48 protein-coding genes (2 of these 48 cut by a window edge) are annotated in these 57,671 nt (G+C 61.8%); 16 read left to right on the plus strand and 32 right to left on the minus strand.

The window, feature by feature from the left end; all coding sequences use genetic code 11:
- On the plus strand, positions 1-351 hold the 3' portion of the coding sequence (locus tag P9250_RS15050; protein ID WP_244829063.1) for a DHA2 family efflux MFS transporter permease subunit. It extends 1,233 nt beyond the left edge of the window; the window shows 351 of its 1,584 coding nt (coding positions 1,234-1,584); the start codon falls outside the window, past its left edge; it ends in the stop codon at positions 349-351.
- Between the two features lie 40 nt (positions 352-391).
- Here P9250_RS15050 and P9250_RS15055 read toward each other — a convergent pair whose 3' ends face one another.
- The 3 genes from P9250_RS15055 to P9250_RS15065 form a co-directional block, all read right to left on the minus strand.
- Entirely contained in the window at positions 392-1,315 is a 924-nt protein-coding gene (locus P9250_RS15055) for a restriction endonuclease (protein ID WP_310393779.1), read from the minus strand.
- Between the two features lie 118 nt (positions 1,316-1,433).
- On the minus strand, positions 1,434-5,138 hold the full coding sequence (locus P9250_RS15060) for a DUF748 domain-containing protein (RefSeq protein WP_310393781.1): 3,705 nt from the start codon (positions 5,136-5,138) through the stop codon (positions 1,434-1,436).
- A 97-nt stretch (positions 5,139-5,235) separates the two neighbouring features.
- Entirely contained in the window at positions 5,236-6,699 is a 1,464-nt protein-coding gene (locus tag P9250_RS15065; RefSeq protein ID WP_310393783.1) for a DUF1214 domain-containing protein, read from the minus strand.
- A gap of 249 nt (positions 6,700-6,948) precedes the next feature.
- On the opposite strand from P9250_RS15065, the gene P9250_RS15070 reads away from it, so the two are divergent.
- Positions 6,949-7,596 carry an FMN-binding negative transcriptional regulator gene (locus tag P9250_RS15070; RefSeq protein WP_310393785.1) on the plus strand — a complete coding sequence of 216 codons (648 nt, stop codon included), beginning with the start codon at positions 6,949-6,951 and terminating at the stop codon, positions 7,594-7,596.
- Positions 7,597-7,759: 163 nt separating this feature from the next.
- Positions 7,760-9,934: a heavy metal translocating P-type ATPase gene (locus P9250_RS15075; protein WP_409014903.1), complete on the plus strand. Its 2,175-nt coding sequence runs from the start codon at positions 7,760-7,762 to the stop codon at positions 9,932-9,934.
- Here P9250_RS15075 and P9250_RS15080 read toward each other — a convergent pair.
- Genes P9250_RS15080 through P9250_RS15095 form a run of 4 tightly spaced genes read right to left on the minus strand, consistent with a single transcriptional unit; the run spans position 9,874 to position 13,266 of the window.
- On the minus strand, positions 9,874-10,362 hold the full coding sequence (locus P9250_RS15080; protein WP_250526510.1) for a thioesterase family protein: 489 nt from the start codon (positions 10,360-10,362) through the stop codon (positions 9,874-9,876). The two genes, P9250_RS15075 and P9250_RS15080, sit on opposite strands and share 61 nt — an antisense overlap.
- Positions 10,363-10,375: 13 nt before the next feature.
- On the minus strand, positions 10,376-11,323 hold the full coding sequence (locus P9250_RS15085; protein WP_250493057.1) for an L-carnitine dehydrogenase: 948 nt from the start codon (positions 11,321-11,323) through the stop codon (positions 10,376-10,378).
- A 30-nt stretch (positions 11,324-11,353) separates the two neighbouring features.
- A complete protein-coding gene (locus P9250_RS15090; RefSeq protein ID WP_310393791.1) occupies positions 11,354-12,283 on the minus strand; it encodes a 3-keto-5-aminohexanoate cleavage protein in 930 nt (309 codons plus the stop codon).
- 23 nt (positions 12,284-12,306) lie between these two features.
- Entirely contained in the window at positions 12,307-13,266 is a 960-nt protein-coding gene (locus P9250_RS15095) for a choline ABC transporter substrate-binding protein (protein WP_309959388.1), read from the minus strand.
- Positions 13,267-13,488: 222 nt separating this feature from the next.
- On the opposite strand from P9250_RS15095, the gene P9250_RS15100 reads away from it, so the two are divergent.
- Positions 13,489-14,454 carry a GlxA family transcriptional regulator gene (locus P9250_RS15100; RefSeq protein WP_310393793.1) on the plus strand — a complete coding sequence of 322 codons (966 nt, stop codon included), beginning with the start codon at positions 13,489-13,491 and terminating at the stop codon, positions 14,452-14,454.
- 12 nt (positions 14,455-14,466) lie between these two features.
- On the opposite strand, the gene P9250_RS15105 is transcribed toward P9250_RS15100, so the two are convergent.
- Positions 14,467-15,651: a porin gene (locus P9250_RS15105; protein WP_250493053.1), complete on the minus strand. Its 1,185-nt coding sequence runs from the start codon at positions 15,649-15,651 to the stop codon at positions 14,467-14,469.
- Positions 15,652-15,973: 322 nt separating this feature from the next.
- Here P9250_RS15105 and P9250_RS15110 point away from each other — a divergent pair, with 322 nt between their 5' ends.
- Positions 15,974-17,290 (plus strand): hypothetical protein, encoded by a 1,317-nt coding sequence (locus P9250_RS15110; protein WP_250493052.1) that lies wholly within the window; start codon positions 15,974-15,976, stop codon positions 17,288-17,290.
- A gap of 10 nt (positions 17,291-17,300) precedes the next feature.
- Here P9250_RS15110 and P9250_RS15115 read toward each other — a convergent pair whose 3' ends face one another.
- Together P9250_RS15115 and betC are read right to left on the minus strand one after the other, a co-directional pair.
- A complete protein-coding gene (locus tag P9250_RS15115; RefSeq protein ID WP_310393796.1) occupies positions 17,301-18,248 on the minus strand; it encodes a choline ABC transporter substrate-binding protein in 948 nt (315 codons plus the stop codon).
- A 42-nt stretch (positions 18,249-18,290) separates the two neighbouring features.
- Positions 18,291-19,826: a choline-sulfatase gene (gene betC, locus P9250_RS15120; protein WP_310393799.1), complete on the minus strand. Its 1,536-nt coding sequence runs from the start codon at positions 19,824-19,826 to the stop codon at positions 18,291-18,293.
- Between the two features lie 129 nt (positions 19,827-19,955).
- On the opposite strand from betC, the gene P9250_RS15125 reads away from it, so the two are divergent.
- A complete protein-coding gene (locus tag P9250_RS15125) occupies positions 19,956-20,864 on the plus strand; it encodes a choline sulfate utilization transcriptional regulator (RefSeq protein WP_244829048.1) in 909 nt (302 codons plus the stop codon).
- A 120-nt stretch (positions 20,865-20,984) separates the two neighbouring features.
- Complete coding sequence (gene purU, locus P9250_RS15130; RefSeq protein WP_250466433.1) at positions 20,985-21,860, plus strand: formyltetrahydrofolate deformylase; 876 nt, start codon at positions 20,985-20,987, stop codon at positions 21,858-21,860.
- 58 nt (positions 21,861-21,918) lie between these two features.
- On the opposite strand, the gene P9250_RS15135 is transcribed toward purU, so the two are convergent.
- From P9250_RS15135 to P9250_RS15180, 10 genes are all read right to left on the minus strand, one after another.
- Positions 21,919-22,773 carry a glycine betaine ABC transporter substrate-binding protein gene (locus P9250_RS15135; protein ID WP_244829046.1) on the minus strand — a complete coding sequence of 285 codons (855 nt, stop codon included), beginning with the start codon at positions 22,771-22,773 and terminating at the stop codon, positions 21,919-21,921.
- Positions 22,774-22,880: 107 nt separating this feature from the next.
- Positions 22,881-24,080 carry a hybrid-cluster NAD(P)-dependent oxidoreductase gene (locus P9250_RS15140; RefSeq protein WP_244829739.1) on the minus strand — a complete coding sequence of 400 codons (1,200 nt, stop codon included), beginning with the start codon at positions 24,078-24,080 and terminating at the stop codon, positions 22,881-22,883.
- A gap of 23 nt (positions 24,081-24,103) precedes the next feature.
- Positions 24,104-25,399 carry an aromatic ring-hydroxylating dioxygenase subunit alpha gene (locus tag P9250_RS15145; RefSeq protein ID WP_310393802.1) on the minus strand — a complete coding sequence of 432 codons (1,296 nt, stop codon included), beginning with the start codon at positions 25,397-25,399 and terminating at the stop codon, positions 24,104-24,106.
- 73 nt (positions 25,400-25,472) lie between these two features.
- The gene (locus P9250_RS15150; RefSeq protein WP_310393804.1) at positions 25,473-26,231 is read right to left on the minus strand and encodes an electron transfer flavoprotein subunit beta/FixA family protein; all 759 of its coding nucleotides are present in this window, start codon (positions 26,229-26,231) and stop codon (positions 25,473-25,475) included.
- A complete protein-coding gene (locus P9250_RS15155) occupies positions 26,228-27,388 on the minus strand; it encodes an electron transfer flavoprotein subunit alpha/FixB family protein (protein WP_310393806.1) in 1,161 nt (386 codons plus the stop codon). The genes P9250_RS15150 and P9250_RS15155 overlap by 4 nt, the downstream gene beginning before the upstream one ends.
- A gap of 4 nt (positions 27,389-27,392) precedes the next feature.
- A complete protein-coding gene (locus P9250_RS15160; RefSeq protein ID WP_310393808.1) occupies positions 27,393-29,306 on the minus strand; it encodes a (Fe-S)-binding protein in 1,914 nt (637 codons plus the stop codon).
- A 15-nt stretch (positions 29,307-29,321) separates the two neighbouring features.
- Positions 29,322-31,385, minus strand: a complete 2,064-nt coding sequence (locus P9250_RS15165; RefSeq protein ID WP_310393810.1) for an NADH:flavin oxidoreductase — start codon at positions 31,383-31,385, stop codon at positions 29,322-29,324.
- A gap of 36 nt (positions 31,386-31,421) precedes the next feature.
- Entirely contained in the window at positions 31,422-31,961 is a 540-nt protein-coding gene (locus P9250_RS15170) for a DUF5943 domain-containing protein (protein WP_310393812.1), read from the minus strand.
- A 25-nt stretch (positions 31,962-31,986) separates the two neighbouring features.
- Entirely contained in the window at positions 31,987-32,958 is a 972-nt protein-coding gene (locus P9250_RS15175; protein WP_244829039.1) for a dipeptidase, read from the minus strand.
- Positions 32,959-32,977: 19 nt separating this feature from the next.
- Positions 32,978-34,252 carry a serine hydroxymethyltransferase gene (locus P9250_RS15180; protein ID WP_309850224.1) on the minus strand — a complete coding sequence of 425 codons (1,275 nt, stop codon included), beginning with the start codon at positions 34,250-34,252 and terminating at the stop codon, positions 32,978-32,980.
- A gap of 447 nt (positions 34,253-34,699) precedes the next feature.
- Here P9250_RS15180 and P9250_RS15185 point away from each other — a divergent pair, with 447 nt between their 5' ends.
- On the plus strand, positions 34,700-35,701 hold the full coding sequence (locus tag P9250_RS15185) for a GlxA family transcriptional regulator (RefSeq protein WP_310393815.1): 1,002 nt from the start codon (positions 34,700-34,702) through the stop codon (positions 35,699-35,701).
- A gap of 65 nt (positions 35,702-35,766) precedes the next feature.
- Here the strand turns inward: P9250_RS15185 and fdhA are convergent, their stop codons facing one another.
- On the minus strand, positions 35,767-36,963 hold the full coding sequence (gene fdhA / locus P9250_RS15190; RefSeq protein WP_310393817.1) for a formaldehyde dehydrogenase, glutathione-independent: 1,197 nt from the start codon (positions 36,961-36,963) through the stop codon (positions 35,767-35,769).
- 216 nt (positions 36,964-37,179) lie between these two features.
- Between fdhA and betI the strand changes: the two genes are divergently transcribed.
- The 5 genes from betI to P9250_RS15215 all read left to right on the plus strand — a co-directional run bounded on the left by betI (position 37,180) and on the right by P9250_RS15215 (position 42,641).
- Positions 37,180-37,767 carry a transcriptional regulator BetI gene (gene betI, locus P9250_RS15195; RefSeq protein ID WP_244829035.1) on the plus strand — a complete coding sequence of 196 codons (588 nt, stop codon included), beginning with the start codon at positions 37,180-37,182 and terminating at the stop codon, positions 37,765-37,767.
- A gap of 27 nt (positions 37,768-37,794) precedes the next feature.
- Positions 37,795-39,255: a betaine-aldehyde dehydrogenase gene (betB, locus tag P9250_RS15200; RefSeq protein WP_310393820.1), complete on the plus strand. Its 1,461-nt coding sequence runs from the start codon at positions 37,795-37,797 to the stop codon at positions 39,253-39,255.
- A gap of 10 nt (positions 39,256-39,265) precedes the next feature.
- Positions 39,266-41,008 (plus strand): choline dehydrogenase, encoded by a 1,743-nt coding sequence (betA, locus tag P9250_RS15205; protein ID WP_310393822.1) that lies wholly within the window; start codon positions 39,266-39,268, stop codon positions 41,006-41,008.
- Positions 41,009-41,282: 274 nt separating this feature from the next.
- A complete protein-coding gene (locus P9250_RS15210; RefSeq protein WP_244829032.1) occupies positions 41,283-41,420 on the plus strand; it encodes a hypothetical protein in 138 nt (45 codons plus the stop codon).
- Positions 41,421-41,453: 33 nt separating this feature from the next.
- Positions 41,454-42,641 (plus strand): porin, encoded by a 1,188-nt coding sequence (locus P9250_RS15215; RefSeq protein WP_310393824.1) that lies wholly within the window; start codon positions 41,454-41,456, stop codon positions 42,639-42,641.
- A 16-nt stretch (positions 42,642-42,657) separates the two neighbouring features.
- Here P9250_RS15215 and P9250_RS15220 read toward each other — a convergent pair whose 3' ends face one another.
- The 9 genes from P9250_RS15220 to P9250_RS15260 form a co-directional block, all read right to left on the minus strand.
- A complete protein-coding gene (locus P9250_RS15220; RefSeq protein WP_310393826.1) occupies positions 42,658-44,247 on the minus strand; it encodes a glycerol-3-phosphate dehydrogenase/oxidase in 1,590 nt (529 codons plus the stop codon).
- A 198-nt stretch (positions 44,248-44,445) separates the two neighbouring features.
- Positions 44,446-45,864: an MFS transporter gene (locus tag P9250_RS15225; RefSeq protein ID WP_310393828.1), complete on the minus strand. Its 1,419-nt coding sequence runs from the start codon at positions 45,862-45,864 to the stop codon at positions 44,446-44,448.
- Positions 45,865-45,990: 126 nt separating this feature from the next.
- The gene (locus P9250_RS15230; RefSeq protein WP_244829028.1) at positions 45,991-46,254 is read right to left on the minus strand and encodes a hypothetical protein; all 264 of its coding nucleotides are present in this window, start codon (positions 46,252-46,254) and stop codon (positions 45,991-45,993) included.
- A gap of 11 nt (positions 46,255-46,265) precedes the next feature.
- Positions 46,266-46,700 carry a dihydroneopterin aldolase gene (locus tag P9250_RS15235; RefSeq protein WP_250509770.1) on the minus strand — a complete coding sequence of 145 codons (435 nt, stop codon included), beginning with the start codon at positions 46,698-46,700 and terminating at the stop codon, positions 46,266-46,268.
- Positions 46,697-47,350, minus strand: coding sequence for a sarcosine oxidase subunit gamma (locus P9250_RS15240; protein ID WP_310393831.1), 654 nt, complete (start codon positions 47,348-47,350; stop codon positions 46,697-46,699). The genes P9250_RS15235 and P9250_RS15240 overlap by 4 nt, the downstream gene beginning before the upstream one ends.
- Positions 47,340-50,342, minus strand: coding sequence for a sarcosine oxidase subunit alpha family protein (locus P9250_RS15245; RefSeq protein ID WP_309959425.1), 3,003 nt, complete (start codon positions 50,340-50,342; stop codon positions 47,340-47,342). Before P9250_RS15245 ends, P9250_RS15240 begins: the two co-directional genes overlap by 11 nt.
- Positions 50,339-50,641: a sarcosine oxidase subunit delta gene (locus P9250_RS15250; protein WP_244829024.1), complete on the minus strand. Its 303-nt coding sequence runs from the start codon at positions 50,639-50,641 to the stop codon at positions 50,339-50,341. Before P9250_RS15250 ends, P9250_RS15245 begins: the two co-directional genes overlap by 4 nt.
- Before the next feature lie 23 nt (positions 50,642-50,664).
- A complete protein-coding gene (locus P9250_RS15255; RefSeq protein WP_244829023.1) occupies positions 50,665-51,909 on the minus strand; it encodes a sarcosine oxidase subunit beta family protein in 1,245 nt (414 codons plus the stop codon).
- A gap of 31 nt (positions 51,910-51,940) precedes the next feature.
- On the minus strand, positions 51,941-53,335 hold the full coding sequence (locus P9250_RS15260; protein WP_310393834.1) for an L-serine ammonia-lyase: 1,395 nt from the start codon (positions 53,333-53,335) through the stop codon (positions 51,941-51,943).
- Between the two features lie 395 nt (positions 53,336-53,730).
- Here P9250_RS15260 and P9250_RS15265 point away from each other — a divergent pair, with 395 nt between their 5' ends.
- The 3 genes from P9250_RS15265 to P9250_RS15275 all read left to right on the plus strand — a co-directional run bounded on the left by P9250_RS15265 (position 53,731) and on the right by P9250_RS15275 (position 56,060).
- Entirely contained in the window at positions 53,731-54,045 is a 315-nt protein-coding gene (locus tag P9250_RS15265; protein ID WP_250466403.1) for a hypothetical protein, read from the plus strand.
- A 113-nt stretch (positions 54,046-54,158) separates the two neighbouring features.
- Positions 54,159-55,247: a GlxA family transcriptional regulator gene (locus P9250_RS15270; RefSeq protein ID WP_310393836.1), complete on the plus strand. Its 1,089-nt coding sequence runs from the start codon at positions 54,159-54,161 to the stop codon at positions 55,245-55,247.
- 48 nt (positions 55,248-55,295) lie between these two features.
- Positions 55,296-56,060, plus strand: a complete 765-nt coding sequence (locus P9250_RS15275) for a class II aldolase/adducin family protein (protein ID WP_250493036.1) — start codon at positions 55,296-55,298, stop codon at positions 56,058-56,060.
- Between the two features lie 3 nt (positions 56,061-56,063).
- Here the strand turns inward: P9250_RS15275 and P9250_RS15280 are convergent, their stop codons facing one another.
- A complete protein-coding gene (locus P9250_RS15280; protein WP_250526492.1) occupies positions 56,064-56,999 on the minus strand; it encodes a choline ABC transporter substrate-binding protein in 936 nt (311 codons plus the stop codon).
- Positions 57,000-57,090: 91 nt separating this feature from the next.
- Positions 57,091-57,671 carry the 3' portion of a GlxA family transcriptional regulator gene (locus P9250_RS15285; RefSeq protein WP_250509764.1) on the minus strand. 412 nt of this gene lie beyond the right edge of the window, so only the last 581 of its 993 coding nucleotides appear in the window; its start codon lies off the right edge, out of view; its stop codon occupies positions 57,091-57,093.

Raw genomic sequence — 57,671 nt, forward strand, 5'->3', positions numbered from 1 at the left:
GCAGGCTTGTCGAATTTCGCGCGGGTGTTTTGCGGCGCGGTGGGGACATCGCTTGCGGGCAACGAGTGGGATCATCGGATCGCGCTGCATCACGAGCGGCTGACGGAGCAGGCGAATATTTATAACCCGGCGTTCTTGCAGTCGCTCGGGATGTCGCAATCGACGCTGAATATCGGTGAAGCCCAGGCGCGTGGGATGTTCAACTTCACCGTCAACACTCAAGCCGCGATGATGGGGCTCAACGATATCTTCCTCATTTCAGCGGTCATCTTCATTCTGATCATTCCGCTGATTTGGATTACGAAGGTGGCGAAGGGTGGCGGCGGTGGGGCGGCGGCGGGGGCGCATTGAGATTTTTCGCGTGCCGTTACTAATGGACGGCACGCGGTACTCAACTTTGCGGCGTCAAAAAGTAAATGGGCGTCAGCGGCATACGGGCGCGCGCCTTATCATCAAGCTTGCTGTAAAACTGAATCCATAATTCGATCAATCGTTCGGAGTCGATCAACGTAATCTTGCGGCGCTCTTGATTTCGTGCAAAAGATTGGGCGTCGCGGGTAAAGCCGCCGGTGGAGATGAATAAGCCGACGTCGTCCTCGTTGATAATCGCAATAAAGGATTTGAGGCCGTCCGTATCTACGCGATGTGCGACGCGCTTCACTTGCACCTTAATGCGTGGTGGCCGAGTGCCAAGAGGGTCATTGTTTGCGATGATGTCAACACCATCATCTTTGCCCGGTGGCGATACCCAGCCGATGTGATAGCTCATTGCTCGCAGCAGGTCTGAAACAAGATCTTGAAAATCGTAAGGCGGCATTTTCAGAAGATGCTGCTCAATCTCGCCCCAAGCCTGCTCCTCTGCTTGCTCGTAAGTCATGCTCGCAGTTTCGGCGTCAACATCAAACGTCAAGTCGGACTGCTCGCTGAGTTTGGCCGATGCATAACTCAACCCGCTTGGATCACGCAGTTGAGCCGCTTTCCATTGGGCGTAGAGTCGATCCGATTCGCGACGAAACGCAGCGGGCTCTTTAATACGGTCATACGCGGACAAGCCCTCGTCAGTGAGAGACCAAATGCCTTTGTGCTTGGTGAGCCACCCAGCTTTTACGCAGGCGATAGTCGCAAAGCGCACCGTCTTCTCGAAGCGTCTTGCGCCGGAGTTCTCATAGAAGCTCGCTTCATGTGGAGTAAGAGTCACGCTAGAAGCGAGCGTCTTGAGTGCTTGGGCTGCGGCTAAGCCCTCCGGTTGCGCCTTCAGAATCTCAAACAGTTTCCTTAACAGTTCGCCCATGCGCTGTCGTGATGTTTCGGCCATTGCAGTTCCTGAGTAGCGCACACACACACCGGTGCAAACCTGCAATTGTCTACCTGTGTCGAAACACGACTGTTGAAATTCATTACGCGAGGCACGCCGATTCTAAAGCACGCTCACTTCAACCCTTCAACCCCAACTCCACCCGCTCCCCCGCGCCCTTATCCTTGATCCCGTCCGCGTTCAGCTTGGGCGCGACGACAAAAATCCGGCTGCTGTCGATCTTTCCGTCGAAGTACTCCTTCACCGCCTGCGCGCGGCGCTGCGCCAGATCGCGCAACGCGCCTTCATCGACCGGTGCGTTTTCAGTCAGCGCGCTCTTCATGTCCGCGTCCGGCACCGACTTCGTCAAGCCGATGAAGTTCTTCGGCTTCTTGAAATCCGCCGACTTATAAACCTTCGTCAAATACTTGTCGTAATCCGCATCCGATACCTTCACCGACTGCCAGTCCACATTCTCTCCGCCATCCGACATGTCGCGGACCTTCGCGCGTTTGATTTGGCCATCCAGCCAAGCGCTGCGTAACGCGGGTTCATCGACTTTCGGATCGACGCGCCCCGTCACATCCAGCCTGATCGACGGTTTATCCGCGAGCGCCTTCGAAATCGTCTCCAGCTTCTTCTGCGCGGCATCGTTGAGCGTTGCCGAGCCTGCGTCGAATTCGACGTAATTCAGCTCCTCGCCACTGCCGCCGAACGCATGCGCGAGCAGCGAGAACGGCGCGGTCACCGCCTTTTGCACCAGATTCAATATGGCTTGCCAGACGAGCCCGCCAATAGAAAACTCTGGATTCGAAAGCGATCCCGAAATGGGAATGTTCACGTCGATCTCGCCGCGCGAATTCTTCAACAACGACACGGCGAGCCGCACCGGCAACTTCGTCGCCGTCGAATTGTCGACGTGATCGCCGAACGTCAACTGGTCGATGAACAGGTGGTTGTTCGCCGTGAGCTTGTCGTCGCCGAGCATGTAATGCAGATCGAAGTTGAGCTTGCCCTTCGTGATCGGATAGCCCGCATACTTCGACGAATACGGCGTGAGGTTGGTGAGTTCGACGTCGTGCGCGCTCGCGGTCAAGTCGAGCGCGGGCTTTTCGATGAGCGGATTCACCTGTCCCTTGATCGAAACCGGTCCGTTCGCGGCAAGCTTGGCGGCAACATCGACGGGCGCGGGCGTCGTCGAATGCGTGCCGAATGCGCCGATGGTCCCGTTGATCGACACGAGATTCGCCGTGAAGTTGGGCTTGATGAAGTTGTCGGTGTAGGTCACACGGCCGTTCTGCAGAACGAGCTGGCCGAAGCGCATGTTCACCGGAGGACCGGAGGCAGCCGCCGTCTTGACCGGCGCACTCGCCGCGACCGGCGCGGATGCCGCCGCCGAGGCCTCGGGCTTCGACTGATCGCGCGTCACCGACTGCCGCGGGCCGTTGTCGCTTGCCACGACGCTCTTCAGGTTCAGCTTGCCTTGCGCGTCGAGCAACACGCGGCCGTAGAAGTTCGCGAAGGTCACGCGCGCCGCGTCAACGTCCGTGCCGCGCTCGCCATAATTCACCTTTACGTTGGTGAGGCCGAGCAGTTTCCAGCCGGCGAAACGGTCGGACGTCGCTTTGTCCTGCATGCGCACGTCTGTCAGCGAAACATCGCCCTTGTAGGAAGCCGCGAGCGTCTTGCCACTGCCCGACAAGCCGACATCGCCATTGGCGTTGAGGAACGCGCTTGCGATATCGACGTTGAGTTTGTCGCCGAAATACGGTTCGAAGGCGGCGGCATCGACCTGATCGCCCTTCACATGCAGCGCGAGCTTGAGCGGTGTGACCGTGACCGCGCCATTTATATCGAGCGCGCCACGCCCGTTGAGCGTGAGCTTGCCGGTAACATCGAGCGGTTTCGAGAGATCGTCGCTGAACTGCTTCACGGCTACCGACATCGGCGCAATGCGCAGCTTCACGGGCGTCGTGGGCGTCAAGTCGGTGACATTAGCCGAGGCGTTATCGAGCGCGATCTGGCCAATTTGATAGCGCCACGCCGGTCCCGCTTCCTGCGCCTTCTGAATCTTGCGCGTGGCGCTCGGCTCCGGCGCAACCTCATGCGCTCCAGCGAGCGCGGCCAGGTCGATACTGCCGTCCTTGCGGCGCGTGGCATCGAGCGAAAGTCCCTTCAACTGCACGCTGTCGAGCGCGACCTGACGCGCGGGCACATCCACCTTGACGATCTTCGCGAGCGCGGCATCGAGCTTGATGGGCGCGGCGGCATCCGCGCCATTCGATGCATTCGGCACGAGCGTGAGCGCGTCGAGTTTCACATCGCCCGCGCCGACCTGCACGTTGGCATCCGGCTTCGACCAATCGACCGACACCGGCAGATTCGCGCCGAGCGTGCCGCTCGTCACGCGCGCCGCCAGCGAATTCGCGATATAAGGCTGCAACGGCGGCAGCGCCAATGCTTCGAGCGCCAACTTGACGTCGGCGGTCTTGGCGGCGAGCGCGACGTTGCCGGAAGCGCCGAGCGAACCGCCGTGACCGAACGCCGTCTTGAGCGTGTAGCGCGCGGGCGTCTTGTCGAGCGTCGAAAAACCATCGAGCGTGACGGCTAGACCTGTCAGCGTTTCCTGCACGCGCTGCTTCGTCAACTGGTCGTCGAACGCGATCTTGCCGTCGTCGATGGCAACGTGCTTGATGGCCAGATCGAGCGGCGGCGCGTCCTTCGCTTCGGGCTTCTTCACCTCGGCCATCGCGGGCGGCGGCGCGAGTTTCTGCACGTTGAGCGTGCCGGACGGATCGCGCGCGAGCCGTACATCCGGGCCCGCAAGCGTCACTTCGTCGAGATGATAGATATCGCGCAACGGCTCGGCGTTGGCAATCTTCACATGCAACGCGCGCGCGGCGACGAGCGGTGCGTTCGCTTTATCGGTGACGGCGAGATCGGCCAGATCCGCAGTGCCGTCGATACGAATGGTCGGTGCATCGCCGGCAATGGCAAAGCGCACGTTGAGGTCGGTCGTGAGCTTGCCGCTCTTCACCGCGACGGGCACGGAAGCCGGGGCGTAAGACGCCATCTGCGGCACGTCGAGCCCGTCGAGCGTGAGCGCGATCTCCGACTCGCGCGACTCCGAAAACGGCTTCGTGCGGCCCTTCACGACGAGCGGCGAGCCGTCGATGTGCGCCTGTAATAACGGCGTCACGAAAATATCGGTGGCCGAGGGCAGCGTCGCGATGAAGGGGATACCGAGCGCGAACTGGTCGATGGTGTGCTTCGCCTTCAGGAGCCGGTCGTCGAACACGATCCGGCCGTTCTCCACGCGAATGTTCGACACGGAGAAGCGCGCCGGCTTGTCCGATGGCGGCGACGAAGGCTTCGAGAATTTCTCGATCAGATCGGAGAAATTGAAATGCTCGCCGTCGAAACGCACGATGCTGATGCGCGGCGAATCGATCTTCAGTTCATTGACGACGGGCGCGAGCCGGAAGATGGACGACCACGACGTGCGCACGACGAGCCGCGACACATCGACGAAACCGGCCGCCGCGCCGGGCGCTTTCGCGAGATTCGCGGGCGCTTCGCCGATATGCACGTCATCGGCTTCGAAATCGAGCGAATAGGGATTGAGCCAAATGCGCCGGATGGTCACCGGCCGGTCGAGTTGCTTGCCAAGCTGTTGCTCGGCGATATGACGAATGACCGGCGGCGCGACGAAGAAGCCGAGAAGGCCGATGACCACCATGAAGACGATCAGGCCAATCGCGAATTTCCGCGTACGCCGTGCATGCACGACGCCGCGCAGGGTTTGCCCGGCCGAGGCCAGTGAAGACTTGGTGACGCTTGCCATTCGATGCGCGCTGCGACGCGCGGCGGCGCATCGCCCTGTCAGGTAGAGGATGCTTCGAGTATACGACGAGGCATCGCGCAAACGTTCATCAAATGCTTCACTGCCGTTCGACGGCCGGCGGCGTCCACGTGCCGTCGCTTGCCTGCGGTTTGGGCGCGTAGAGGCGCATCGTCAGCTGAAAGTCGCCGTCGGGCGCGGGCAGCCAGTTCGATGCGCGCGCACGCGGCGGTGCTTCGGCCGATACGGTGACATCGACCGAACCGTCGCGGTTTTTCTTGAGGCGGTCGCGGTCGCTTAGCGACAGACGCGGCAGCTTGCCGTTGGCGAACGCGCCATCTTTCGTGTAGGCCGCGAGCGTCCAGAAACCGCGCACCGGCGGCAACTGGTTCGGCGCGAAGTGCAGCACGTAGGTGTTCGCGCCGTTGAGCGGATGGCCGTCGCTGTCCACGCGCGCAACCGGCTTCGCTTCGCCCGCCTTCGTCCCCGAAAACGGCTGATGGCGCGCGAGATAAGCCCGCAGAATGTAATCCGTGCCGTAGTTGCCGACGTCGTCGCCGAACCACGTCCAGCCGTTCTTCGTGATCGCGTTCGATGGCGCCGTCGCGAGATGCGCGCGGCCATCCGCGACACCGGACGCCAGAAGCGGCGCGTCGGCCTTCTTGAACTGCACCGGTTCGCCCGGCTTCACGCCGAGATCGGCGAGGCGGGACATCGCGGGCGCATCGTCGGCGGCGGGCGGATTGTCGTCGAGCGAGCGGGCAAGGCGCGCGAAAAACGCGTTGGCATCGAGCGCTTCGGCCTGCGCGCCGGGCGATGCCGTCGGCGCCGCGCTCGGCAAAGGCGGCACGCTAGGCGTCTGGCCCGTGGCATTGCCCGGCCACGCGCCCGTCACGGTCGAAGTAGGATCGGCGAGCGAGCCCTTGGTGGGCGTAAGCGTATCGATGCGCATCGACGTCTGCAGCTTTCTGACTTCGCGCACGTCGCGCATGCCGTTCACCCGCACGCGCACCGAAAGCCAGACGTAGCGCGTGCGCGTTTCGACGCGCGTTGCACCGGCGGGCAACGTGCCCGTAAAGCCGGCGGGCACGAAGGCGATGAGCTGCGCCTTCGGAAACGGCGTCGTGTCGGCGCTCGAATACAGCGCGTTGCTCCATGCATCGAACGCGCGGGTATCGAGATAGCGTGCGCGCGGCGCGGCGGGCACGGTCACGATCACGGGATCGGCGGAGACATCGAGCCATGCGGAGGAATCGAGTGTATCGACGCTCGGCCAGCCGGTCGCGCCCGCGGGCGGCAACGCGATGGCGTGGCGGAACGTGTTGAGCGGCGCCTGACCCGGCCGCGCCGCCCCGCTTGCACGTTCCCGCGCGATGTCCGACGCGACGAGCGGAAAGCCGAACGTGTAGGCATCGACGACCTGGTTTTTCACCCAGCCGCCCGTATTTGCCGCCTCGGACGTCGCGGTTCCCGCGCAGCCGGCGAGCAAGGCCGCGGCAGAAAGGCTCGTGCTGACCCATAAAGCGGCGTTGAGCGGAAACGTCCAGCGTCGGTGCTTATTCATTCGAATGGAAATCCGGTTTTATTTCGATGGGTTCGCAGACGAGCAGCCCGCCGCCGTCCTGATCCCCGAGGTAGCGCGCCGAAAATTCGATCTCGAAATTGGGGTTTTAACGTATCCGCTGATGATAGGCAAGACAACACGCATAAAAGGCGCTACTCGTCGCGCAAATACGTCTGACCACTCGTCGAGACTCGCTTCACGGCATCGCGTAACATGAATGTTTTGGAACCTTTCGAACGAGTCCGACGCATGTATATTCCCGCCCATTTCGAGGAAAACCGCCCGGAAGCCCTGCGCGCGCTGATTGCCGCGCATCCTTTTGGCGCATTGGTCACGCATGGCCCGAATGGGCTGGACGCCAATCACATTCCTTTCGAACTCGATCCCGCAATCGGCGAACACGGCACCTTGCGCGCGCACGTGGCGCGTGCAAATCCCGTGTGGCGCGAAGTCGGGTCGCGCGAGGACGTGCTGGTGATCTTTCAGGGCGCGGAAGGCTATATCTCGCCGACGTTCTATCCGAGCAAGCAGGAAACCCACCGTCAAGTGCCGACGTGGAATTACCTCGTCGTGCATGCGCATGGCCGAATCACCGTGCGTGACGACGAAGCCTACGTGCGCGGCGTCGTCGCGAAACTCACGCGCAAGATGGAAGCGGGCGAAGCAATGCCGTGGAAAATGGGCGACGCTCCGCGCGATTTCATCGATCAATTGCTGGGCGCGATCGTCGGCATCGAAATCGAGGTGACGCGGCTGGTCGGCAAGGCAAAGCTTTCGCAGAACAAGGCTGAAGCAGACCGCATCGGCGCGGTCGAGGGCTTGCGTCAGCGCGGCGGCGAGGAAGCCGGCGCGCTCGCCGACGCCATGTTCGGCTCGATCGAACCGCCTCGCGACTGAAATGCGCTCTTGACCTTCCAATCGTTGGAAGGTCGATACTGGCTTCATGCGTGGCCAGAAGGAGCGTTTCATCATGTCATCGGCACCAGTCAATCAAACCAGAACCGCGGTATTCGCCGTGAGCGGCATGACGTGCGCGTCGTGCGTCGCGCGCGTCGAGAAAATGCTCGGACGCGTGCCGGGCGTGGAATCGGTCGCCGTGAATCTCGCGACCGAAAAAGCCACCGTCCATACGAACGATGCCGTCACCGACCAACAACTGGTCGCGGCCATTACGAAAGCCGGTTATGAAGCGGCGAAGGTCGAGCCCGACGCGCCGCGTGTCGATGCGAAAACGCCGCAGGCGCTCGATGCCGAACTCGTCGCAGTGGTCGCGAGCGCGCTCGTCACGCTGCCCTTGCTTGCGCCGATGTTCGGCGCAGCGCTCTCGCCGTGGCTGCAACTGGCGCTCGCGAGCATCGTCCAGTTTGGCTTCGGCGCGCGTTTCTACGTCGGCGGTTATCGCGCGCTGCGGGCGTTCGCGGGCAACATGGATTTGCTCGTGGCGCTGGGGACATCGGCGGCGTGGGCGCTGAGTGTCTATCAGATGTTCGCGCACGGCGGCATGCCGATGCATCTGTTCTTCGAGGCATCGGCGGTCGTCATCACGCTGGTGCGCTTTGGCAAATGGCTGGAGACGCGCGCCAAACGCCAGACCACCGACGCCATCCGCGCCCTGAACGCGCTGCGTCCGACGACGGCGCGCGTGCGCGATCGCGCCAATCCTTCGCATGAAAGCGAGATTGCGCTCGCCGATGTGCGCGTGGGCGACATCGCCATCGTGCGGCCGGGCGAGCGCGTGCCGGTGGATGGCATCGTGCGCGAGGGACGCACGCATGTCGACGAATCGCTGATCACGGGCGAGAGTCTGCCGGTTGCGAAAGAGCCGGGCGCGCGCGCGACGGGCGGATCGATCAACGGCGAAGGCGTGATCGCGATCGAAACGACGGCCATTGGCGCGGAAACGACGCTCGCGCGGATCATCCGGCTGGTCGAATCGGCGCAAGCGGAAAAAGCGCCGATCCAGCGCCTGGTCGATCGCGTGTCCGCCGTTTTCGTGCCGGCAATTTTGGTAATTGCGCTCATCACGCTGGCGGGCTGGCTTCTGCATGGCGCGGATGCCGAGACCGCCTGGCTCAACGCGGTCGCCGTGCTCGTGATCGCCTGCCCGTGCGCGCTCGGCCTCGCCACGCCGACCGCCATCATGGCCGGCACGGGCGTCGCGGCGCGTCACGGCATCCTGATCAAGGACGCGGAGGCGTTGGAACAGGCGCATGCCATTAGCGTCGTTGCGTTCGATAAGACCGGCACGCTGACGGCCGGCCAACCGAGTCTCGTCGCGTTCGAAGCCGCGCCGGGATTCGAGCGCGCGGAAGCACTCGCGCTGGCGGCGGCGGTGCAAAGAATGAGCGAGCATCCATTGGCGAAAGCGGTAGTCGGTTTCGCCGATAGCACGCCGGACATTGCGCGATACGAGGCGACGTCGGCGAAAGCAATTGCCGGACGCGGCGCGGAGGCTTTCATCGGCGCGCGCAACGTGGCGATAGGCAGTGCGCGCTGGGTCGAGGAATTGCATGCGGCCGTGCCCGAAGCGCTTGCCGTCGAGGCGCGCAACCTCGAAGCGCAGGGCAACACGGTGTCATGGCTCTTGGACCGCGCTGACGGCAAGGCGACCGTCCTCGCCCTGCTCGCGTTCGGCGACACGATCAAGCCGACGGCGCGGGCCGCCATCGAAAGACTCGCGCAACTGGGCGTGAAGGCCGCGCTCGTTACGGGCGATAACGCGGGTAGCGCGCAGGCGGTTGCGCGCGCGCTGGGCATTCCGTCGGCGCTGGTTTTCTCGCAGACCTTGCCCGCGGACAAGGCGCGCGTGATCGCGGAATTGAAGGCATCGAACCACGGCATCGTGGCGATGGCGGGCGACGGCATCAACGACGCGCCCGCGCTTGCCGCCGCCGATGTCGGCATCGCGATGGGCAGCGGCACGGACGTGGCGATCGAAGCGGCGGGCATCACGCTCATGCGTGGCGACCCGGCGCTCGTGGCGGATGCCATCGACATTTCGCGCCGGACGTATCGCAAGATTCAGCAGAATCTTTTCTGGGCGTTTGTGTACAACCTGATCGGCATTCCGCTTGCCGCATTCGGCATGCTTGACCCAATGTTCGCCGGCGCGGCGATGGCGTTTTCGAGCGTGAGCGTGGTGGCGAACGCGTTGTTGTTGCGGCGCTGGCGTGCTCAGGCGGGAACCGAGGTGCCAGCGGAACGCGCGGGCAAACCAATCACCCGCCCCGCATAACGCGCATCGCACGCGGCAATCACCGCGTGCATATCGATACTTCGCGCCACGTCTTCATCGAACGAAGCCGACTTCGGCGCGCCGCTCGAATCGATGTGCATCATCATCTGCTCGCACGCCGATACCGGCTCCGCCTCGTCCGCTTCGAACATCTCCAGATAAAGATGCACGCGCTTCTTGTCGCGCGCGACGACCCACGCGTCCACTCGCACCGCCGCGCCTTCCTTGATCTCGCGCAGATAGCTCACATGGGCTTCGAGCGTGTAGAGCGTGCGCTGCCGCGCGCGCCTGCCCGCGTCGTCCAGACCGATGCCGTCCATGAACGCATCGGTCGCGAGGCTAAAGATCAGCATGTAGTACGCGTCACGCAGATGGCCGTTGTAATCGACCCATTCGGCCTTCACGGTGTCGCGATAAATCGTGCTCATGAATCTCGCCCCGTTAGTCTTCGATACCGTGCCGTGCCTTCGCCTGCGCAATCGCCTCGATCACGCTCGTGATGCAGTCGTCGCGATACCGCTCCAGTTCCTTGATGCCGCGTCCGTTCGTCTGCCGCGACGTGCCGTCCACCACGCGGTCGATGAGTTCATCGGTGAGCGTCGGCGCGACGAGCTTCGTCCACGGCAATTCGAGCGCGGGGCCGAATTGCTGCATGAAGTGTCGCATGCCCGCCTCGCCGCCCGCCAACGTATAGGTCAGGAACGTGCCCATGAACGACCAGCGAATGCCCGCGCCGTACCGAATTGCATCGTCGATCTCGCCGGTCGTCGCCACGCCTTCGTTCACCAGATGCAACGCCTCGCGCCACAACGCTTCGAGCAATCTGTCCGCGATAAAGCCCGGCACTTCCTTCTGCACGCGAAGCGGCCTCATGCCGATGGATGCATAGAAGCTCATCGCGGTATCGATCGCATCGCCGGAAGTCAACTCGCCGCCAAGCACTTCGACGAGCGGCAAAAGATAAACCGGATTGAACGGATGCCCGACCACGCAGCGCTCGGGATGTACGGCGCGTGCGTAAAAATCGCTGGGCAGAAGGCCCGAAGTGGATGACGCGATAATCGCATCGGCCTTCGCCGCGCGGCTCACGCGTTCGTGCAGCGCGAGCTTCAGTTCCTCGCGTTCGGGCGCGCTCTCCTGAATGAAATCCGCATCGGCGACGCACTCCTCGACAGTTTCCACCACGCGCAGGCGATCCTGCGACGCGCCTTTCGCCAGTCCCACGCGTTCCAGCGCCGGCCACGCATTGGCGACGTTCGCGCGTAACTGCGCTTGAGCGCCAGGCGCCGGGTCCCACGCGGTGACATCTAGCCCATGCGCAAGCGCGCGCGCCACCCAGCCGCTGCCGATCACACCCGCGCCGAGCGCGGCGAATTGCCTGACTTGCATATCGTCCATCCGAATGTAGTGATCCTGATCCTATGCCAACTGCCCGAGCGCGCGACGCTCCAGCAAGCGTTCGCCACGCGCCGGCAAACCGAGCTTGCGACGCCCTTCCGCCGGCGTGAGCGCGCGTCCGCCAAGACGTTCGATGATCTCCACCGCGCGCTGCACGAGCGAACCGTTGCTCGCATGCACGCCGCGATCGAGCCACAGATTGTCTTCGAGACCCACGCGCACATGACCGCCGAGTAGCATGGCTTGCGCGACCATCGGCATCTGCCTGCGGCCGATACCGAAGCCCGCCCAATGCGCGCCAGGCGGCAAGTTATCGACCATGGCCTTCATGGTGCCCGTGTCGGGCGGCGCGCCCCAAGGAATGCCCATGCAAAGCTGAAAAAGCGGCGGCGCATCGAGCAGGCCTTCCTTCAGCAACTGATTCGCGAACCAGAGATGACCGGTATCGAAAATCTCGAGTTCCGGCTTCACGCCAAGCTGCTGGATGCGCTTTGCCCCGGCTCGGAGTTGCGCGGGCGTCGAGACGTAGATGTAGTCGCCATCGCCGAAATTGAGGGTGCCGCAATCGAGCGTGCAGATTTCCGGAAGCAGTTCCTCGACATGCGCAAGACGCGTGAGACCGCCGACGAGATCGGTGCCCTTGCCGAAGCGCATCGGCTCTTCGCCCGCGCCGATTTCCAGATCGCCGCCCATGCCCGCCGTCAAGTTGATGATGACATCGACATCCGATGAACGAATGCGATCCACTACTTCGCGATACAGTGCCGGGTCGCGGCTGCCGCGCCCGGTTTGCGGATCGCGCACATGGCAATGCGCCACGGTCGCGCCCGCACGCGCGGCCTCGATAGCCGCTTCGGCAATCTGCCTGGGCGTGACGGGTATTGCCGGATGTCTGGCCGTTGTGTCGCCTGCTCCCGTTACCGCGCAGGTCACGATCACGTCATGGTTCATGGTGGCGCTTGTCCTTATTCAGTTCAAAGTCCGAGGTATTGCTTCACCGCTGGCAGACCATCCTTGCCATCGACGGTCTTCACGCCCGCAAGCCATGAATCGAGCACCTGCGGATTCTTCTTGAGATACGCCTTTGCCGCTTCGGCGGGGCGTTCCTTGTTCATCACCGGTTCCATGAGACGGTTTTCGAGATCGGTATTGAACTTGAGGTTCGATACGAACTTGCCGGCGTTCGGGCAGCGTGTGAGGAAGTCGGTATTCGTGAGCGTGTAGACGCGCGCTTCGCCATAGTTGGGGCCGAAGACTTCATCGCCGCCAGCGAGATAGTTGATCTTCATCTGAATGTTCATGGGATGAGGCTCCCAGCCAAGAAACACGACCGGCTTCTTGTCGCGAATGGCGCGTTCCACCGTCACCAGCATGCCCGCCTCGCTCGATTGCACGAGCTTGAATCCGCCGAGCCCGAACTGATTCGTGTCGATCATCTTCTGAATCTTGGCGTTTGCGCTGCTGCCCGGTTCGATGCCGTAGATCTTGCCGTCGAGCTCATCGCGATGCTTGGCGATATCCGCGAACGACTTAATGCCCGCGTCATACGCATAGCTCGGCACGGCAAGCGTGGCCTTCGCGCCAGAGAGATTCGGCGGATCGAGCTTCTGAATGCTCTTCGATTCGAGGAACGGCTCGACCGCCTTTTCCTGCACCGGCCACCAGTAGCCGAGCGACACGTCGATCTGCTTGCTCTTCAGACCCGCGAGCGAAATGGGCACGGAGGCGACCGTCGTCTTCGGCGCATAACCGAGCCCTTCGAAGACGACGGAAGCGAGCGCGGTCGTCGACGTGATGTCGGTCCAGCCGATATCCACGAAGCGGACGTTGCGGCAGCTCGCGTCATCGGCGGCAAGCGCGAAGGCGCCGTGAGTCAGTGCGGTCGCGGCACAGGCGCCAGTCAGGAGCAGTTTCGAAACCAGGCGATGTCTCATGGCGTGCTGTTCCGGTGAGGGTTCATTGGATGCCGGTTCGTCGTGCCGGCGTGCATCAAAAGTAACGCCGCATAAAGGCGAACGAACGACCGCTTGCGACCGCGACTTGACCGCATGCGACGTGCTAGAAGAAAGGCCTGCGAATACGGGCCGCGCCGGATTGCGCGGGCTTTTTGTGCTTGCTAGCGTGGAGCGTTCGTCCAAAGCGCCACACGCCATTCGATGCCCGTTCCCCAAGACTTCCACTTCCTGCTGCTGCCCGAGTTCTCGTCCATTGGCTTCATGTCGGCGATCGAGCCCTTGCGGGTTGCAAATCGCTTCAGCGGCGAGTTGTATCGCTGGCATATCCTGTCGCCCGATGGCGGGCCGGTGGTCGCGAGCAACGGCATCTCGCTGAATGCGGAAAGCGCGTTCGACAGCGTGACACATGCGGATACCGTGTTCGTCGTATCGGGATTCGAGCCGCTCGCGCGCTATACACGCGGCATCGGCGAGTGGTTGAAGCGGCTGGATCGCGCGGGCGCGACGCTTGGCGGCATCGATACGGGCAGCTTCATTCTCGCCGAAGCCGGCCTGCTCGCGGACAAGCGCGCGACGTTGCACTGGGAAGCGGCGGCGGCCTTCGCCGAGCGCTATCCCGCGATAGAAACGAGCCAGGAGTTGTTCGAGATCGATACGCGGCGCATTACGTGCGCGGGCGGCACTGCGTCCATCGACCTCATGCTGGATCTGATCGCGCGCGATCATGGCGCGGAACTCGCGGCGCAAGTGTCGGAGCAGTTCGTGCTGGGGCGCATCAGGCAGCGCTCGGACCATCAGCGCATGAAGATCGCGGCGCGCTATGGCATTCACAATCGCAAGCTGATCCAGGTGATCGGCGTGATGGAGCAGCATATGGAAGAGCCGCTCTCGCCCGATGAGCTCGCGCAATCCATCAGCGTCACGCGACGTCAGCTCGAACGCCTGTTCTGCACCGCGCTAAAGGACACGCCGACGCATTTTTATCTCGGGCTGCGTCTCACGCGCGCACGCGAACTATTGCAGCAAACCGATATGTCGATACTTGCCGTGTGTGTCGCGTGCGGGTTCGAATCGCCGTCGCACTTTTCGCGGACGTATCGCGCGCGCTTCAATGCGAGTCCGCGGCAGGACCGCAGCGCGTTGCGCGCCGTGCCTGCCGCCGCATGATCTTCGCCTCGCCTAGAACGAGTGCCGCATGCCGATGCGCACATCCGACTGCGTATTCGAAGTCGACGGCGTGAAGCTATAACCGATGACGGCATCGATCGGACCCGACGCACGCAGATAATCGCCGGATACATAGACGTCGGTACGCTTCGAAAGCAGATAGTGCAGTCCGAGCGAACCCTGGTTCCAGTGATTGCCTTCGAAGCGCGTGTGCTGATAACCGCCGTAAAGCGCGAGATCCGGCCTGAACGAATACGACGCGCCGCCTTCGTAGACTTGCATATGCGAGGTCACGCCGAGGCCCTTGATGGTCGTGTACGTGAAGTTGCCCGAGAGCATCAGGTCGCCGAGCGTCCACGCGCCGCCGACTGCAAAGGCGCCTTGTTTATCGACGGGAAACGAATTCGTGCTGTAGAGGTCCGTGACTGCGCCCGTGGCCGGATCGACCGATACCGTCGGCTGGCCCAAGAACGTGCGCGCGCCGATCATCGCGTAGGGATCGAACGCGTAAATGCCGAACGGGTTGTTCAGTTGCGTATAGGCCGCGCCCACGTTGAAGGTGTTGGCCGCATAGTGCGCGCCCACGCTCCACGCGCTGTTGCGATGAAAGTCGCCCGCGTTATTGCCGAACGAATACATGCCGCCGAAGGTAAAACCCGCGATATTGTTCGAGAGGAACTTGACCGAGTTCGGCAAGCGGTCGCCGTTCATCCGGTCGAAGTCGCCCTGGTGGATGGCATAGCCGCTTCCCCATGCCGAGATGTTGTAGAGGTAGACCATCTCCTCGGTCATATCTAGCTGATTACCGAACGAGATTTGCCCCCACGGGTTCTTGAGGCCCACATAGGCTTGCCGTCCAAACTCCGCGCCGCCGAATGCATAGCGCCCGGTCCCGAGGCGGAAGCCCGATTCCAGCGCGAAGATCGCCTGCAGTCCGCCGCCCAAATCTTCCACGCCACGAAAGCCGATGCGGTTGCCGTAGGACACGCCATCGTCGAACTTCACGACATGCGAGCCACCGGTGTTGTTCACATAGGTGATGCCTGCGTCGAGAATGCCGTAGAGCGTCACGCTGCTCTGCGCGTGCGATAGGGCCGGCGCGCCTGCCGCGCTCGCCGCGAGCGCGAGTCCCGCAAGACTGGAACGACGGCCGCGGGCGAGTCTCGAAACGCTTCGTGCGGCATGTCCTCTTCTCATCTGCTGCTCCTCTTCTTGTGGGTTGTCGTGTCGTTGAAGGTTGCTGATCGTTCGTCGTGTCCTGCTGAAAGTGCTAAAGACTGCCGCTGAAACGCTGCATTTCGATGCATCGGCGTGCGTGCGCCAACGTCGTAAAAGTAAGGCCACATATAAGCCACGGCTCGACCCGGTGCGACGCAAACATGTCCAGTTGCGACTCGCGCTCATTTGCAGCCCTTCTATTTCGGACATGCCCGATATCGGATTCCTCTGCTCCTACCCATACTTCTGAATCTGTAAAAAAGCGCTACATCGCAACATCTGCATCAACCACTGATCGAACATGACCACTCGCTGCCTGAGCATCTTCCACGTCGACGCCCCTCACGTTCTTGCCAATCACAAGCACTACAGCTCTCGCATGGGCTATGAGCACACCGCTGTTTCCATGGCGGGTATGCAGGGCAAAGCCCAACGAACGCTTCTCAAGTACGAACTCGTGCTGCATCACTTGCGGCAGATGCCTGAAATGGCTTTGCTCGTCTGCTTCAGCGAAGACTGCCTCGTGCTGAACATGTATCCCGTCGAACCCATGGCCGAAGGAAGGCAACATCTGCTTCCTTCGCTCAACGGCAACACGGGCAGTCATCAGGCCGCCGTGCAGGTCTGGCGTAACACGAAGGACATTCGCAACTTCATCGTTCGTTGCATCGGCGAATGCAAGATCGGCGGCGCAACCGATGACGAAGAAACCTTGCTCGCCCCGCTCGACGTCATCGAACCGATGGGCGAGCGCGGTGGTGTCACGTGCGCCATGTTCTGCAATCCACGCTTCACGCCTGTCTGGGCTACGTATCCGAATCTGTGGACCATCGTGATGGACGAAGAGAAGATGTACGGCTACATTCATCCGAGCTTTCGCAACGCGCTCGCCGAGCACATCAACGATTGCCAGCAAAAAGGCGCGCGCCTGCTCGATTTTTCAGCCCATGCGAATGTGCCCGCCGAACCCTTCAGCGTCTACAACCCCGGCCAGCCCATCGCGCTCGTGACCTACTACACGGCTAACGTGCGCGAGTACGGCGCAATCGCCGAATTGAACTTCAAGCGTTATTGCGAGCGTCACGGCTACACGCTCTACGTCTATCGCGATACGCCCGCCGAGGTGGAACCAGGCACGACGGGCACCTGGCTCAAGCCGTGGTTCCTGCGCAAATATCTGCCGCATCACGAATGGGTCATGTGGGTCGATGCCGACATTCTTTTCGTCGATCAATCCAAGCCGCTAGAACCGCTCTTCGCGAATCGCGATCTTCTCGCCGCGCACGACATCGGTCCTTGGATCATCAATGCAGGCGTGCTCGGTTTCAAACGCACGGACCACAATGTCGAGTTCGTCGAAGAGATCTATCGCGCCGTGAGCGCCGCGCCCGACAAGTCGAGCACGTATGCGAACGGCGGCGATCAGACGATCATTGCAAACCTCTTGCGCGAACGTCTCGACTGGGCGCTCGAGGACGGACTGGACTGCATCGGCATCAATACGCCGTGGTATTTTCAGCAGCCTTCCAGCCTGATGGTCCACTTCCTCGCCATCCAGTCGCCCATGCGCGCCATGCTGATGTCGCAGCAGGAACGCGTCAGCTTGCAACTCAACTGATCGTTTTCGATCACTTCACCCCGAGCGCGGTCTGAACGGCTTCCAGGCCGTTCCCGCCGCTCGCAGTCGCCACACCATCGAGCCACGTCTTCAGCAGTTCCGGATGCCGTTTCAATGCGTCCGTGGCGGCTGTATCGACGCGCGTCTTCTTCTCCAGCACGTCGGTTATCACGCCGTTTTCCAGATCTACGTTGAACGCCATCTGCTTGAACAGGCGGCCGACGTTCGGGCATTGCTGCTCGTAGCCGTTACGAGCCACCGTGTTGACCGTCGCGCCGCCGAAGTTCGGGCCGAAGTATCGATCCCCGCCATCGAGGTAGGCGAGCTTGAACTTGGTGTTCATGAGATGCGGCTCCCATCCAAGAAACACGATCCACTTCTTGTCCCGCACCGCGCGATCCACTTGCGTGAGCATGCCCGTCTCGCTCGATTCCACGAGCTTCCATCCGCCCAGCCCAAAGGCTTTGTCGTCGATCATGCGTTTGATGTTCTGATTCGCGGGCGCGCCCGGCTCGATACCGTAGACGCGGTCATCGAACTTGTCGGCGTTCTTCGCGAGATCGGCGAACGAATGCACGCCGGCTGCGGCGACATAGTCGGGCACGGCCAGCGTGAACTTCGCGTTGGATAGATTGGCGCGCACCACCTGCACCGATTTGTCGTCGATGAACGGCTTCACGAGCGGCGCCTGCGCCGGCATCCAGTTGCCAAGGAACACGTCGATCTGGCCGTTCTTGAGGCCTTGATACGTGATCGGCACAGACAGGTTCGCCACGTTCTGCCTGTAGCCGAGCGCTTTCAGAATGACGCCGCTCATCGCATTGGTGGCGTCGATGTCGGTCCATCCCGGACCTGCCATGCGCACCTGCGTGCAGGTCGAGGGATCGGCGGCGAATGTGGGCGAGACCACGGCGACGAGCGCGGCAACAATGAGCGCATGAAACAAGGGCTTTTTCATGGGGCGTTCCTGTCGTTGGAGTTGCTGGTGACTAGCGCGGGACTAGCGCTCGACCGCTGGAAAGCGCGCCATGGCTTCGAGCGTATCGAGGTCGATGTGATTGCGCATGTAGCGCTGGCTCGCATCGACATGCGGCTGCCAGTCCCACGACTGGATCGCACCTTGCGTGGTCGCGGCGAAATGGAAATGGCGGCGGCGCTGACTCTTGAGCACATCGCGATGCAGCGCTTCCAGGTCCCAGCGTCGCGCGATCTCATCGCGGAACGCGGTGACCTGCGACGCGTGCCGCGCATCGCTCGCGAGGTTATTGCGTTCGAGGGGATCGGCGGCGACATCGTAGAGTTGATCGGGATCGACACTCGTATGGATGAACTTGTAGCGCTCCCGCCGGATCATCACGATAGGCGCGATTGCACCTTCCGCGAGGAACTCGCCGATGGCTTCGTCATGGCCGTCCGCGCCCGCGAGATGCGGCACGAGGCTTTGCCCATCGAGGCTATCCGGCCACGCTGAAGGCGCATCGCCGCGCGCAAGATCGACGAGCGTGGGCAACACATCGAGATGCGATACCGAAGCGCTCACGCGATGCGCATCGAAACGCTTCGGCGCATGCACGATCAAGGGCACACGGCAGCCGCCCTCGAAAAACGTCATCTTGTACCAGAGGCCGCGCTCGCCGAGCATCTCGCCGTGATCCGACGTCACGACGATGGTTGTGTCATTTGCGAGACCCGCCTGTTCCAGCGCTTCGAGTATCGATGCGAATTGATCGTCCACGTACGACACCGCGCCGTAATACGCACGGCGAGCATTGCGAATCTGTCTCTCGGTTGGCGGCGTGCGATCCGTCTCGCAGACATGACGCAGGCGCTGCGAATGCGGATCGCTGGCTTCGAGCGAATCGCGATACGAAGGCATGTCGATGTCGTCATCGCCATACAGGTCCCAATATCTTTTCGGAATGGCATACGGGTCATGCGGATGCGTCAGCGACGCGACCATCATGAACGGTCGTACGTCTTTGCCCGCATTGCGCTCGCGCGCGATATCGAACAGCTTCTGACGCGTGGTGAAGGTCACTTCGTCGTCGAAGTCGAGTTGATTCGTGCGCACGCACGGACCTGCGTCGATCACGGAACTCATGTTGTGATACCACGAGGGACGCGCCTCGAAATTCTCCCAGTCGGGCGTCCAGCCGAAATCGGCGGGATAGATGTCGGTCGTCAGCCGCTCTTCGAAGCCGTGCAACTGGTCCGCGCCGCAGAAATGCATCTTGCCGGAAAGAATCGTGCGATATCCCTCGGCGCGCAAGTAGTGCGCGAACGTGAGCGTCTCCGAAGGGAACTCGGCCGCGTTGTCATAAGCGCCGATTTGCGAAGGCAGCTTACCCGCGAGCAGCGAAAAGCGTGACGGCGCGCAGAGCGGACTCGCGCAGTAGGCCGATTCGAACACCACGCCTTCACGCGCGAGCGCGTCGATGCACGGCGTCTTCGTCACTCCGTTGCCGTATGCCGCAAGCGCGAACGGCGTGAGCTGATCGGCCATGAGAATAAGGATATTTTGTTTTGTCTCAAGCATGAATGCATACCTCGAATAGAATCGACAGCGGACACGCGCATGGCGATGCAGGTTCGCTTCATGTGACTATTGCCGTTCAAATGGCCGCTGTGAAGAGAGCAAATCGTTATGCGCCCATAAGGGGGATTTATGCCGCGCCAGGACCGTCTACCGCCCATGCAGGCGCTCTCGATGTTCGAGTCCGCCGCGCGTCTCGCGAGCTTCACTGCCGCCGCGCGTGAACTAGGCTCGACACAGCCCGCCGTGAGCCAGCGCGTGGTGCAACTCGAAGAAGCGCTCGGCGTGCCGCTTTTCGAGCGCGGGCACCGGGGCGTCACCTTGACTGAAGACGGCGCGCGTCTCTTCGAAGCGGTCCGTCAAGGCCTCGATATCATCCGCACGGCTACCGGCGAGATTCGCGCGCGTAACGCTCAGCGCACGCTCACGCTGTTGACCGATTTCGGCTTCGCGACTTACTGGCTCATGCCGCGCCTGCCGCAATTCAAGGCGCTGATGCCCGATGTCGATGTGAAGATCGTCACCTCGCAAAATGTATCGGATGCCGACGGCGAACCGGCGGACGTGGTGATCGCATTCGGCAGTTCGCGCGCGCAGTGGAGTTCGCCGCACGCCATCCGGCTCTTTCCTGAAAGCGTCGTGCCGGTATGCAGCCCGGCGCTCGTGGCACGCAACAAGCCGTCGAGTGCCGCCGATCTGCTCGACTTGCCGCTCTTGCATCTGCAGGCTACGTTGCCCGAACGCTGGCTTTCATGGGCCGGCTGGTTCGAGGCGCATGGGCTGAGCGCGCCGCCGGCGCAAGGCGGCTTCACCTTCAACAGTTACGCGCTCGTCACGCATGCGGCCGTGATGGGCCAGGGCGTCGCGCTTGGCTGGGCGCCGCTCGTCGATGACCTCATCGCCAAAGGTCATCTCATCGCGCTAGACGATACTCCGCTCGTCACTGATCGCGGCTACGTGCTCGTCACGCAACGCGAGCCGTCTGCCGTCGTGCGCGCGTTCAGCAACTGGCTGCTCGATGAATGCGACGTGATCGCCTGACGCTTGCATACCAGCGCGACGGCGCTTCGCTTCTATCCGTCGTGCCCGCGCATTTGCTCTACTAGCGATAACGTTCGCCGCACGAGCGGCGTGGCGACCTTTATCGAATGTGGAGCGTGCATGTCCGCTGAAACCCGTCCCAATCAACTGGTGCTGACCGTTGCGTGTCCGAGCGCGGCGGGGCAAGTTGCCGCCATCGTCGGCTTTCTCGAACGCCATCATGGTTATATCGACGAACTCACCGTGTTCGACGACGACCTGAGCGAACGCTTCTTCGTGCGCTGCGTGTTTCATGGCGCAAGCCGAGACGACACGCTCGATCTGCCGATGCTGCAGCGCGAGTTTGAACCCATCGCCCAACGCTTCTCGATGAACTGGTCGATGCACGATCTCAACGCGCGGCCCAAGGTGCTCATCATGGTGTCGAAGCTCGAACACTGCCTCGCGGACCTGCTGTTCCGCTGGCGCATGGGCGAACTGAAGATGGATATTGTCGGCATTGCGTCGAATCATCCGGACCTGGCGCCGCTTGCGGAACAACACGGTCTGCGCTTTCATCATCTGCCGATCGCGGCCGATACCAAGGCGCAGCAGGAAGCGCGTCTGCTCGATCTCTTCGAGACATCCGGTGCGGAACTGATGATTCTCGCGCGCTACATGCAGATTCTTTCCGGCGATACGAGCCGCAAACTCAAAGGCCGCGCGATCAACATCCATCATTCGTTCTTGCCTGGCTTCAAGGGCGCAAAGCCCTATCACCAGGCGCATACGCGCGGCGTAAAACTGATTGGCGCCACTGCGCACTTCGTCACCGACGATCTCGACGAAGGCCCGATCATCGAACAGGAAGTGGAGCGCGTGGATCACTCCTATAGCCCCGAGCGCCTGCTTGCAACGGGACGCGATGTCGAATGCATCACGCTTGCGCGCGCCATCAAGGCGTTCACGGAACGGCGCGTGTTCATCAACGGCGAACGCACTGTCGTTCTACGGTAAGCACAAAAAAGGGGTGCCGCGGATTCGCGGCACCCCTTCTTGATCCAGGCGCTGAGACTTACTTCACCCAGCTGTCCACGCGATCGCCATGCGCGCCGATCCATGCATCGGCGGCGGCTTGCGGCTTCTCACCGTTTTGCGTCGCGAGCATCACGCTGTCGATTTCACCCGGCTTCCACTGGAATTTCTTCAGGAAGGCCACGACCGGCGGAGCCTTCTTTTCGAGTTCCGGATTCACCACGCTATCGACGTGTTCCGCTTCGCCGAAGACCTTCTTCGGATCTTCGAGAAATTTCAGCTTGTACTTCGCGAACATCCAGTGCGGCTTCCAGCCCGTCACGATGATCGGCTTCTTCGCCGCTTCCGAACGCGCAAGTTCAGCGGTCATCGCGCTGCCCGAACTCGGCATCAGCCTGTAGTCGAGGTTATAAGCCTTGATGGCTTCGCTCGTCTTTTGCATCACGCCCGCGCCCGCATCGATACCGACGATGCGCGAATCGAATTCGGCCTTCTTCGCTTCGAGGTCGGTCAGGCTGTTGGCATCGACGTTTTCAGGGACGATCAGACCAATCTTCGCATCATTGAAGTTGGGTCCGAGGTCGACGACCTTCGTCTTGAAGTTGTTCCAATACGCACCGTGCGTCACCGGCAGCCACGCGGACAGCGTCGCATCCAGATCGCCGCGCGCCACGCCCTGCCACATCACGCCTGCCGCCACCGGCACGAGTTGCACCTGATAGCCCAGCTTCTTTTCGATGATGCGCGCCGCCACGTTCGACGTCGCCACGCTGTCGTCCCAGCCTTCGACGTAGCCAATCTTGATGGTCGGTTTATCTTCGGCGTTTGCGCCCATGCTGGTGGCCAGTGCCGCAGCCATGGCGCTCAGCACGAACAGTCTTCTCATCGCTTTCATTTGATTTCCCCTTTGCGGCCCCACGCCGTAGCGTCCAGAATCACCAGCCAGAATTGGCCAGTAACGCACTTTTCCGACACTCAATTGTCCAGAAGCGACGCCGAGTTTTATTTATCCACCACGAGGTCGCTCAAGGGCTTGCTGCAGCACAACAGCACCATGCCCTGATCGATTTCGCGCTGACGAATGCCGCCTGCGTGCTTCATGCTCACTTCGCCCGATACGAGCTTGACCTTGCATGTGCCGCACATGCCTTGCGTGCACGATGAGGGCAAACGCACCCCGGCTTTCTTCGCGGCATCGAGCACGTTCTCGTTGCTACCGCATTCGATGTCGCGCCGGATCTTGGCGAAGCTGACTTTGTATGTCGTATCGACAGGCGCCGCTGGTCGAGGCGCAAAGCCGACTGCCTCTTCACGCGCTTCGACGAAATCGGTCTGTGTGGCGATGGCGTCGGCAACGTGCGCGGTCGTCAACTGCGATGCGACCTCCGCAATGGTCTCGAACGAGAAGCTCTCTTCGTGATAATGCTTGCGATCGAAACCGCCTTCATCGAGAAGATCGCGGACCGCCTTCATATAAGGCGCTGGACCGCACGTGAAGATTTCGCGTTCGAGATAGTCCGGTGCAATCAGCTTCAGTAGCGGCAAGCTGAGAAAGCCCGTCACACCGGCCCAGTTCGTGCGCGTGCCCACGCGCTCGCAAACGAAGGCCGTGCGAAAGTTCGTCTGATTCGATGCAATGAGATCCAGCTCGCGCGAGAAGATGATGTCGTCGGGCGTGCGCGCGCTGTGCACGAAAACGATATCCGCGTCCTCGCCGAGTTCGTGATGCGCGCGGCTCATCGACATGAGCGGCGTGATACCCGACCCCGCCGAAAGAAACAGGAACTTGCGCGCCGGATGCCGCGCACAGGTGAACTCGCCCGAAGGTCCGAGCACACGCACGCGCGATCCCGCAATTACGTTGTCATGCAGCCAGTTCGATACCTTTCCGCCCGGTACACGCTTGACCGTGATCGAAATGGTGTGCGGCCGTGTGGGCGAAGAGGAAATCGTATAGCAGCGATTGATCTGCTCGCCGTCGATATCGAGTTCCAGTGTAATGAACTGCCCCGGTTCGAACACGAAGCTGCGTTCGCTCGGCGCCTTGAAGAAAAAACTCTTCACGTCGTGCGTTTCCTGCCGGACGTGACAGCAGACGAGTGTGTCGTCGGTATCGCTATTCCAGCGCGCGGGCAGCGTCCCCCAGAACCGCGGCTGGGTGACACGGCTTGCAGTCGGCTCGAACGTGGCCTGATCGCGCATCATGTTTTGCCTCTCGAACGCGCTTAGCGCATGAAGGAAACGACTTTCTCGCCATGCGTGACCACGTCCTTGTCGGGCGTGTTCGCATAGTTGTCGAGGCGGCCGATATACCACTCGCAGAACTTTTCCACGAGCCCTTCGGTGAACGGCGAATACGGGCCCGGCTCGTAAGCGCTGCTCGTTGCACCCAGCTGCGAATACTCGACCAACGTGCGGTCCTGTTCGTTCGTTGCGCGCCACACGGCGGTGAGATTGTCGACGTCGTAATCGATACCTTCGCGCGCGTCCCTATGCACGAGCCACTTGGTGCGCACGAGCGTTTCGCCCGCGGACAGCGGAATCACGCTGAACGTGACGATGTGATCGCTCATGAAGTGATGCCACGAATTCGGTTGCGTCCAGAACGACAAGCCGCCCAGGTCCGCGCGCTCGAATCCGCCAAGCAGCTTCTTCGATGCCACCTTCGCGTCGAGCGTCTGCGATTCGCCATCGCGGTCGAGTGGCAGACGTTGCGTGCGAAAACCGGTGACGAGATCCGCCAGACGTTCGATCTCGGCGGAAGGCAGGTTCATCGCTTCCCATTGCTTCGTGCGTTCGCTCACCGTGCGTTCGAACGCGGCCATGCCGTCCTCGTTCGCAGGGGTGCGTTGATAGCCGAAGCCGTATTCATAGAGCGAAATGGTCAACTCGGGATGGTTCGCCACGCAGTGATAGCACTCGCGGTTGTTCTCCATCGTGAGCTTCCAGTTGCCCTTTTCCACGATGTCGATGCTCGCCGCGATCTTGCAATCGGCGAGACCGTGCGGCAAAAGATACGGCTCCATCGACTCGCGCAGCACGGAGAAATCGGCGGGCGGTTCATCGGCGAGACAGATGAAGATCAGGCCTGCGAGGTTCTGCACATGAACCTTCTTGAGGCTATGTTTGCAGCGGTCGAACTGGTCGCCCATGTGTTCGGCGAACATGAGGTCGCCGTCGAGGTTATAGGTCCAGCTGTGATACGGGCACACGATATTGCCGAGCGAGCCTTTCTCCTGATTGCAAAGACGCGCGCCGCGATGACGGCAGACGTTGTGGAACGCGCGAATCTGCATGTCGTCGTCGCGCACGATCAGGATCGAATCGTTGCCGATATCGACGGTCGTATAGTCGCCCGGCTCCGGCACGTCCGGCTCGATCGCAACCTGAATCCAGTGCTGCCGGAAAATCGCGTCCAGGTCGAGCGCGTGAATCTCGTCGCTCGTGTAGAACGGCGCTTCGAGCGTGTGGCCCTTTTTGCGGCGTTCGATCATTGCGCGAACGTCTGCCGAAACTTTCATCGTGTGCTCCGTTGTGCGTCACGTCTGGTGCCCCGCCAACACCCCTGAAATGCGGGCTTGCTGCGCTTTGAACTTAATAATCCACCAGTTGATGCTCGCGCAAATACGCCAGGATCACTTGTGCTTTTTCGACGGAACTCCCTTCAATTACGACGCTTCCGCCACGGCTTTCGGTCGTGGTCGCGGAAAGCATGCGGGCATGGCCGGTGCGCTTTTCGGGCGCGGCGAGGCGCTTGGGCTTCGCGCTCACGGGGCCGACGCTCCATGCGCTCGCTTCCGGATCGACAGGCGCGGCCGCTGCAACCGGTGCGACGCGTCCTTCGCGCATACGCGCATACGCGTAGCGCGGTGTCGCGTTGGCGAGCGGATGCACGGCGATGAGCGCGGGCAACTGCACGCGCACACGGCGACGCAAGCCCTTCGGCATGAACTGGCGCACTTCGACGCCTTCGTTCGTCACGTCGATATCGACAGCCGAGCCGACTAGCGCGACGTTCAACGCATCGGCAAGCCGATACGGCAACGTGCCGCTATCGAACGCGCCTTCGGCACGCGTGCCGGTCAAGACGAGTCGATAACCCGCGAGACGTTGCGCGAGTGCCGCGCAGGCATCGCCCGGTGTGTTGAGCACTTCGACGCGCGGCGCGCCCAGTGCGAGATATTCGGCAAGCGCGGGATTGGCGGGGTCGCCTGCATGCAGCACATCGAGTTGCGCGCAGTGTTCCTTTGCAATGTCGATACCGAGGGCGAGCGCGGCCGCGTCGTTGCGGCTATAACGCGCCGTGCCGCTAATAGGATGCCGGCCAGTAGAAACGAGAACGGCTATTTTCATGCGTACGCTCCTTCGGCAAGCGTCGCCGTCTGCAGGATCGGGCTGCCATTGGTACGCGATGCACGCGCGGCCGACGCCGCGTCCGTCAGCGCCTTGATGGTCTCTTGCGTATCCGCGACGATGGTCAAATTCGCACGCTTGGCAATGGGCGCGCTCGCATCGAGATTGACCGCGATGACATGCCGGCAATCCTTGATGCCTTGCAGGTGCTGCACCGCGCCCGAGATGCCGAACGCGATATACACGCTAGCTTCCACCGTCTTGCCCGTGGCGCCGATCTGCTTGTCGCGCGAGAACTTGCCGTCGTCGACAGCCACCCGGCTCGCGCCGATAGCCGCGCCCAAGGTGCTTGCCAACGCTTCGAATGCGGGCACGTCCGTCACGCCGTTGCCCGCCGAGATGATGAAGTCCGCTTCTTCGAGCGCGACTTGGGCCGCGTCCATTTCCTCGATGCCGAGATCGACATACGCGCTCGGCATCGTCGCGGGCACGACGTCTTCGCTATTCACGCGCGCGCCTGCGCCGACGTAAGGCAGCTTGGCATCGACCGCATTCGGTGCGAGCAAGATCACATCGGGTAGCGCACGCAATGCCACCGCGCGGCCAGCATGTGCATACGCAGCGACGTGCTGAAGGTCGAGTTCCACCACGTGTGTGGCGATACTCGCACCGGCGCGCGCCGCGTAACGCCGGCCGAGATCGCCGTCGCCGGTTGCGTTGTCGGGCATGAAGACATGCACGGGCGTGAAGGCCGCGACGCAGGCAGCGAGCGCGCGCAGTTCTTCATCCGGTGCGAAATGGCGGCGATCGAAGCCGGGCAGCTCGATATAACGATCCGCGCCGAGCGACGCCGCATCGTCACTGAACGCGCCGAACGCGATCAACACGACTTCGGTTTCATCGTCCGCGAGCAAGGCGGCGGCGGCCAGTGCCTGACGGCCGTGATCGTCGAGCGCGCCGCGATCCGTATGCGCCGCCACCAGCACCGCGCGACGCGGCGCTTTCGCCGTGCGGCGCGGCTTCGCTGCATCATGGTGTGTTGCGACGAAGTCAAGCAGCGCGCCGCTGCCGATCTCGCCGAGCGTGATGCGCTTGAGCCCCGCGCTCGTGACGATAAACGGCCTGCGCGGATCGATTCGTTTGATGTTGTCGTTCATCGTGTTACTCCAGCGCCGCGGCGACCAGCTCCGCCACGTCGAGCACTTCGGGACGCGCGCCGACCACGCCTTCGAGCATCGCGGTGCAATTCGGGCAACCCACGGCGACCACTTCCGCGCCTATCGTGCGGGCATCGGCAATGCGGATATCGGGAATGCGCTGCTTGCCGGGAATGTCGGTCAGGGGCGCGCCGCCGCCACCGCCGCAGCACCGTCCGCGCATGCCGTTACGCTCCATCTCCACCACCTTGATGCCGATGGACTTCAGCAGCTTGCGCGGCGCTTCGGTTTCGCCGTTATAGCGGCCGAGATAGCACGGATCGTGATACGTGATCTTCTTGTCGGCGAGCACGGTCGCGGCCTTCGGCGAGAGCTTGCCGTTCGCGACGAGTTCTGCCATCAACGCCGTGTGATGCTGCACTTCATAGAAGCCGCCAAGCGCGCGATACTCGTTGCGCAAGCTATGCAGCACATGCGGGTCCGCCGTCACGATGCGCCGGAACGAATACTGCGAAAGTGTGCCTATGAGCTTCTTCGCACATGCCTGAAAGGTGGCTTCGTCGCCGAGACGACGCGCCGTATCGCCGGTGTCCGTTTCAACGCCGCCGAGCACCGCGTAATCCAAGCCTGCCTTGTTCAGCACCTTCGCCAACGCACGCAGCGTGCGTTGATAACGCATGTCGAACGCGCCTTCGCCCGCGATCAACAAGACATCGACGGGACGACCCGGTTGCGCGACCTGCACTTGCAGATCCACCGACCAGTCGTAACGCGCGCCGATGTCAAACCCGTTCGCGCTGCCCGTTTCACGCAGATTCGCAAGCGTGATCGGACCCTTCCCCGGGACGTTGCCTTCCACGAGCGTCTGATTGCGGCGCATATCGACGATGGCATCGACGTGTTCGATCAGCATCGGGCACTCTTGCACGCAGGCGCGGCACGTGGTGCAGGACCAGATGGTATCGGCTTCGATCATCGTGGAGATGAGCGGCTTGCCCGGTGCGCCCGAATGCCTGCCGACCGGAATGCCGGGCGTCGGGCTGCCGGCGTAGAGCGCATCCGAACCGCCGACCATGCCGACGACGAGATCCTGAATCAGCTTCTTCGGATTGAGCGGTTGTCCCGATGCGAACGCGGGGCACGCCGCTTCGCATTTGCCGCATTGCACGCAGGCATCGAAACTCAGCAACTGGTTCCAGCGAAACTCGATGGGCTTGCTCACGCCATATTCCTGCGCATCGAGTACGGGCACTTTGAGCGCGGTGGGCGGCACGAAATCATGCTCGTTCTTCGCTGCAAAGCGCTCCTGACGCGGATGAAACGCGAGATGCAGCAAGCCCGCCATCGCATGCTTCATCGGGCCGCCTTGCGCCGCGCCGAAGGTCATCGTGTATGCGCCCGCCGCGATCAGCAATGCAACGATGATCGCGAGTGCACCCGACATCCACGAAGCCGGCAACAGCATGAACAATGCAAGACCAAGCGCGAATGAACCGAGCAGCAAAGGCAGGCTGTCCCACGGTCCGCGTGACAAACGCGCGGGCACTTCCTTCGCGCCGTGTCTGCGACGGTACACGAACACCGCGCCCACCAGCATGACGATAGCCGCGAGGAAGATCAGCTTGTCGAGCCACGGCGAATAAATGGCGAGGCCGTAGTTGAGGAATACGAGCGCCATCGCGAGAATGGCGCCGCCAGCGGTTGCAACGTGCGTCTTCGCGATATACGGATCACGCGCCACCACATGATGCAAATCCACGAAGTAACGCTTCGGGATGGTCAGCAGGTTAGCCCAGCCATAAGCACCGGCAGTCGTGGCGCGTCCTTCTCGCCAATAGGCCGCGCGCTTCACCACGGCGAAGGCGAGACCCGCCACCGATACCCACAGCAAGACGGTGATGACAAACACGGGGTTCATCGTCTAAAGCCCTCGTCAGAAGTCTTTGCAAAGACGCAGCGCGTCGTAGATCGCGCCGTGGATGTTGTGCATGGAGATGCAGTCGCCGACGCGGAACAAGAGAAAACGCCCGTTTCCAAGCTCTTCCGAAAGACACGGCTGCGCTTCCGATGCAAAGAGCTTGTGCACATCCACCTGGCCGCGATTGAGCGATTCGGGCTTCAGCTTCCAGTACAGGGAATCGTTGGGCGTGCTGCCGTTCTCGATCACGACCTGATCCACCGCGCGCTCTTCCTGTTCTTCCGTGTACTCGTTGCGGATCACGGCAATCTTCTTCCCGTCTTCCTCGTACACCTTGTCGAGCCAGTAGTTCGGCGTATGGATCACGCCTTGCGCATAAAGCCTTCTATAAAAGATGGGGAACGTGGTGCCGCCGACGTCATCGGCGACCTTCACGTCCGGCGTCACGATCTCGACATTGCCGCCACGGCTCGAGATGAAGTCCGCGACGCCCGCGCCCGCATGCGTGCTCACGCCGTCATAAACGAGCACGTTCCTGCCCGGCTCGACCTTGCCCGAGAGAATGTCCCAGGCGCTCACCGCGAGACCTCGTTCGACGCCCCATGCAGGCACTTGATCCGTGAACGACGAGCCGCCCGTCGCGAGCACGACGATGTCCGGCTTCTCGGCCATGATGGCCTTGTCGTCGGCGGCGACACCGAGACGACGATCCACGCCGAGCCGCTTCGTTTCCATGTCGAACCAGCGCACGATGCCCGCCATCTGCTCGCGCTGCGGCGCCTTCGCGGCAAGCATGATCTGGCCGCCGACGTAATCGTTCTTCTCGAACAGCACGACATCGTGACCGCGCGACTTCGCCACGCGCGCCGCTTCGAGTCCCGCGGGCCCTGCGCCGACCACCACGACTTTGCGCTTCGGCCCGCGCGTCTTTTCGATGACATGCGGCATGGTCGCTTCACGCGATGTCGCCGCGTTCTGCACGCACAACACATCGAGTCCGTTGTACTGCCGGTCGATGCAGTAGTTCGCGCCGACGCACTGCTTGATCTCGTCCTCGCGGCCATCGCGAATCTTGATCACCATATGCGGGTCCGCAATCTGCGCACGCGTCATGCCGACCAGATCGACCATGCCGTTGGCGAGCAGACGTTCCGCCTGACCCGCATCGCGAATGCTTTGCGCATGCATGATCGGCAGCTTCACGACCGACTTGATGCCCGCCGCGAGATGCACGAAAGGCTCGGGTGGCAGCGCCATCGGCGGCATGCAGTTGGCGAGCGTGTTATGCGTATCCGCGCCCGAACCGATCACGCCGATGTAATCGATGAGGCCCGTTTCAGCCATCGCTTGAGCGATCTCTTTCAATTGTTCGTGATCGAGACCGTCTTCATGGAATTCGTCGCCGCACATGCGCAAGCCAATTGCGAAGTCGGCGCCCACGGCTTCGCGCACGGCCTGCAGCACTTCCTTACCGAAGCGCAGACGGTTTTCGAGCGAACCGCCCCATTCGTCCGTGCGAAAGTTGGTGCGCGGACTCCAGAACTGATCGATCAGGTGCTGATGCGCCGCCGAGATCTCGACGCCATCCATGCCCGCATCCTTCACGCGCTTCGCGGCCGCCGCGAAATCCTGAATGATGCGCTTGATCTCTTCCACTTCGATGATCTTCGCGTTGCCGCGATGCACCGGCTCCCGCACGCCCGAAGGTGACATCAGATGCGGCCAGCTCTCGCCGTGCCACGCCGAACGCCGGCCCATGTGCGTTGCCTGGATCATGATCTTCGCGCCATGCCGATGCATCGCTTCGGCCAGCCGCGAGAGCGGGTCGATGACCTTGTCGGTCGACAGGTTCACCGACTTCCACCAGCCTTGCGGGCTGTCGATCGACACCGGGCTCGAACCTCCGCAAACGGCTAGCGCCACGCCGCCCTTCGCCTTCTCTTCGTAATAGCGGATATACCGGTCGCCGGGCAGACCGCCTGGCTCGGCATAGACCTCGGCATGCGCGGTACTGACGATACGGTTACGCAAGGTCAGTTTGTTCAGCGTGAGTGGCTTGAAAAGGTTCGGGTAACGCATTGCGGGCGACCTCGGAAAGGTTTTGCTTTGAAGCCTTTATTTCGATGCGAGCGGCGACACTTCGAACACACAATGCTCGCAGCCTTCCGCGGCGCATTGCGTTTCGACCGAGTGCGAACGCGGCCCCTTCTTCGTGCTGTCGGGTGCGGTGTCGTTGACCCAGTCCAGCGCGCCGGCGAACCATCCGGCGAACATGTAGCAAAGCTTGCCGTGCTTGCCCGGTTGCGCGAGCACGAAGGACGAGTGACGCAGATGCACGCGCGCCATGGCGCTCTGCGGGTCGGATTCGACGATATCGAAGACACCCCAGCCGCGTTGCGACAGGCGCTTCAGGTAATGCTCGAACACCGCCATGCCCGCTATGCCGTGCTTGTCCGCCTCCTTGTCGCACCAGTGATAAGCGGACTTGTAGCCCGCCTTGTAGAGAATCGCGGCGTAAGCTTCGCGGCCGAGCGCTTCTTCCACGGCCACGTGGTTGTTGGTGAAGAAGTGGCGCGGCACATACAGCATGGGCAGCGCGTCGGTAGTCCAGACGCCCGTTTCTTGATCGACGTCGATAGGCAGTTGCGGTTGCATCGCGGGTTCCCTGTTCTTGTTGGAGTCAGACGTTCCAGACTTCGCCGAAGAAGCGCATCCAGTTCTCGCCCATCACCTTCTTGATACGCGTTTCGCCCCAGCCCGCTTTTTCCATCGCGGCCGTGAGGTTCGGGAACTCGCCGATCGTGCGAATGCCTTCCGGATTCACGACCTTGCCGAAGTTCGTCAGACGGCGATAACGGCCCTTGTCGTGCGTGATCCAGTCGAAGAACTCGGTGCTGTAGCCTTGCGTGAAGTCCGTGCCGATGCCCACCTTGTCTTCGCCGATCACGTTGATCACGTAGTCGATGGCTTCGAGATAATCGTCGACGGTCGCGTCCGGGCCTTTCTTCAGGAACGGCGAGAACATGGTCACGCCGACGAAGCCGTTGGCGTCCGCGATCTCTCTCAGCTGATCGTCGGTCTTGTTGCGCGGATGGTCCTTGAGTCCCGAGGGACAGCAGTGCGAGTACGTGACAGGCTTCTTCGAGCAGGCGATGGCATCGGAAGAAGTCTTCGCGCCCACGTGGGAAAGATCGACCATGATGCCGACGCGATTCATCTCGTGGATCACTTCCTTGCCATAACCCGAGAGTCCGCCGTCCGGTTCATAGCAGCCCGTGCCGACCAGGTTCTGCGTGTTGTAGCAGAGTTGCACCACGTTCACGCCAAGCTCCTTGAAAACTTCGATATAGCCGAGGTTGTCCTCGAACGCATACGAGTTCTGGAAGCCGAAGATGATGCCTGTCTTGTTTTCCTTCTTCGCGCGCAGGATGTCGTCGGTCGTGCGCACGAGCGTGAGAATCTCGCTGTACTCGCGAATCTGTTGCTTCATCTCGGCGATGTTGTCGATCGTCTTCTGGAAGTCCTCCCAGACCGAAACCGTGCAGTTCACCGCGGTGACGTTACCTTTGCGCATGTCCTCGAACACGGAGCGCTCGAACTTGGAGATGTTCAGGCCGTCGATGATGATGCTGTTGTCGTGCAGAGTGCTCATCGTTGATAACTCCGTGTGCTTAGTAGATGGGGAAGCGTTCGCACAGCGCGAAGATCTCGCGGCGCACGCGTTGTTCGGTTTGCGGATCACCTTCCGGATGCTCGCGCAGCGATTCGAAGACTTCGAGAATCAGGCGGCCGGTTTCGCGGAACTCGTTGACGCCGAAGCCGCGCGTCGTGCCTGCCGGCGTGCCTAAGCGAATGCCCGAGGTGACGGTCGGCTTTTCGGTATCGAAGGGAATGCCGTTCTTGTTGCAGGTGATGCCCGCGCGTTCCAGCGCATGCTCGACCTGATTGCCCTTGAGGCCTTTCGGGCGCAGATCGACGAGCAGCAGATGGTTGTCCGTGCCGCCGGTGACGAGATCGACGCCGCCTTTCTTGAGCACTTCGCCGAGCGCTTGCGCATTTGCGAGCACGTTGTCGATATACGTCTTGAAGTCCGGCCGCAGCGCTTCGCCAAAGGCCACCGCCTTGCCTGCTATCACATGCATTAGCGGGCCGCCTTGCAGGCCGGGGAACACGGCCGAGTTGATCTTCTTGGCGATGTCTTCGTCGTTCGTGAGGATGAAACCGCCGCGCGGACCGCGCAAGGTCTTGTGCGTGGTGGACGTGACCACGTGCGCATGATCCACGGGGTTATCGTGACGCCCCGCCGCGATGATGCCCGCGATATGCGCCATATCGACCATGAGCTTCGCATCGACGCTATCGGCGATCTTGCGCAGACGCGCGAAGTCCAGCTTGCGCGGATACGCCGAGAATCCCGCGATCAGCAATGACGGCTTGTGTTGCTTCGCGAGTTCCTCGATCTGCTCGTAATCGATCAGCATGGTGTCGCGGTTCACACCGTATTGCACCGCGTTGAACCACTTGCCCGAAAGCGCGGGCTTCGCGCCATGCGTGAGGTGACCGCCCGCATCGAGCGACATGCCGAGAATGGTGTCGCCGGGTTTGGCGAGCGCAAGCATCACGGCGCCGTTGGCCTGCGCGCCCGAATGCGGCTGCACGTTGGCGAACTTCGCGTTGAAGAGCTGCTTGATGCGATCGATGGCGAGCGCCTCGACTTCATCCACGAATTCACAGCCGCCGTAATAGCGCTTGCCCGGATACCCTTCCGCGTACTTGTTCGTGAGCACCGAGCCTTGCGCTTCCAGTACGGCGCGCGACACGATGTTTTCCGACGCGATCAGTTCGATTTGCGATTGCTGGCGCTCCAGTTCTTTCAGGATCGCGCCGCGCACCGAAGCGTCGCTGGATGCAAGCGGGGCTTCGAAGAAGGGATTCGAGTTCGACATTGGCAGGTCCGTGGGTCAAGTGTGACGGTCGTTCGACGGCGGTGCGGGTGGCTCTTCGGATGCTTTTCCGTTTGCCGTCGCGGCCGTAATCGTTGCGTCTATTCTTGACTTTCGTCCTGCCGGTCAATTTACGAATTTAGACGTGTTCTTGGCCTTTTCCGACATGCGCGTCTTTTTTCGACAAGTGGCCCGATGGATTTCGGTGTAGCGATTTATTCGGTGCGCCGCTGCACTGTCGCGGAACGCCCGTGCGCTTCGAAGGTGCGCGCCCTTGCTCGTGGAGGGTCGGCGAGGAAATCGCGTCTATATGAAGCATGCACGATGCCTCGCGAGGCTCAGGGTTTAGCCTGATGGCATGGTAGTTGCAAACGAAACCAAAATGCAAAAAGTGGCAAAGCGCCGCATCTGACGGCGTCAAACAATAGATTCGAAGGAATCATCCCTCACATGTCCCCCGATCGCACGGCGTCGCTGTTGCACTTCGCTTTCATGCCGCTTCCCAACTTCACCATGATCGCTTTCACCAACGCGATCGAAGTCCTGCGCATGGCGAACTATCTGACGGGGCAGCCGTTGTATCGCTGGTCGATCGTGAGTCCCGATGGCGGTCCCGTCACCGCGAGCAACGGCTTGTCCGTCGATACAGGTCCGGTGGAATGCGTGGGACAACCCGATATCGTGTTCGTGGTCGGCGGCATCGATGTGCAGCGCGCGACCACGCCCGCACATCTCGCCGCGCTGCGCCGCTTCGCCCGCATGGGCAGCGTGCTCGGCAGCCTCTGCACCGGCACTTATGCACTGGCTCGTGCGGGCTTACTCGCGGGCTATGCGTGCGCCATCCACTGGGAGAACATGTCGGCGCTCAAGGAAGAGTTTCCCGACACGCGCTTCCTGAAGGAACTGTTCGTGATCGACCGCGATCGCGTCACGTGTACCGGCGGCGTCGCGCCGCTCGACATGATGCTCAATCTCATCGCATCCCGCGTGGGTACGGCGCGCGTGACACAGATCGCCGAGCAATTCATCGTCGAACATGTACGCGATACGAGCGCGCAGCAGCGCATGCCGCTCGTGGCACGACTCGGATCGGCCAACAAGTCGCTCTTCGAAGTGATCTCGCTCATGGAGAACAACATCGAGGAGCCGCTGTCGCGCGAGGAACTGGCGCGCCTTGCCGGCATGTCGCAACGGCAATTGCAGCGGCTCTTTCGCGAGCATCTCGGCATGACGCCGACGCACTACTATCTCACGCTGCGTCTGCGGCGCGCGCGCGAACTGCTGCTGCAAACCGATATGTCGATCATGCATATCACCATGGCTTGCGGCTTCCAGTCGGCGTGCCACTTCTCGAAGAGTTATCGCGATGCCTTCGGAACCGCGCCCACGCGCGAACGCCGCAAGCAAGCGCCTTCACTTGCGGCGGTTGCACCTTCGGCGCTGGTTGCCTGATACCGGTTCGGACAAAAAGAGCCGTTGGCTTGCAACAGCCAGCGGCTCTCTTCATTCCAGGCCGATTACGCCGCTTTCAACAATCCGTGCGGATCGAGCACGAACTTCTTCGGCGCGCCGCCATCGAATTTTCTGTAGCCTTCGGGCGCTTCATCGAGCGAAATCACGGACACGTTGACGATATCCGCAATCGGCAAACGATCCCACAAGATGGCCTGCATCAGATTGCGGTTGTACTTCATCACGGGCGTCTGTCCCGTGTGGAACGAATGCGACTTCGCCCAGCCAAGGCCGAAGCGAATGCTGAGACTGCCCTTGCGCGCGGCGGCATCGGCGGCGCCGGGGTCATCGGTGACATAGAGGCCGGGAATGCCGATCGCGCCCGCTGCCTTCGTGATCTCCATCAGCGAATTGAGCACGGTGGCCGGTGCTTCCTCGCCGCTGCCGCTGCCGTGACCGTGTGCCTCGAAGCCCACGCAATCGACCGCGCAATCCACTTCCGGCTTACCGAGAATCTGCTCGATCTGCTCGCCGAGCGTCGCGTCCTTCGAAAGATCGATGGTCTCGAAACCCATCTTGCGCGCGTGCGCCAAGCGCTCTTCGTTCATGTCGCCGACGATGGTGCACGCCGCGCCCAAGATGCGCGCCGATGCCGCCGCCGCCATTCCAACCGGTCCCGCGCCCGCGATATAAACCGTCGCACCCGGCTTCACGCCCGCCATCACCGCGCCGTGATAACCCGTCGGCAAGATGTCGGAGAGACACGTGAGGTCGCGTATCTTCGACATGGCCTGTGCCTTGTCCGGAAACTTCAGCAGATTGAAATCGGCATACGGAACCATCACGTATTCCGCCTGGCCGCCTATCCAGCCGCCCATATCGACATAACCATACGCGCCGCCAGCACGCGACGGGTTCACGTTCAAACATACGCCCGTATGTTGCGCCTTGCAGGTCGGGCAGCGCCCGCATGCCACGTTGAACGGCACCGAAACGAGATCGCCAATGGCAAGCGTCTCCACATCGCGGCCGATTTCGATCACTTCGCCCGTGATCTCGTGCCCGAGCACGAGGCCGACTTCCGCCGTCGTGCGGCCGCGCACCATATGCTGATCCGAGCCGCAGATATTGGTACTGACTACGCGAAGAATGACGCCGTGGCCGATGTCGCGCCCGCGTGGATCGACCATCTTCGGATAGTCGATGGACTGCACTTCCACCTTGCCCTGCCCCAGATATACGACGCCGCGATTGCTGCTCATTGATCGTCTCCATGTCTCGTGGACGGCTCGCGCGATGCACCGTCACGGTTCATCGCGCCCGTTCGTCGAGCGTAGCGCCGCTAGTCGCGCACGACCGATCTCCAATACGACGCGGGTTTGACTCAAACCGACATGACGTTCCTCGGCGGTTTTTATTGATTGACCGTTCAATATAAAACCGCCTAACATCGAATCGAACTGACAGCCAAAGCGACCATGCCCAAACTCGGAATGCGCGAGATTCGTCGCGCGCAACTCATCGACGCGACCTTGCAGACCATCGACGAAGCGGGCCTCGGCGGTGCGACGCTCGCCTCGGTGGCGCAGCGCGCGAGTACATCGACGGGAATCGTCAGTCACTATTTCGGCGACAAGGACGGGCTGCTCGAAGCCACCATGCGTCATGTGCTGCGCAATCTCTGGCAGGCCACGTCGCGTCGCCGCAAGGCCGCGAAAGCCGAGCCGCGTGCGAAGTTGCGCGCAGTGGTCGCCGCGAATTTCGATGTCGAACAGGTGAACGGCCCCGCCATGAAGACATGGCTCGCGTTCTGGTCCGAGAGCATGCACAAGCCCGAGTTGCGGCGTTTGCAGCGTGTCAACACGCGGCGACTCTATTCGAATCTATGCGCGGACTTCTCGCGCGCCTTGACGAAGCCTGCCGCGCGCCGTGCGGCCAGCGGTCTTGCCGCGCTTATCGACGGTCTCTGGCTGCGCGGCGCGCTTGCAGGCGAACCGTTCGATACGAAGTCGGCGTTGCGCCTCGCTTACGACTACATCGACCTGGTGCTCGAAGCGCGCGGCTAAAACCCTCCATCCTCGAAGGAGCACGACATGGAAGAGCAACGCCTTTACATCGGCGGCGCATACGTCGATGCCACGAGCGGCGAAACCTTCGTCACGCTCGATCCCGCCACCGGTGAATCCATCGCGCATGTGCAGCAGGCGTCGCAAGCGGATGTCGATCGCGCCGTGCACGCAGCACACGAAGGGCAACGCGAATGGGCCGCCATGACCGCGATGCAGCGCTCCCGCATCCTGCGACGCACCGTCGACCTGCTACGCGCGCGCAACGACGAACTCGCCGCGCTCGAAACGCGCGACACCGGCAAGCCGATTGCGGAGACGCGCGCCGTGGATATCGTCACCGGCGCGGATGTGATCGAGTATTACGCGGGACTCGCGACGGCCATCGAAGGCACGCAGATACCGCTGCGCGAATCGTCGTTCATCTATACGCGACGCGAGCCGCTTGGCGTGTGCGCGGGCATCGGCGCATGGAATTATCCGATACAGATAGCTTGCTGGAAGTCTGCGCCCGCGCTCGCGGCCGGCAACGCGATGATCTTCAAGCCAAGCGAGATCACGCCACTCACCGCGCTGAAGCTCGCGGAGATTTATACCGAAGCGGGCGTGCCCGCCGGAGTCTTCAACGTGGTTCAAGGCGATGGCCGCGTGGGCGCCATGCTCGCGGAACATGCGGGTATCGAGAAGATATCGTTCACGGGCGGGGTGCAAACCGGCAAGAAGGTCATGGCGCATGCGGGCGGCTCGACGCTCAAGGAAGTGACGATGGAACTGGGTGGCAAGTCGCCGCTAATCGTATTTCACGACGCCAATCTCGAACGCGCCGCCGACATTGCCATGAGCGCGAACTTCTTTAGCTCGGGACAGGTATGCACGAACGGAACGCGCGTGTTCGTCAAGCGCGGCGTGATCGAACGCTTCGAAGCGCTGGTGCTGGAGCGCGTAAAGCGTATTCGCATTGGCGCGCCGGATGATCCGCTCACCAACTTCGGCCCGCTTGCAAGCGCGGCGCAACTGCATAAAGTGCTCGGCTTCATCGAAAGCGGCAAGCGCGAAGGCGCGCGACTCATCGCCGGCGGCGCGCGCATGAGCGATGGTGCATTCGCGCGCGGCCAGTATGTCGCACCGACCGTGTTTGCCGATTGCCGCGACGACATGCGTATCGTGCGCGAGGAAATCTTCGGACCGGTGATGAGCATTCTTGCCTTCGACGACGAAGACGAAGTCATCGCGCGCGCAAACGATACCGAATACGGACTTGCGGCGGGCGTGGTCACGGAGAACATATCGCGTGCGCATCGCGTGATTCATCGGTTGCAAGCGGGTATCTGCTGGATCAACACATGGGGCGAATCGCCCGCGGAAATGCCCGTGGGCGGCTACAAGCAATCGGGCGTGGGGCGCGAAAACGGCATCGTGACGCTCAATGCCTACACGCGCATCAAGTCCGTGCAGGTCGAGCTCGGGCCTTATCAGCCCGTGTTTTAAGGAGCTTTCGATGAGCGCGATGGAATACGACTACATCATCGTGGGCGCGGGATCGGCGGGCAACGTGCTTGCCTCGCGTCTCACCGAAGACGAGGACGTGACGGTGCTGCTGCTCGAAGCGGGCGGCCCGGATTATCGCTTCGACTTTCGCACGCAGATGCCGGCGGCGCTTGCGTATCCGCTGCAAGGGCGGCGCTACAACTGGGCGTATGAAACCGAGCCCGAACCGCATATGAACGATCGTCGCATGGAATGCGGACGCGGCAAGGGACTCGGCGGATCGTCGCTCATCAACGGCATGTGCTACATACGCGGCAATGCGCTCGACTACGACAACTGGGCCATGCGGCCGGGTCTTGCAAACTGGAGCTATCTCGACTGTCTGCCGTATTTCCGCAAAGCGGAGACACGCGATATCGGTGCGAACGATTATCACGGTGGCGACGGTCCCGTTCATGTCACGACCAGCAAACCCGGCACCAATCCACTCTTCGCGGCGATGGTCGAAGCAGGCGTGCAGGCGGGTTATCCGCGTACGGACGATCTCAACGGCTATCGGCAAGAAGGCTTTGGACCGATGGATCGTACCGTCACGCCGAACGGAAGGCGCGCGAGCACGGCGCGTGGTTATCTGGATCACGCGAAGCATCGCGGCAATCTCACGATAGTTACGCATGCAACTACTGACCGTGTGTTGTTCGCTGGCAAGCGCGCGACTGGCGTGGCTTATCTGCATGGCGTGCAACGCGTGCGCGCGCATGCGCGGCGTGAAGTGCTCATATGCAGCGGCGCCATTGCTTCGCCGCAATTGCTGCAGCGTTCCGGTGTCGGACGTTCGAGCTGGCTCAGGGAACTCGAGATTCCCGTGGTGCACGATCTGCCGGGAGTCGGTGAGAATCTGCAAGATCACCTCGAGATGTACATGCAATACGAATGCAAGGAGCCGGTCTCGCTTTATCCCGCGCTGCAACTGCGTAATCAGCCTGCTATCGGGCTCGAATGGCTTCTGAAGGGCACGGGCATAGGCGCGAGCAATCAGTTCGAGGCGGGCGGTTTCATCCGCACGCGCGATGACGATCCGTGGCCGAACATCCAGTATCACTTTCTGCCGGTGGCGATCAATTACAACGGTTCGAATGCCATCGAGTTGCATGGGTTTCAGGCGCATGTCGGGTCGATGCGATCGCCCAGCCGTGGACGCGTCAAGCTCACGTCACGCGACCCGCACGCGCATCCGGGCATCCTCTTTAACTACATGGCCGATCCGCTCGACTGGCGCGAGTTCCGCGATGCGCTTCGCATCACGCGCGAAATCATGCAGCAGCCGGCGCTCAGCAAGTATCGCGGACGCGAGTTGAATCCCGGCGCAAAGCGCATGAGCGACCGGGATCTGGATGCCTTCATCCGCGCGAAAGCGGAGACCGCATATCACCCGTCGTGCTCGTGCAAGATGGGTTACGACGATATGGCCGTGGTCGATGCCGAAGGACGCGTGCACGGCATGGAAGGCTTGCGCGTAGTGGATGCGTCGATCATGCCGCAGATCACGACGGGCAATCTCAACGCGCCGACCATCATGCTCGCGGAAAAGATCGCGGATCGCATTCGCGGGCGCGAAGCCTTGCCACGCGTCGAGACGCCGTACTTCGTGGCGAACGGCAAGCGCGCGCGCGACAGCGGCTGGTTGCAGAAGGAACTGGTCGAGCGTGCGAAAAGTGACGTGACGAGCGACTCCGCCACCTCGCGCATCTGAGCATTTCCAGAGAAACCTCCTCCGAGCCGAACTCTTCGGCTCGATAACCGGCGGCGACCTTTGCATCGACGCATGGTTTTCCCTAGTGCCTCGTCTTCATCTCAATTATTACGATCGCAGCCCATTCGTATTCCGAAGCGTTCCCGTCGCCGTACCGAATGGAAATAAATGTGACGGCTAAAGCGAAGGGCGTCGCGGCGAACAAGGCCGCTGGCGCGTGCGAATACACAGCGACCACGAAACGTTGCGAATCGCCGTCGAACGAGCAGGTAACATGCCGCGCTCGCAGAACGAAGTGCGCATCAGCGTGCCCGCTTCCGACGCGCGCCGTGCTTCATGCACGAATGGCACGGTGATCAGTGAGCGCACCGAACAGGGTTGGCTACATCTGACCTTGAACATCAACATTTGATCAACACTTTTAAACTGAAGGACCGAAGTAGCAATGCAAGTCTCAAAGCTTCAACCCACGCGCGCGCTTGCCATCGCGTGTCTGCCGCTCGCAGCGGCGGTCGTGTCCGCATCGGCGGCAGCGCAGAGCAGCGTCACGTTGTACGGCGTAGTCGATAACGCCTTCGCCTATGCCAGCAATCAGCGCGGCTCGTCGAACGTGTATATGTCGCAAGGCAGTTTGCAGGCGAGTAAGTTTGGCCTGCTGGGCGCGGAAGATCTCGGCGGCGGCACAAAAGCCGTGTTTCGTCTGGAGAGCGGCTTCAATTCCCTGAACGGCGCAGCGGCAAGCTCCGCGGGCATGTTCAATCGACAAGCCTATGCCGGTCTCTCCAACGACCGTTACGGCACGCTGACGCTCGGGCGGCAATACACGCCCTACTTCAATCTCGTCGGCGCGCTCGGTCCGACCAGCGCGCTCACGGGCGCGACCGGCGCACATCCCGGCGACGTCGATGCGCTCGACACCACACTGCGCTTCAATAACTCGGTCTCGTATGTCTCGCCGAACATCGCGGGTCTGACGCTCGCCGCACAAGCCGGACTCGGCGGCGAAGCCGGCAGCATTGCGAGCGGCTCCAACCTCAGCGCGGCGTTGCGCTACGACTTCAAGCCCGTCTCGATCGCAGCGGGTTATGTGCACCTTAAAGACGTCGCGACGAGCAGCGCCATCGGCAGCTTCGCCAACAATTCGCCGGTCAACAACGGCTACGCCACGTCGGGCGGCGTGCAGATGATCGCCGCTGCCGCGCGCTGCACGCTCAAGGACCTGATGGTGGGTCTGAACTATTCGAACGTGCAATACGCACCGGGCGCGCACTCACTGTTCTCGGACGAAGCCGTGTTCAACTCGTACGGCGCGATTGCGTCGTATCGTTTCACGCCTGCTTTCGCCGCAGCGGCGGGCTACAGCTACACACGGGCCAGCAAGTCGAACGGCGTGAATGACCCGGCGCGTTATCAACAGATTTCGCTGGAGCAGACTTATGCTTTGTCCGCGCGCACCACGTTCTACGCGTTGCAGGCTTATCAGCACGCAAGCGGTCAGTCTTTGATCGCGAATGGCGCGGGCCGTGTGAGAATTTCGGATGCAGTCGCGGTGGTCGGCGATTCGCAAAACACCACGCCGTCGTCCGGGCCGTCGCAGTTCATCGCGATGATCGGCATGCGGCACGCGTTCTGACGCTCACTTCAGCGCATCAACGCAAGGTCCAGTTTCGGGCAAAGGCTTCGAAACTGGCGACTTGCGCGGACTGCCACGCAGCGTCGCGGCCGAGTTCCTGAGCCATGATGCGCGCCACTTCGGGCGCCGCCGCACGTGCTGCGGCGGCATCCAGAAAGAGCGCGCGATTACGGCGCGCAAGCACGTCTTCGACCGAACGCGCCAGCTCCGCGCGCACCGCGAAACGCGTTTGCGCTTCGGTCAGGCCGCCTGCTTCGACGAGCAACGTGTCCGCGCCCGGCAATCGTTCGATGATCCCCGCATCCGAACCGTAGTACCCGCTTTGCACGCCCGTTGCGCCATGCAAGGGCAACGAGCGCGTGCGGCATGGCGCAGCCGCCAGCAGACCGTTTGCAATGGCCAGATCGACCACTTGTTCCGCCATCAGTCGATACGTCGTCCACTTGCCGCCCGTCACCGTGATCATTTCGGTGGAACTCGATTCGATCGTATGCTCGCGCGACAGCGCCGCCGTCGACGCGCCGCTATCGCCCTTCACGAGCGGACGCAGGCCGGCCCACACGCTCAAGACATCGTCGCGCGTCGGTTTGAGCGAGAGATAATCTGCCGCCGAACTCAGGATGAAGTCGATCTCCGCGTCGCTTGCACGCGGTTCGAGCGGCACGTCGCTCTGCGGTGTATCCGTCGTGCCGACGATAGTCTGCCTATGCCACGGCACCACGAACAGCACACGGCCGTCTTTCGTCTTCGGCACGAGAATGGCGTTATCGCTTTTGAGGAAGCGGCCGGGCAACGTGAGATGCACGCCCTGACTCGGCGCCACGATGGGACGCGCGCGGTGATCGTCCATTGCGCGAATGGCATCCACCCAGACGCCGGTTGCGTTGACCACGCAGCGGGCGCGCACTGAGAAGGCATCGCCCGTTTCGGTGTCTTCGAAGGCAATCCGATGCGTCCTGTCCGCGCGATCCACTTCGATACCGCGCACTGCCGCATTGTTCAGCGCGATGCCGTCGAGATCGAAAACCGTGCGCGCGAGTGCAATGGCGAGGCGCGCGTCGTCGAACTGGCCGTCATAGTAGAGCGTGCCGCCACGGAGCGCGCGGCCCTGCAGATCGTCGGCGAGCATGGGCGCCTTGTCGTGCGTTTCGCGCAGACCGAGACCACGACTCGGCGCGAGATTCAATGCGCCCGCAAGCCAGTCGTAGACCTTCAGGCCGGCGCCGTAGAACAGCTTGTCGGTTAAGCGGTAAGCGGGCACGACGAAACCCAGCGCGTTCACCAGATGCGGCGCATTGCGTGCAAGCAGGCCTCGTTCATGCAAAGCCTCGCGCACGAGCGGGATGTTGCCTTGCGCGAGATAACGCACACCGCCGTGCACGAGCTTGGTCGCCTTACTCGACGTGCCCTTCGCGAAGTCCCGCGCTTCGAGCAGCAAGGTGCGATAGCCGCGCGACGCGGCATCGACAGCCGTGCCTAGACCGCTCGCGCCGCCGCCGATCACCACGATATCCCAGCACGCGGTCCGGTCGATTTCGCGAAGGAGCGTCGCGCGATCGGGCGGAGTGATTGCCTGCATGTCAGGCTGCGCGGGATGCTTGTTCATCGGGGAAATCCCGCGCGCGAGGTCGATCGAACAACATGGCGCGGGACTGGTTGCCGCTTGGGTCCGGGCAAGAATAAACGTGTCATACGCTGGCTTTGTCCCGTCTCTCGCCGATTTTCGTTTTGAAGTGAGATGTTCGTTTTTTTACATCGTACCATCGGCCTTCGGGATCATCGGTGTGGGCCACGCCGCGATCCCTCACTCCCGAGCCGAAACCAGCACCCCGCTCCCTTCCACCACCTCCGCCTCCGAAACCAGCGTCTCCAGCGCGAGCCCGCGCGTCTCGATCCCAAGAATCCAAACCGCCGACGCCGCCACCACAAAACAGGCGGCGCCCAGCGAAAAGACTCCGCCCTGTCCGAAGACCGGCAACACGACGCCAACGACATAAGGCCCGATCAACGACCCGACACGCCCGATCGCCGATGCAAACCCCGACCCCGTCGCGCGCGCGCCGGTCCCATACAACTCGGGCGTATAGGTATAAAGCACGGCCCACATCGCGAAGAGGAAGAACTGCATGGCAAGTCCCGCGCAGATCAGGAGCGTCGGCGTTTCAGCATGCAACGCGGTTTGGCCATACAAGTACGCCATCAACCCGCTACCCAAAAGCGATGCGATGCAAGTCGGCTTGCGTCCCCACCGTTCCACGAGCCACGCCGCACACAAGAAACCCGGCACGCCGCCAAGCGAGATCAGCACCGTATAAAGCACGGACTTCGTCACGGCAAAACCGGCCTGTTGCATCAACGCGCCGAGCCACGACGTCAATCCATAGAAGCCAAGCAACGCAAAGAACCACAGCGCCCAAACCATGATCGTGCGACGCCTGTATGCCGCACTCCAGATCTCACGAAACGCTCCAGAGCCCTTCCTGACAGGCGGTTCCGCCAGCATCGAAGGCGCAGGCAACGCACGCAAGCCGCTAGCCCTCATGACCTTCGCCTCGACTTCATCGAGCACGCGATACGCTTCTTCGATACGTCCGTGATGTTCGAGCCATCGCGGCGACTCGGGCACCACGCGCCGCACGATCAGCACGAACACCGCGGGTATCGCAAGCAGCGCAAACTCGGTGCGCCAGCCAAACTGCGGCAACACGAAGTACGACACCACGCCCGACGCGATGAATCCCAGCGGCCAGAAGCCATCCATCAACGCAATCAGTCTGCCGCGTGACGCCGTCGGCACGAACTCGGAGAGCAACGTCTGCGCGATAGGAAACTCCATTCCCATGCCGATACCAAGCAGCACGCGATAGAAGATCAACGCATCGACGGAATGCGCCGTCGAGCACAGGTACGACGCCAGTCCCCACAGCACCATGCTCCACTGGAACACGGGCCGGCGTCCGAAGCGGTCCGCAAGCAAGCCCGCGACGGCCGCGCCGAGCACCATGCCGAAAAAGCTTGCGCTTGCAACGAGGCCCGCAGTCGCGGTCGACAAACCGAACTCCGTCTTGATCGAACCGAGCACGAAGGTCATCGTGCCGAGGTCCACCGAATCGAAGAAAAACGCAACGGCAATGATGATGAAAATGGTGCGGTGATACCCGGAGAACGGCAGGCGTTCTAGCCGTGCAGCAGCGCTCGCGCGCGATTGCGTGGCGGTGGACATGTCATCCCTCTCTCGATGCGGCGCTAACCGCGTGGACGTGGCGTACGGAAGTCAAAGCGTTTTCAGTAGACGCCGACATAAATCCGCAACATAGAAGATTCGCGTCATCGGGATGGAACGTACGCGTCATGCGTCATAGCGTGCGCGCGCCGCCGCAGCAATACGCATGAGCGCATCAACGCTGAGCCTTGCAGCGATGGCCTTCACGTACTCGTGGTGACGCGCATCGAGCGGCGCGTCGAGATACTGCGCATGCAGATAGCGAATCAACGCAATCCGCCGATGCTTCAACGCAATGCTGCGTTCGAGAAGCGCGAGCGCCGCGTTCGCATCGCGCTCCTTGACCGCGCGCTCGGAAAGCAACGCCGCCGTGTCGCGCGATGAAGTCATCGTCGTGAAGGTCAGGAAGCGTGAAGCGCGGCTGCGTTCTGTGCGCGCCACGCGTCGAAATCGGCACGACGCCAGTCGAGTTCCAACGCAAGACGGCGCGTGCCTTCACGAATCTTGGGCTTATGCAACGCGAGCGTGAGACCGTCGAGCGCGGGCCATTCATCGAAGGAGAACGCGGCGATTTCCATCGCGAGCGTTTCGAGCAAACGCGTATGCGGCTTCGTTTCGAGAAACGCACTCACGCGGTCGCACCACGCTTCGTAATCGATAAGACCATCCGTCGATTCATGCGGCGTGCTTCGATAACGCAGGCTTGCATCGATAGCAACCGGCTGCGGCGCACGATGCTCATGTTCGTACAAGCCGACGCGCGTCGTCACCATCAGTTCATCGACGACGACGCGCCAGCCCTGTCCGCCCATGGCAAGCGGTTCGAACGGCTTCATGCGAGCAAGGGCTCGGCGGCATCGAGCATGATCTTCACGAAGTAGTCCGCGAAGCTGCGGCGGATGATCAGTTCGAAGCGGTCACCGCCCAACGGCACGAGCGTGAGCGAAGCCTTGAAGTAATGACTCTGCGCGCACTGGCCTTCGCCGAATACTTTCGGATGCAGGTCGAGCGGGCATCCGCGTGAAAGGACATCGCGCGTGCGCGGCCCATCGATTTCGAGCACCGTATAGCCGCTGCCGATATCCACCGCTGCCGCGAACGCGCCCTTGAACGCGTCGCGCAACTTCGCTTCGAGCGGCGCGGGGCGTGCGGCATCGTGCGCGGTCAGTGAGCGCACGAGCCATTCATCGGGGCCGAGCCACAGCATGTCGTGGCCATTGCCGCGCGCGGTGGTGTTCGGTTTGTCGGGCGGCGCGCAGCCAATCACGCTTTGCACGGCCTGCACGAAGGCCGCATCGCGCGTATCGCCACGCACGTTGACGAGTTGGAGAAACGGCCGCTCGGAAAGACGAAACGCTTTCGGCGAGCCCGCCTGATGCGCCTTCAGCAACGCATCCGCGCCGACGAGCGGTGACTCCTGCCACACCCCTTGTCCAACCGTGACGCGATCGACGACCGTCGAGGAACCTCTGGTTTCATTCCACATGCTGACGTGCTCCTTCGCTGTCGTAGAACACCGAACTGGTGATTTTTGCGTTGATCTGCTTGCCGCTCGAAAGCGGAATGGTGACCGCCTCGCCGATCTTGTCGAGACCGCCCTTCACCACGGCAAGCGCAATCGAGCGCTTCAAAATAGGGCTGAAATAGCTCGATGTGACATGACCGAGCATTGGCGCCGAGTCGCCCTGGAACGGACCCGCGACGATCTGCGAGCCTTCCGGAATGACAAACGAAGGATCGTCCGAGAGCAGACCGACGAACTGCTTGCGTCCCGGCTTGGCGGTGTCCGAACGCGTGAGCGAACGCTTGCCGATGAAGTCCTTCGACTTCGCGACTAGCCCGCCCATGCCGAGGTCGTAAGGCGTCATCGAGCCATCCGTATCCTGGCCGACGATGATGTAGCCCTTCTCCGCACGCAACACGTGCATGGTTTCGGTGCCGTAGGGCGTGATGTCGAATTCCGCGCCCGCTTCCATGATGGCTTCCCACACCGCGCGTCCGACATTGGCCGGCACGTTCACTTCATACGCGAGTTCGCCCGAGAAGCTGATGCGCATCACGCGCGCCGATGCACCCGCCACCGTGCCCTCGCGATAGCTCATGAACGGGAACGCGGCATTCGCGAAGTCGATGTCGTGACACACCTTTTGCAGCACCTTGCGGCTGTTCGGTCCCACGACCGCGAACGTGGCCCAGTGATCCGTCACGGAGGCAAGCCGCACGCGCATGTCGGGCCATTCGGTTTGCAGCCAGCGTTCGAGCCACGTGAGTACGCGCGCCGCGCCGCCGGTGGTGGTCGTCATCATGTAATGCTGATCGGCCAGGCGCACGGTCACGCCGTCGTCGAAAATCATGCCGTTTTCGTCGAGCATGAGACCGTAGCGGCACTTGCCGACTTCGAGCTTGCTCCACGGATTCGTATAGACCCAGTTCAGCAACTGAGCCGCATCCGGGCCTTGAATGTCGATCTTGCCGAGCGTCGATGCATCGAGAATGCCGACGCTTTCGCGCACTGCGAGCGATTCGCGCGCGACTGCCGCGTGCATGTCCTCGCCCGCCTTCGGGTAGTACCAGGGACGCTTCCAGTTGCCGACATCCTCGAACGCGGCGCCGTTCTGAACGTGCCATTCGTGAACCGCCGTCTTGCGCACCGGATCGAGAAACTCGCCCAGTTCGCGGCCCGCGAACGTGCCGAAGGAAACCGGCGTGTAGTTCGGGCGGAAGGTCGTCGTGCCGGTCTCGGGAATCGTCTTGTTCAGAGCTTGCGCGAGAATCGCCATGCCGTTGATGTTGCCGAGCTTGCCTTGATCGGTGCCGAAACCCATCGCCGTATAACGCTTCACGTGCTCGACCGATTCGAAGCCTTCACGCGCCGCGAGAAAGATGTCGGCGGCGGAGACGTCGTTTTGGAAGTCGATGAACTGCTTGGGGCCGCGCGTGGCGAGTTCGCGTCCACCGACGAGCCACAACGGCAACAACGGCGCTTCCGTGATCTCGGCCACTTGCACCGGATTCGGCCGCGCGACGATAAGCCCTGCCGCGCGCGCTGCGTCGGCGCCCGCATCGAGTGCGAAGCGGATGCCGCGCGCCAGCGAGAACTCGCCCGCGCACGCGCCCACGCTGCTTTCCAGTTGCATGGCCTTGCCGGGGACGAAGCAGGCTTTATCCTCGTGCCAGTGCGCCTTGCCGCCCGATTGCGCGAAGAGATGCAACACGGGACTCCAGCCGCCCGACATCGCCACGAGGTCGCATTGCAGGTCGGACTGCTTCGCGCCGACTTGCCCCTTCGCATAAGCCGCGACTTCCACTGACGACACGCGCAGCTTGCCGTGCGCCGCCGTGATGACCGCATCGTTGATGACGCGCACGCCATAGCGACGCGCGGCAGCAGGCAACGCGCCTTTCGTTTCCGCCGGCCGCGGATCGACGACCGTGACGTCCGCGCCGGCCGCCTTCAGATCGAGCGCGCACTGATACGCGTCATCGTTGTTGGTGAACACGACCGCGCGACGTCCCGGCAACACCGCATAGCGATGCAGATACGTCGATATGGCGGAAGCCATCATCACGCCCGGCAAATCGTTGTTGCCGAACACGATAGGCCGCTCGTGCGCGCCCGTCGCGAGAATCACGCGCTTGGCGCGCACCTTCCACAGCAGTTCACGCGTGCCCTTGCGCAACGACACCGGCAGATGCTCGGTCAGACGCTGCGTGATGGTCACGAGGTTGTGATCTTGATAGCCGAACGCCGTGCTGCGCGAAAGTACCTTCACGTCGGGCATTTTGCGCAGTTCGGCTTCGATCTTCTGCACCCATTGCAGCGCGGGCTTGCCATCGATCTCCGCGCGGCACGAGAGCAACGAGCCGCCGAGTTCGCTTTGATCGTCGACGAGAATCACGCGCGCGCCCGACAAACCCGCCGCATGCGCCGCCGCGAGTCCCGAAGGACCGCCGCCGACCACGAGCACGTCGCAATGCGCGAAGCACTTGTCGTAACGATCCGCGTCGCGTTGCTCGGGCGCCTTGCCGAGACCCGCTGCATCGCGAATCACTTCTTCGTACTTCGGCCAGAACTTGCGCGGCCACATGAAGGTCTTGTAGTAGAAGCCCGCTGGAATGAAGCGCGCGATCTTCTGATTCACGGCCATGCGATCGTTCTCGATGCTCGGCTTCGCATTCACACTCGTCGCGACGAGTCCCTGATACAGCTCGATTTCGGTGGCACGCGCATTGGGCACCGTGTACGCGCCGGTTTCGAGCTGCACGACGGCATTCGGCTCTTCCACACCTGCCGTGACGATGCCGCGGGGCCGGTGATACTTCCAGCTACGCGCAACGAAATGCTGGCCGTTGGCGAGCAGCGCGGAGGCGAGCGTATCGCCTTGAAAACCTTGATACGTCTTGCCGTTGAAGGTGAACGTCAACGCAATCGCGCGGTTGATGCGTCCACCCGCGCCGAGTCGGTCTTTCTGGCTCATTTCGACGTGCCTCCGTTATTCGTGTCCATCACGGCAAGCGGACGGTCGAACGTCTCGTAGCCCTGAATCTCGTATGAAACCGTATCGCGCTGCGCCTTGAACCAGCGACGGCAGCCTTGCGCATGCATCCATTGTTCGCGATGCTTGCCGCGCGAGTTCTTGCGCATGAAGAGGTAATCGCCCCATTCCTTGTCGGTGAGCTTGTCCGTTTCGAGCGGGCGCGCGATATCCGCTTCGCCGCCGCAGGAAAATTCGCTTTCGGCGCGCGGGCCGCACCAGGGGCATTCGATCAGCAACATGTTCCTAACTCCCTAAAGTGCGATTAGTGCGCCACGGCAGCCGCGCCGTGTTCGTCGATCAGATGACCCGTATAGAAGCGCTCCAGCGAGAACGGCGCATTCAGCGCATGCGGCTCGTCTTTCGCGATGGTGTGCGCGTACGCCCAGCCCGAGCCCGGCGTCGCCTTGAAGCCGCCCGTGCCCCAGCCGCAATTGAAATAGAGGCCCTTCACATCCGTCTTGCTGATGATCGGGCAAGCATCCGGCGAGACATCGACAATGCCGCCCCACTGGCGATTCATGCGCACACGCGAGAACACCGGGAACATTTCGACGATAGCCTCCAGCGTGCCTTCGATAATCTGAAAACTGCCGCGCTGCCCGAAGCCCGTGTATTGATCGACGCCCGCGCCGATCACGAGATCGCCCTTGTCGGACTGGCTGATGTAAGCGTGCACCGCGTTCGACATGACGACCGTGTTGACCACCGGCTTGATGGGCTCGGACACGAGCGCCTGCAGCGGATGGCTTTCGAGCGGCAGACGCACGCCGGCCATATCCGCAAGCGATGTCGTATTGCCCGCCGCGACCACCGCGACCTTCTTCGCCTTGATGAAACCCTTGGTGGTATCGACGCCCGTGACTTGGCTGCCGTCGCGCCGAATTCCCGTGACCTGACAGTTCTGGATGATGTCCACGCCCGCCTGATCCGCGCCCCGCGCGAACCCCCACGCCACGGCATCGTGACGCGCGACGCCGCCGCGCCGTTGAATCGACGCACCCAGCACCGGATAGCGGCTATTGAGATTGATAGTCGGCTCGATTTCCTTGATCTGCGCGGGCGTGAGGAACTCGGCATCGACGCCATTGAGACGGTTGGCGTTCACGCGGCGTTCGGTATCGCGCACGTCCTGCAGCGTATGCGCGAGATTCATCACGCCGCGCTGGCTGAACATGACGTTGTAGTTGAGGTCTTGCGAAAGGCCTTCCCACAGTTTCATTGCCTTTTCGTATAAAGCCGCAGATTCGTCCCACAGATAGTTCGAGCGCACGATCGTCGTGTTGCGCGCGGTATTGCCGCCGCCTATCCATCCCTTCTCCAGGATCGCGACATTCGTGATGCCGTGTTCCTTCGCCAGGTAATACGCCGTCGCAAGACCATGCCCGCCGCCGCCGACGATCACCACGTCGTATTCGCGCTTGGGCTCGGGGCTTCGCCACTGGCGCTCCCAGTTCTCGTGATACGACATGCCGTTGCGCAAGAGGCTGAAGATCGAATAGCGGGTCATGGTGTTTCCTTTCCTTCGTGACGTACTGAATTCAGCATTCGATGACGTTGACGGCCAGTCCGCCGCGCGACGTCTCCTTGTATTTCGTTTTCATATCGGCGCCGGTTTCGCGCATGGTCTTGATGACCGAATCGAGCGAGACGTAATGCTGGCCGTCGCCCTTCATCGCCATGCGCGCGGCGTTGATGGCCTTGATCGCGCCCATCGCGTTGCGCTCGATGCAGGGAATCTGCACGAGGCCGCCTACCGGGTCGCAGGTCATGCCAAGGTTATGTTCCATGCCGATTTCGGCGGCGTTTTCGACTTGCGCGGGCGTGCCGCCCATGACCGAAGCCAGCGCGGCGGCGGCCATCGAGCAGGCCACGCCCACTTCGCCCTGGCAGCCCACTTCGGCACCCGAGATCGAAGCCGTTTCCTTGTAGATGATGCCGATGGCGGCTGCCGTAAGAAGGAAGCGCACGATGCCATCGTCGTTCGAGCCGTGCATGAACTTCACGTAGTAGTGCAGCACGGCGGGGATCACGCCCGCTGCGCCATTGGTCGGCGCGGTGACGACGCGGCCGCCCGCCGCGTTCTCTTCGTTGACGGCCATTGCATAGAGGTTGACCCAGTCGAGCATCGAAAGCGGATCGCGCAACGACTCTTCGGAACGAAAGCGCAGTTGCGACGAAAGATCCGCCGCGCGACGCTTGACGTGCATCGGTCCCGGCAACTCGCCGCGCTCCTTGCAGCCGCGCTCGACGCATGCCGCCATCACGCGCCACACGACGAGCATGCCCTCGCGCACTTCCTGTTCGCTGCGATTCGCGCATTCGTTTTGCAACGTGATCGCGGCGATAGACAGACCTGTCTCCTTGCACACGCGCATGAGATCGTCGCCGGTGCGAAACGGATACGGCACGCTGCCGCCCGCGCGCAGTCCGTTGACGCGATCGCCTTCGCGATTCACGACGAAACCGCCGCCGACCGAGAAGTATTCTTTCTCGACGAGCAGCTGGCCGTTCTCGTCGAACGCCTGAAAGCGCATGCCGTTCGGATGCACGATGCTCGATCCCGGCGCACCCGGCATCAGCTTGCGATAAAAGCCGATGTGTTCGCGCTCTTCGAACGCGACCGCATGCTTGCCGAGCAACATCAGGCGCTTCGTCTCGCGAATTTCTTTGAGGCGCGGCGCGATCAGGTCGGGATCGATCAGATCGGGCAGATTGCCTTCCAGGCCGAGCAGCACGGCCTTGTCGGTGCCGTGGCCCTTGCCGGTGGCGCCGAGCGAGCCGAACAGTTCAGCGCGCACCCGCGTGACGAAGCCAAGCAGATTCGCGTCCTCGATGTGCGAGGCGAAGCGGCACGCCGCGATCATCGGCCCGACGGTATGCGAGCTGGAAGGACCGATGCCGATCTTGAACAGATCGAAAACGCTGACGTTCATGTGCATTCCTGGTTGGATCATGGGCCGCTTGCCCACCTTTCGCGACTGTGCTCATTGCACCAAACCGCAAATCCGTCCGATAGAACAAAAGCGGCATCGAAATGGGATGGCGGCGTCAGCGCGCGGGAACGCTCGCCCCAATGACGGATTTACCAAGGTTCATGACGTTTGATCGAAAGTCGCCGCATGAGTCCGCCACGCGAACGCGCGCGGTAGCAGAGCATTTCGAGGTTGGCGCGTTTTTGCGCAGCTTCGTTGCAGATCGCGGGATTTTTGAGACTGATCCTACGGGCCGAAAGAGGACGTCTCGGTATATTCCCTAAGTCCGTGAGCGGCCACCCTTCAAGGCTTGACGCGTCGCTCGTTTCTCTGTTGTTCCTTCGTCTTCTGTATCCATGCAAAGCTCTGCTCTTCCCGATCAGTTCTTCAAATCCTGGACTCTTGCTTTCATTGTCGGCGCCGCGGTGGTCGGCTTGCTTCAGGCCATCGACATCATTTCTCCCGAACACGTTCTCACGCGCGAAGCGCCCACCTGGGCCGCGTTGATGATCGCGTGTTGCGTCGATCCCGCCTTGCGTTACTTCGGCGTATTGAAGGCCGAAGTCGAACAGCGCTGGGCCGACTACACCGTCGCAAGCCTGCTCGGTCGAACCACCGGCGCGCTCGTCGGCTCGGCGTTCGCCTGGGCCATCGCCGTGCTGGGCAACTAATCTTCCTTCAGGGCCGCCGTATTGCGGCCCTTCTCATTTCTGACCATGCGCCCGTGCTCCACGCACGAGTGATATGCTCGCGGCATACTTACAGGCCGCCGCACTTCACGCGCATGAACCCCGCAGAATCGCTTCCGCCGCTTTCCATCGACGGTCAATCCAAATCGCGTATTCGCTTCGGCATCGTGCTATTGCCGAACTTCACGCTTACCGCGTTCTCCGGTTTCGTCGATCTCTTGCGCCTTTCCGCCGATGAAGGCGATTTCAGCCGCCCCGTGCGCTGTTCGTGGAGCGTGATCGGCGAGACGCTCGCACCCGTGCGCGCAAGCTGCGGCATCCTGATCACGCCGTGGGAGACTTTCGATCAGGCCGAGCACTTCGATTACGTCGTCGTGGTCGGCGGTCTCTTGCACTCGGGGCCCTCCGCAAGCGATGCCACCTTGCAGTTCATCCGCCGCGCCGCCGCACTCGATGCAACCATCGTCGGCATGTGCACGGGCGTGTTCTCGCTGATGCGTGCGGGCGTGCTCGAAGGGCATCGAATCTGCGTGAGCTGGTTTCACTACTGGGATTTCGTCGAACGCTTTCCGCACGTCGATGAGCAGGCGCTCGTGGCGGACCGGCTCTTCGTGATCGACAGGCGGCGCATTACGTGTTCGGGCGGACGCGCATCCATCGATGTCGCGGCGGCCATCCTGCTGCGTCACTTCGAGACCGCGACGGTGCAAAAGGCATTACGCATTCTCCTCGTCGACGACATGCAGAAGGGCAACGCGCCTCAGCCGCATCCGCCGGGACTCGCGCCAGCGACGCATCCCAAGGTCAAGCGCGCCATTCTGCTGATGGAACAGCACATTGGACGCTCGCTCACGCTCGACGAACTCGCGCACAAGCTGGACCTTTCCACGCGTCAACTCGAACGTCTGTTCAAGGCGGAAACCGGCAAGGCGCCGCAAGCCTACGCAAAGCAAGTGCGTTTGCGCACGGCGGCGTGGCTGCTCACGAGTTCGGACAAGACGGTAGCGGATATTGCATCGAGTTGCGGCTTTTCCGATGCCTCGCATCTCGGCCGCGAATTCCGCAAGCAATACGGTCTTCCGCCGATGATGTATCGTGAACAAGGCGGCTCTGGCAACGCCGAAGAAGAGAATCAGACGCTGGACTACGACGAGACTTTCCCGGGCCGCGCACAGGCGATCTAACACGATCTATCCACGTTATCCGCGGCTTACAACCCAAGGAGGAACGGCATGGAGAACCACGGTTATTCGAAGGAAGAATGGGCGCTGCGTTGCGATCTGGCGGCGCTCTACCGCGTGATTGCGCATTTTCGCTGGACCGACATGATCTTCACGCACATCAGTGCGCGCGTGCCGGGGCCGGAGCATCACTTCCTCATCAACAAATACGGCGTGCTCTTCGACGAGATGCGCGCGTCGGACCTCGTGTTGATCGATAGCGAAGGACGCGCGGTGGATCCGGCGGCGCGGGATTATCCGGAGCAATTTCTCGTCAATCCGGCGGGCTTCACCATTCACTCGGCCATTCACATGGCGCGACACGATGTCGTGTGCGTCGTGCATACGCATACGGCGGCGGGCGCGGCGGTATCGGCGCAGAAACAAGGGCTTTTGCCGATCAGCCAGCATGCGCTCAAGTACTACGGGCACATTGCTTACCATGACTATGAAGGCATTGCGCTCGATCTCGCGGAACGTGACCGGCTCGTCAACGATCTCGGCCTGCATAACGCGATGATCTTGCGCAATCACGGGCTGCTCACTTGCGGCCCGTCGATTCCCTCGGCGTTTCAGGAGATGTATTTCCTCGAACGCGCCTGCGAGATTCAATTGCGTGCGCTCGCGGGCGGCGGCGAGCTGAATCTGCCTTCGCAGAAGGTTTGCGAAACGACTGCCGCGCAGTATCGCAGGGACGAGTCGGAAGGGATCATCGCGCTGCAATGGCAAGCCGCCTTGCGCATGATCGAGGGCGGCAAGACGGACTATCGCACCTGACCTTCAGTTGCCGGCGACATAAGCCTTCACCGCCGGCAACCCGTCCTTGCCATCGAACGTTTTGACACCTGCGAGCCATTTATCGAGCACCGCGGGATTCTGCTTCAACCACTCGCGCGCGGCCTTGTTGGCGTCGGTTTTATTCATGATCGGCAGCATGACGTGATTCTCAATGTCCGTCGTGAACCGCAGATTCGATACGAGCTTCGCGACATTCGGGCAACGTGTGTCGTAATCGGTCGGCGTCACGGTCAGCACGCGCGCTTCGCCGTAGTTGGGGCCGAAGACATCGTCGCCGCCCGAGAGATAATCGATCTTCATCTGCACGTTCATGGGATGCGGTTCCCAGCCCAGAAACACAATCGGCTTCTTGTCGCGAATGGCGCGATTCACTTCGACAAGCATCCCCGCCTCGCTCGATTCAACCAGCTTGAACTTTCCGAGCCCGTACTGATTGCTGTCGATCATCTTCTTGATGAGCGCGTTACCGTCGTTGCCCGGCTCGATACCATAGATCTTGCCGTCGAGCTTGTCGTAGTTCTTCGCGATATCGCTGAACGTCTTGATGCCGCCGTTGTACGCGTATTCCGGCACCGCGAGCGTGTACTTTGCACCGATGAGATTCGGCGTCGGCAGCACCTTCACCTGATTCGCTTTCTTGAACGAATCGATCATCGGATCCATGGTCGGCGACCAGTAGCCGAGGAACACGTCGATCTGCTTGCTCTTCACGCCAGCGAAGGTGATCGGCACCGATGCGATCGTTTTCGTCGGGCTATAACCAAGTCCCTGCAGGACCGTCGATGCAAGCCCGGTGGTCGCGGCAATGTCGGTCCATCCGACATCGGCGAAACGCACGTTCTTACATGCAGCGGGTTCTGCCGCATTCGCAGCGCAAGTTACCGCGAAAGCAAACGATGCGATCCACGAACGATTCATGCCTTATCTCCCGTTGCTGTTTTCAATTGACGATGAGAGGCTCACGCGCGGTCCATGAAGAACGCGCGAAGCCAGAACGATGTCGATTAGGTCAAGCAGACAGACGCCGCTCCACACTCGGCGCGTGCCCGAATTGCGCGCGATACGCCTTGCTGAAATGACAAGGCGAATGGAATCCGCAGATGCTGGTGACGCGTGCAATCGATGCATCCGTGTTGCGCAACAACTCGCGTGCGCGCCGCAAGCGAAGCGTCAAGTAGTAATGCGTCGGCGATACATTGAGGAACATCTTGAACATGCGTTGCAAGTGTCGTTGCGACAGATGCACGAGCCGCGCGAGTTCTTCGAGCGAAAGCGGCTCTTCGATATTCGCTTCCATCAGGCGCACCACTTCGACGAGTTCGGCACGCGAAAAGCCGACGCGCGCATCGACGGGAATGTGCTGATAGTCCGTCGAAGAGCGAATGCGTTCGACGATGAACTGCTCCGACACTTGCGCCGCATGCGCCTGGCCAAGCCGCAAGCTCACGAGATTGAGCATGAGATCGAGCGGCGCCGTGCCACCCGTGCAAGTCATGCGGTCGCGGTCGATCACGAAGAGCTCATCGGCAAAACGCACATGCGGGAAGCGCTTGTTGAGCGGCGACATGTCTTCCCAATGCACAGTGCAGC

This window comes from Caballeronia sp. LP006, assembly GCF_031450995.1.
Classification (GTDB): Bacteria; Pseudomonadota; Gammaproteobacteria; order Burkholderiales; family Burkholderiaceae; genus Caballeronia.

Bases quoted from the DNA above. Each gene is read 5' to 3' on its own strand.
- P9250_RS15055 (WP_310393779.1), bottom strand. From the start codon at position 1,315: ATGGCCGAAACATCACGACAGCGCATGGGCGAACTGTTAAGGAAACTG.
- P9250_RS15060 (WP_310393781.1), bottom strand. From the start codon at position 5,138: ATGGCAAGCGTCACCAAGTCTTCACTGGCCTCGGCCGGGCAAACCCTG.
- P9250_RS15065 (WP_310393783.1), bottom strand. From the start codon at position 6,699: ATGAATAAGCACCGACGCTGGACGTTTCCGCTCAACGCCGCTTTATGG.
- P9250_RS15070 (WP_310393785.1), top strand. From the start codon at position 6,949: ATGTATATTCCCGCCCATTTCGAGGAAAACCGCCCGGAAGCCCTGCGC.
- P9250_RS15075 (WP_409014903.1), top strand. From the start codon at position 7,760: ATGCTCGGACGCGTGCCGGGCGTGGAATCGGTCGCCGTGAATCTCGCG.
- P9250_RS15080 (WP_250526510.1), bottom strand. From the start codon at position 10,362: ATGAGCACGATTTATCGCGACACCGTGAAGGCCGAATGGGTCGATTAC.
- P9250_RS15085 (WP_250493057.1), bottom strand. From the start codon at position 11,323: ATGCAAGTCAGGCAATTCGCCGCGCTCGGCGCGGGTGTGATCGGCAGC.
- P9250_RS15090 (WP_310393791.1), bottom strand. From the start codon at position 12,283: ATGAACCATGACGTGATCGTGACCTGCGCGGTAACGGGAGCAGGCGAC.
- P9250_RS15095 (WP_309959388.1), bottom strand. From the start codon at position 13,266: ATGAGACATCGCCTGGTTTCGAAACTGCTCCTGACTGGCGCCTGTGCC.
- P9250_RS15100 (WP_310393793.1), top strand. From the start codon at position 13,489: ATGCCCGTTCCCCAAGACTTCCACTTCCTGCTGCTGCCCGAGTTCTCG.
- P9250_RS15105 (WP_250493053.1), bottom strand. From the start codon at position 15,651: ATGAGAAGAGGACATGCCGCACGAAGCGTTTCGAGACTCGCCCGCGGC.
- P9250_RS15110 (WP_250493052.1), top strand. From the start codon at position 15,974: ATGACCACTCGCTGCCTGAGCATCTTCCACGTCGACGCCCCTCACGTT.
- P9250_RS15115 (WP_310393796.1), bottom strand. From the start codon at position 18,248: ATGAAAAAGCCCTTGTTTCATGCGCTCATTGTTGCCGCGCTCGTCGCC.
- betC (WP_310393799.1), bottom strand. From the start codon at position 19,826: ATGCTTGAGACAAAACAAAATATCCTTATTCTCATGGCCGATCAGCTC.
- P9250_RS15125 (WP_244829048.1), top strand. From the start codon at position 19,956: ATGCCGCGCCAGGACCGTCTACCGCCCATGCAGGCGCTCTCGATGTTC.
- purU (WP_250466433.1), top strand. From the start codon at position 20,985: ATGTCCGCTGAAACCCGTCCCAATCAACTGGTGCTGACCGTTGCGTGT.
- P9250_RS15135 (WP_244829046.1), bottom strand. From the start codon at position 22,773: ATGAAAGCGATGAGAAGACTGTTCGTGCTGAGCGCCATGGCTGCGGCA.
- P9250_RS15140 (WP_244829739.1), bottom strand. From the start codon at position 24,080: ATGCGCGATCAGGCCACGTTCGAGCCGACTGCAAGCCGTGTCACCCAG.
- P9250_RS15145 (WP_310393802.1), bottom strand. From the start codon at position 25,399: ATGAAAGTTTCGGCAGACGTTCGCGCAATGATCGAACGCCGCAAAAAG.
- P9250_RS15150 (WP_310393804.1), bottom strand. From the start codon at position 26,231: ATGAAAATAGCCGTTCTCGTTTCTACTGGCCGGCATCCTATTAGCGGC.
- P9250_RS15155 (WP_310393806.1), bottom strand. From the start codon at position 27,388: ATGAACGACAACATCAAACGAATCGATCCGCGCAGGCCGTTTATCGTC.
- P9250_RS15160 (WP_310393808.1), bottom strand. From the start codon at position 29,306: ATGAACCCCGTGTTTGTCATCACCGTCTTGCTGTGGGTATCGGTGGCG.
- P9250_RS15165 (WP_310393810.1), bottom strand. From the start codon at position 31,385: ATGCGTTACCCGAACCTTTTCAAGCCACTCACGCTGAACAAACTGACC.
- P9250_RS15170 (WP_310393812.1), bottom strand. From the start codon at position 31,961: ATGCAACCGCAACTGCCTATCGACGTCGATCAAGAAACGGGCGTCTGG.
- P9250_RS15175 (WP_244829039.1), bottom strand. From the start codon at position 32,958: ATGAGCACTCTGCACGACAACAGCATCATCATCGACGGCCTGAACATC.
- P9250_RS15180 (WP_309850224.1), bottom strand. From the start codon at position 34,252: ATGTCGAACTCGAATCCCTTCTTCGAAGCCCCGCTTGCATCCAGCGAC.
- P9250_RS15185 (WP_310393815.1), top strand. From the start codon at position 34,700: ATGTCCCCCGATCGCACGGCGTCGCTGTTGCACTTCGCTTTCATGCCG.
- fdhA (WP_310393817.1), bottom strand. From the start codon at position 36,963: ATGAGCAGCAATCGCGGCGTCGTATATCTGGGGCAGGGCAAGGTGGAA.
- betI (WP_244829035.1), top strand. From the start codon at position 37,180: ATGCCCAAACTCGGAATGCGCGAGATTCGTCGCGCGCAACTCATCGAC.
- betB (WP_310393820.1), top strand. From the start codon at position 37,795: ATGGAAGAGCAACGCCTTTACATCGGCGGCGCATACGTCGATGCCACG.
- betA (WP_310393822.1), top strand. From the start codon at position 39,266: ATGAGCGCGATGGAATACGACTACATCATCGTGGGCGCGGGATCGGCG.
- P9250_RS15210 (WP_244829032.1), top strand. From the start codon at position 41,283: ATGCCGCGCTCGCAGAACGAAGTGCGCATCAGCGTGCCCGCTTCCGAC.
- P9250_RS15215 (WP_310393824.1), top strand. From the start codon at position 41,454: ATGCAAGTCTCAAAGCTTCAACCCACGCGCGCGCTTGCCATCGCGTGT.
- P9250_RS15220 (WP_310393826.1), bottom strand. From the start codon at position 44,247: ATGAACAAGCATCCCGCGCAGCCTGACATGCAGGCAATCACTCCGCCC.
- P9250_RS15225 (WP_310393828.1), bottom strand. From the start codon at position 45,864: ATGTCCACCGCCACGCAATCGCGCGCGAGCGCTGCTGCACGGCTAGAA.
- P9250_RS15230 (WP_244829028.1), bottom strand. From the start codon at position 46,254: ATGACTTCATCGCGCGACACGGCGGCGTTGCTTTCCGAGCGCGCGGTC.
- P9250_RS15235 (WP_250509770.1), bottom strand. From the start codon at position 46,700: ATGAAGCCGTTCGAACCGCTTGCCATGGGCGGACAGGGCTGGCGCGTC.
- P9250_RS15240 (WP_310393831.1), bottom strand. From the start codon at position 47,350: ATGTGGAATGAAACCAGAGGTTCCTCGACGGTCGTCGATCGCGTCACG.
- P9250_RS15245 (WP_309959425.1), bottom strand. From the start codon at position 50,342: ATGAGCCAGAAAGACCGACTCGGCGCGGGTGGACGCATCAACCGCGCG.
- P9250_RS15250 (WP_244829024.1), bottom strand. From the start codon at position 50,641: ATGTTGCTGATCGAATGCCCCTGGTGCGGCCCGCGCGCCGAAAGCGAA.
- P9250_RS15255 (WP_244829023.1), bottom strand. From the start codon at position 51,909: ATGACCCGCTATTCGATCTTCAGCCTCTTGCGCAACGGCATGTCGTAT.
- P9250_RS15260 (WP_310393834.1), bottom strand. From the start codon at position 53,335: ATGAACGTCAGCGTTTTCGATCTGTTCAAGATCGGCATCGGTCCTTCC.
- P9250_RS15265 (WP_250466403.1), top strand. From the start codon at position 53,731: ATGCAAAGCTCTGCTCTTCCCGATCAGTTCTTCAAATCCTGGACTCTT.
- P9250_RS15270 (WP_310393836.1), top strand. From the start codon at position 54,159: ATGAACCCCGCAGAATCGCTTCCGCCGCTTTCCATCGACGGTCAATCC.
- P9250_RS15275 (WP_250493036.1), top strand. From the start codon at position 55,296: ATGGAGAACCACGGTTATTCGAAGGAAGAATGGGCGCTGCGTTGCGAT.
- P9250_RS15280 (WP_250526492.1), bottom strand. From the start codon at position 56,999: ATGAATCGTTCGTGGATCGCATCGTTTGCTTTCGCGGTAACTTGCGCT.